Below are 57,671 nucleotides of genomic sequence, written 5' to 3'. Positions count from 1 at the left end.
TAGCTGCCTTCCTGGCTGGCCAGCAGCACGTAGATCGGCGCGATCTCCACCGGCTGGCCCGGGCGCTTCATCGGCACCTGCGTACCAAACTTGGTCACCGCCTCGGTCGGCTGACCACCGGAGGACTGCAGCGCGGTCCAGAACGGGCCGGGCGCCACCACGTTGGCGCGGATTCCCTTTTCGACCAGCTGTGCCGACAACGCCTTGGTGTAGGCGACGATGCCCGCCTTGGTGGTGGCGTAGTCCAGCAGGATCGCCGAAGGGTCATACGCCTGCACCGAGGCAGTGGTGATGACGGACGCGCCTGCCGGCAGATGCGGAACCGCCGCCTGGCAGATCCAGTGCATCGCATACAGGTTGGTCTTCATCGTCTTGTCGAAGTCTTCCGCGCTCAGCTCGGCAATGCTCTCGCGGTATTGCTGGCGGGCCGCATTGACCACCAGGATGTCCAGGCCGCCGAAGGCTTCCACGGTGCGCTCCACCATGGTCTCGCACCATTCCGGGTCGGTGATGTCACCCGGCAGCGCCAGGGCCTTGCGGCCTTCGGCCTCGATCAACGCGAACACTTCTTCCGCATCCGACGCTTCGGAGGGCAGGTAGGACAGGGCGACATCGGCACCCTCGCGCGCATACGCAATTGCCGCAGCGCGGCCGATACCACTGTCGGCGCCGGTGATCAGCGCACGGCGTCCGCTCAGCTTGCCCGAGCCCTGGTAGCTGGTTTCACCGTGGTCCGGCACCGGATCCATGGCTGCGGCCTTGCCCGGCACGGGCTGCGGCTGGGCGGGGAAGGGCGGCTGCGGATACTGGCTGCGCGGGTCCTGCATTTTCAGACGGTCATTCATGGTCGATCCTTATCGTGGGGCGGGCGGAGAGTGGGCGGCTCAAGGGCAGCCCTGGGTATCTGCAATCGTGGCCATGGCCATTACCTGGGCCAGGTGACTCAAGCCTTGCGGGGTGTTGCCGAGGTAGTGGCCCGTGGCCGGGTCCACCATTTCGCTCAGCACGCCCTGGCAGCGGCCGAGGGCGCCGTTCAATGCATCCACTCGCGCCCGGGCGTCCTCAACGAAGCCCAGCCGCGCATACGCTTCTGCCATCCAGTAAGAGCAGGCAATGAAGCAGCCCTCTTCTTCGGGCATGCCCGAATAGCGGTAGTGGAAGCCGGATTGGCCCAGTTCACGGTCGAGGGCGCGCAGGGTGGCCAGCAGGCGGTCCCTGCCGTCAAAGCGGAAGCGCACCGCCAGCGCCACGGACGCGTCCAGCTTGCCGCTGCCGGGGTACATCTCGAAGGCTTGCAGGGCGTCGGACCAGCAATGGGTCTCGATCCAGTCACTGATGCGGTCGCGTTCGCGCTGCCAGCGGTCGCGGCAGGTCGTCGGCAGCTGGCCCTGGTCGGCCAGCTCGACCGCCCGCGCCAGCGCCTGCCAGCAGCTGATCTTGGACATCGTGTAATGCTCCAGCTCCGGCAGCTCCCAGATCCCCGAGTCCTTTGCGCGCCAGTGGTCCGCACAGAGGTCGGCAATGCGGGAAAGCAGCTCCGCGCTGGCGCCATCCAGGATGTTGCCAGCCGCCACAAAACAGAACGCGGTCTCGAAGATGTCGCCATAGATGCCGTGCTGGTGCTGGTCACCGGCCAGGTTACCCTTCACCACCGGCTGCGTATCGCGGTAGCCGCGCATGGGCAGTTCCTGCACCGGCTCCACCTTTTCGCCATCCAGGGTGAAGACCACCTTCGGCCCATGGCGCCGCAGCTGTCGCAGCAGCCAGGTGAACGCCGCTTTGGATTCCGCTTCCAGACCGGCGGCCAGGAAGGCCTGGATGGTGTACCCAGCGTCGCGGACCCAGGCATAGCGGTAATCGAAATTCTTGTCACCGCCGATACGCTCGGGCAGCGACGTGGTGGCGGCCGCTGCGATGGCACCCGAGGGCGAGTACAGCAGCAGCTTCAACGCCAGCGTACTGCGCACGAACGTCGCGCGGTCCCAGCCGTCGTAGGACACATTGCGCGCCCATGCCTTCCATTCGCGGTCGGTCAGGTCGATGCGGCCATCCACCTCGTCCACCGACGGCGCAACCAGCGGCTCGTCCTCACCCACCACCAGCGCCACGGTCACCCGCTCGCCGGCACCAACCGCGCATTCACCGCGCGCGCCTTCGTCGGTCCACCGCAGCTGCAATGCCGGGTGATGAATGGCCACGCCCAGCAACCGCTGCACATGGAAGACCGTGTGTTCGCCAATGGACGAGCAGTAGGGGCTGGCGGACTGCGCACGGGTGCTGGGGCAGATGTGCACGTCAAAATGCACCTCGCCCTCCAGGCCCTCGATGCGCCGCGCAAGTTCGCACCAGGGGAGGCGACCGGCGTTGCCGCTGTTCAGCGATTCCGTCAGCGATGCACGACCGGATGCCGTGGTGAAGACCGTCTCCAGCACGTTGCTGTCCGCGCGGTAATGGCGTTCGACGGTGCAGGGCTCGGTAGGCGCGATGCTGAAGTAGCCGCCATTGCTGCCGTCCAGCAGCCGATCAAACAACGGCGGGCTGTCCATGTTGGGTGCACACCACCAATCGATGGAACCATTGCAGCCGGTCAAGGCAACGGAGCGGCCTTCGCCCAGCGCCGAGTATTGTTCAATGGGCAGCGCACCGTCCTTCCTGCGCTCGATGGACACCGGGGCATCGCTCACCGGAGACGCATCGGGGGAAGCAGCTTCGGGCAACGTCGACATCAACGCACCCTCCGGCGAGCATGCAAGGCTGCCGGAACAGCGGTGGGGGTGCACATGGTGGATGTCCAGACGTGGGGTGCATTGAACCTAGAGAGCCGCATGCGCAGGCAGGGTGAGGCAGTGCTCAACGCCACGTGATCGTTGCACCGCGTTGACGCGTGCTTGCACGCCACGTGGACAGGCCGACGACCATGCTCGCGCCGCTACATCCCGAGGTCACCATGCAACGTCCCGTTCTCTTCCTCCTGCACAGCCTGGGCGCCAGCCATCGGGAATGGAGTGCCGTACAACGCGCCCTGGGCGACGCGTTCGAGTGTGTCGCGCTGGATATTCCCGGCTTCGGCGGCACCACCGCAGACGGTGCGACCGACATCGATGCCCTGGTGGACTGGTTTCAGCAAGAAGTCACTACGCGTGCTCCCGCGTGCTGGTTTGCCGTCGGCCATAGCATGGGCGGCAAGATCGCCACGCAGATCGCCGCCCGCAGCCGCGACGGCGTACAGGGCCTGGCAGGTCTCGCGGGCGTGGTATTGGTCGCCGCGTCGCCGCCGTGCCCTGAGCCCATGGAAGAGGCACGCCGCGAAAAGATGCTCGGCTGGTTCGCCAACGGCGCGCCCGCGCGCCTCCATGCTGAAGCATTCATCGACGCCAATGCACATCGGCCCCTGCAGGGTGTGACCCGCGAAGTCGCCATCCTCGATGTGCTGCGCACCGATCCCATCGCTTGGCGTGCCTGGCTGCAGCAGGGCAGCCGCGAGCATCGCCAGCAAGAGGCCGCGCACCTGCACACCCCCGCGCTGATACTGGCCGGCGCCAAAGACGGCGATCTGGGCGAAGCGGCACAACGCGCACTGAACGCACCGCACTATCTGCATGCATCCGTCGAGGTCGTGCCGGACGCCGCGCACCTGATCCCTGTTGAGCAGCCGGAATGGCTTGCCCAGCGCATTGCCGCGTGGGCCCTCCCGCTGGCGGCAGGCGGACTGCCACCGGCATTCATTCAGCTGCTCAACGCCGAACGCGTCGCACCGCGCATGCGTGCCCGCCTGCTGGCGCGGCATGCGAGACCGCTACCGCTGCCGACGTCGGCAATGCCGGCAGGGCACCTGAAACTGCTGGCTGCCTTGGCGACATGTCTCGTACCCGGCGCAGACCCCAACGATCTGGCGTTGCGCGTCGCTCACTCGCTTGTGAACCACGAAAGCGATGGCTGGCGCTTTGCCGATCTGCCTGCCGACGCCGAGGCATGGGCGCAGGCCTTGGATCAACTGGATGCGGCCGCCAACGGATTCGCCACGCTTACCCCTGCTGAACAGCACGCACTGCTTGATCGGGTACAACAGCAGAGCGCGCCCACAACAGACAACGCCATACTGGACCCCGTCCAACTGGCGCACTGGTTTGAGGATGCGAGAGCGCTGTTCGCCAGAACCTGGATGAGTCTTCCCTCGACCTGGGCCGCCATCGGCTATGACGGTTTCGCTGTCGGCGGCAAAGGTACGCGGAGCCCCGGTTACGAGCACACAGAGGCGGACATGATCGACGCGTGGCAGCTGCCATGCTGAGTCACGCCATGCCAAACCACAGCGCAGATCAGTCGTTCGACGCCGTCATCATCGGCAGCGGTGCAGGCGGCGCGCCGCTGGCAGCCCGTCTGGCCGAAGCCGGCGTATCGGTGCTGGTGCTGGAAGCGGGTCGAACGTTCACGCCCGATGACCACCTCGCAGACGAACTGGCCACCGACATCTACTGGATGGAAGAGCGGCTCAGCGGCGGCCAGACCCCCACCGCCTTCGGGGCCAACAATTCCGGCCAGGGGGTGGGTGGCTCCACCCTCCATTGGGGTGCATTCTGCCCACGGCCAGACCCGCGCGATCTGCGCCTGCGCTCGCTGACAGGGCAGGGGGCCGATTGGCCCATCGCAGCGGCAGAGCTGCAGGCGTACGTGCAGCGCGTCGAGGCGTTCATTGGTGTATCCGGCCCTGCCCACTATCCGTGGGACGCCTCCCGCCAATACGGCTATCCACCCGTGCTGCGCAACGCTTCCGCCCAGGCCATGCAGCGCGGCTGTGATGCACTGGGCGTGCGCGCCACCGATGCGCCCGCCGCGCTGGTCAGCCAGGCCCGGCAGCAGCCGCACTGGGGTCTGCGCCAGCCCTGCAACCACTGCGGCGCATGCCACCAGGGCTGCAGCAACGGCGCGAAGGCCACCATGGATACCTCCTGGCTGCCGTGGGCCGTGGCACACGGTGCCGCGATTCGCGATCAGAGCCGGGTGGTGGATCTGGAGCGCGATGCCCACGGCCGCATCACTGCAGTGGTCTATCAACGCGAGCATCGCCTGCACCGGGTGAAATGCTCCGCTGCCTTCCTGTGTGCCGGCGGCGTGGAAACACCGCGCCTTCTGCTTAACCTGGGGCTGGCCAACAGCAGCGGCCAGGTCGGCCGCAACTTCATGGCCCACGTGGCCACCCAGGTGTGGGGGTTCTTCGCAGCTGACATGTGCATGAACCGCGGCTACCCGTCTTCGCTCATCACAGAAGATTTCGTGCGGCCGCACGACGCCTCGTTCGCTGGGGGCTACCTGGTACAGAGCCTGGGCGTGCAGCCAGCCACACTGGCCAATACACTGGCCCGGGGCGCCGGCCTGTGGGGCCAGCCACTGGTGGATGCGCTCTCTTCCTACCGGCATCTGGCCGGCATCGGCATCAACGGCGAATGCCTGCCACAGGACGGCAACCAGCTGACCCTCAGCGACGAGCGTGATGCCTTTGGCATGCGGCGCGCTCGGGTCGATTTCAGCTACGGCGCGAACGAAAGGGCACTGGACGCGCACGCGCAGGCCCAGCTCACCCGCATCTGGCAGGCCGCAGGTGCTACCGGCATCTTCGCCGCCGCGCGCTCGGCCCACACCCTCGGTACCTGCCGCATGGGCGATTCGGCTGAAACCGCGGTCGTGGATGGCGACGGCCGCAGCTTCGACATCCCCAATCTCTTCATCTGCGACAACTCCATCTTCCCCAGCGCGCTGGCCGCCAACCCGGCATTGACCCAGATGGCGCTGGGCCTGCGCACCGCCGAGCGCTTCCTGCAGATGCTGCCACCGCGCCGCACCACACTCTCCCCCAAGAAGGACACATCATGGATCTCGGAATAGAAGGGCGCATTGCGCTGGTCAGCGGTGCTGATTCGGGCATGGGCAAGCAGACCGCACGCGAGTTGCTGCAGGCCGGCGCGCGCGTTGCCATCACCGATGTGCCCGACGGCACGCTGGATGAGGCCCTGCAGGAGCTGACGCCGCTGGGCGAGGTGATGGCTGTCGCCGGTGACGTGACCGAAGCCGAGGACGTCGAGCGCATCTGGAACACCGTACGCAGCGCGCTGGGCGACCCGGACATCTACGTCAACGCGGCCGGCGTCACCGGGGCCACCGGCGATTTCCTTGATGTGGGCGACGAGGGCTGGCTGCGCACGCTGGATATCAACCTGATGGGCGCAGTACGCATGTGCCGCCAGGCCATCCCCGCGATGCGTACCAAGGGTTGGGGCCGCATCGTGCTGTTTGCTTCGGAAGATGCCGTGCAGCCGTATACCGACGAACTGCCGTACTGCGCGTCCAAGGCGGGCGTCCTGAGCCTGGCCAAGGGCCTGTCCAAGCAGTACGGCAAGGACAACATCATGATCAATACCGTGTCGCCGGCCTTCATCCATACGCCCATGACCGACGCCATGATGCACAAGCGCGCCAAGGAAAAGGGCATGTCATTCGAGGAGGCCATCCGCACCTTCCTGGATGAAGAGCGCCCCGGTATGGTGCTCAAGCGTCGTGGGCGACCGGAAGAGGTTGCCGCCGCCGTGCTGCTGCTGTGCTCCGAGCGAGCCAGCTTCATCAATGGCGCCAACATCCGCGTTGACTCAGGCTCAGTCTTCACCCTGGCCGGGTAACGGAGAGCTAGCTCGCCTGCGCTCCCTACGGGGAGCGCTCGATTGCCAGCCCACGCCGTGTCTCCGGCACCTTCAACGCCAGCAGCAATGCCGCCGTGGCGATCACCGCCAACACCAGGAAGGCGGCATCATAGCCTTCGCGCTGCACGATGAAGCCCGCCAGAGCGGGGCTCAGTGCGCCGCCCACCCCGAACACCGTGGTGACCGCGCCCAGGGTGACGTTGAAACGCCCGGTCCCCTCGCTCAGGTCACTCACCATGATGGGGATGAGCGCACCAAAGATGCCCGCGCCGACGCCATCCAGCAGCTGCACGCCCAGCAGCCACGCCGGGGCATCGGACAAGGGGTAGAGGGCGGCACGGACCGGCAGGATCAGAAAGCCCGCCAGCAACAGCGGGCGCCGGCCCCAGCGATCAGCACGGGCGCCCACCAGCCACGCCACCGGGATCATCACCAGCTGCGCGGCAACAATGCAGCCGGCAGTCAGCGTGGTCGCCAGGGTAGGGCTGCTCAGCGAAAGCTTCTGCCCCACCAGGGGCAGCATCGCCGCGTTGGCAAGGTGGAACAGGCAGCTGCATGCGGCCAGCAGCAACAACCGGCGGTCCCGCAACAGCAGGCGCCCGGGGGAGGGTGGGTTTGCCCCCTGCGGCTGGGCAGCCAAGCCACGCGCCTGTGCATCATTGATGGCCGCCCCTGGGATCGCGCCCGCGGCGGCTACGCTGGCCAATGTCATCACCGCCATCAGGTAGAACACCACCGTCGGCCCCCACAGGTAGGCCAGGCCACCGGCCAGCAGGGCCGCCACCACGTTGCCGGCATGGTTGAAGGTCTCGTTGCGCCCCATGCGACGCGCGAACGCGCGCGGCCCGCTGACACCCAGCGAAATGGCCGCAATGGCCGGGGCGATCACCGAGGCCGCTACGGCACTCAACGCCTGGGTCGAGGCCACCACCGCAAAGCCCTGCGTCCACGGCAGCAACAGGCAACTGGCAGTCACCAGCAGGGCAGCGATGGCCAGGGTCATCCGCTTGGCATGGATGCGGTCCATCAGCGCGCCGGCGGGCGTCTGGGTCAGCAACCCGATGATGGCCGACACCGTCATGACCGCACCAATGCTGGCCGGCTGCCAGTGGTGTACCGACAGCAGATAGATGGCCAGGTAGGGTCCCAGCCCATCACGCACGTCTGCCAGGAAGAAATTCAGGCCATCCAGGCCACGCTCGGCGCGCCGGCGCTCGGGGCCATCGGGGGTGGGGTCGATCACAGCGCGGCTGCCAGGGCACGGAAGGGGAGGCCGGCAGTGTTATGCGCGCCACGCCGTGATGGCGGCGTGGCGTCGGCACGCGTCAGGATGCCCTGGAAGAATGCTGCTCTATCGCACTGGCGTGCGGCAGCATCCGTTCCGCGATCTCCAACATTGCCCGCAGCCGATCCATATGGCGCAGATCCTGGTGGTAGCCCACCCAGACATCACGCGAGGGCGGTTGCCCGAATGCGTCGATGCGATGCAGCCCGACCACCTGCTCACCCAATGGACGCGGCAGGACGGCAACGCCCACGCCGCGCGCGCACATCTGCGCCTGGACGCTGCGACTGGTGCTGCTGAAGGCCGGCTTCGACTCAGGGAAGGTCTCGATCAGCCAGGTCACGTCGGGAAAGTGGGCCTGCGCCGCGTTCATCAGGATGAGCCTGGCCGAGCGCGGATCATCCGCTACCGCGCGTACCGTCGCCTCCGATCCATACAGCCCATACGGCATGGCCATCAGGCGGCGCTGCACGATCTCCGGCTCGCTGAAGGGAACGATGCGGAACGCTACATCCGCCTCGCGCCGGGACAGATCGAGCAGGCGGTAGCTGGCAATGATTTCCGGTACCACCCCTGGGTGCTGCCGGCCGAGCTCGGCCAGGCTGGGGGCCAGCACGTGGGCGGCAAACCAGTCCGCCGAGGAAATCCGCAGGATGCCTTCCAATCGATCCTGGCTGCCCGCCAGGCGCCGTTCCATGGCGAGTGCGGATGCCTCCATCGATTCTGCCAGCGACAACACTGCATCGCCGGCATCGGTCAGTACCAGGCCGTCCTTCGTTCTGCGGAACAGCGGCTGCTCGGCCTCATCCTCCAAGGCCTTCACCCGCCGCCCCACCGTCGGATGGCTCACGCCGAGGCTGCGGGCGGCTTCCCCGAGGGAGCGGCTGCGGACCACCGCCAGAAAAACGCGGATGTCACTCCATTCCACGGTCAGGCCCACCGGTTCAAAATTGAACGTCAACTATGCAGCAGCGTCAGTGCCCAGACAATCCTGAAAGGTCCACCATGCACTCCCCGCCCCACACGGGGCAGCCAGATCCGGAATTGCACGCAATGGGCACACTGAATGGAAAAGTCGCGCTGGTCACCGGCGCTTCAAAGGGCATCGGCGCAGGCATTGCCCGCCGCCTCGCCAGCGATGGCGCACGCGTCGTGGTCAACTACGCCTCCGCTGAAGATGCGGCCACGGCCCTTGTCGCGGAGATCGAGGCCAACGGCGGAACGGCAGTGGCGGTACGCGCCGACGTCCGCAGCAAGACCGACGTGGATGCGCTGGTCGCGGCGGCGCTCGACCACTTCGGCAGGCTGGACATCGTCGTCAACAACGCCGGCATGTACCAGTTTGCGAAAATCGAGGACACCACCGAGGAACGGTATCGCCAACAGTTCGACCTCAACGTCCTGGGCACCCTGCTGGTCACCGGCGCCGCCGCGCCGCTGCTTGGCGAAGGCAGCAGCATCGTCAATGTCAGCTCCTTCGTCACCCGCGTGCTGCCTGCCGAGAGTGCCATCTACACCGGCACCAAGGGCGCCATCGACGCGATCACCGGCGTGCTGTCCCGTGAACTGGGCCCACGCGGCATCCGCGTCAACTCGGTCAACCCCGGCCTGATCGAGACCGAAGGCACACACGCCAATGGCGTCATGGGCTCGGACTTCCAGGCCTGGAATGAGCAGCAGACACCGCTGGGCCGGATCGGCCAGGTCGCCGACATCGCGTCGATCGTCTCTTTCCTCGCATCCAGCGATGCGGGCTGGGTGACCGGCGAGAACATTCTCGGCTCGGGCGGCATGCGCTGAACCCGCACGCATGTCCTCCACTACATTCCCCAGGCGGGTCACGTGAATCCCGATCAGAACTCCGAGGCGCCTGATGCGCGCCGCTGGCCGGCGCTGGCGGTGCTGCTGACGGGCACACTGTTGCCGCCGCTGGACTTCTTCATCGTCAACGTGGCACTGCCCAGCATCCGTGCCGACCTGCGTGCGTCTGCCGACGTTACGCAGCTGGTCGTATCGGTGTACGCGATGGCTTACGCCGTTACGCTCATTCTGGGCGGGCGGCTGGGCGATACCCACGGCCGGCGTCGCGCCTTCGTGGCCGGCATGCTGGGGTTTGGCCTGGCTTCCGCGATCTGCGGACTGGCTGACTCTGCCGCCTTGCTGGTGGCCGGCAGGCTGTTACAAGGAATATCCGCAGCCGTCATGGCGCCGCAGTCACTGGCGTCCATCCATGCACTGTTTCCACCGGCAGGGAAGGGGCGCGCGCTGGGGCTGTATGGGCTGACCTTCGGCTTGGCATCCGTCGGCGGCCAGCTTCTGGGCGGATGGCTGGTATCAGCGGACGCACTGGGCCTGGGCTGGCGGGCCGTGTTCCTCATCAACCTCCCCATCATCGCGCTCGCTGTTCCCGCAGCGCTGCTGCTGGTTCGTGAAACCCGGGCAGGGCAAGCGAGTGCCATGGATTACCGGGGTGCCGTGCTGCTGGCCGCTGGCGCGCTTGCGCTGGTCGTTCCCCTTATCGAGGGCCGCGAACGCGGCTGGCCCTGGTGGAGCCTGGCACTGTTCGCACTCAGCCCTGCGCTGCTCACCGTCTTCTGGCGCTACCAGACGCATCTGGAACGCTCGGGCGCATCACCCCTCGTGCCGCCATCGGCCCTCACCCTCGCCTCGGGGTTGCCGCGCGGCCTGCTGGCTGCCGTGTGCTTCTACGCGCTGGCCGCCTTCTTCCTGGTCTTCGCCGTGTACCAGCAGGCAGGGCTGCACCACGATGCACTTGCCGCAGGCCTGGCCATCCTGCCGCTGGGCATTGGCCAGCTGCTTGGCCCAAGCTGCGGGTTGCGTTTGTCCCGCTGGCTGGGTGGGCGGGTTGCGGCGTTCGGCATGGGATTGGAGGCACTCGCGCTTCTGGCAGCCGCTGGCCTGGCAGCAACCGGCAGGCCCAGCCTGCTTGTCGCGCCGCTGGTGCTGCTCGGCATGGGGCAGGGCATCGCCTTGCCCGCGCTGGTCAGGCTCAATGTTGACCGGGTGGAGCCGCGCTGGGCGGGCCTTGCCGCTGGCGCGGTCACCGCAGCCATGCAGATGGGTGCGGCGCTGTCGGTTGCACTGGTGGGTGGGGTATTCTTTGCGCTGGCACCGGATGGGGCAGGGCCCCAGCAGGTCAGCACGGCCTTCGCGGTGGCGTGCGTGATGATTGCCATCGCGATGGCGACGGCGGCATTCCTCAGTGCCCCGCATTCGAAAGAGATCGCATCCGATGCACTGAAATGAATGCCGGCGCGAAGCTCAGCCCTCCCAGGCAATATCCGCCTCGGAAGCGGCGGCCTCAAACCGGGGTCGCGCAAACCAGTACCCCTGCATCAGCGTGATGCCCAGATCGGACAGGCAGCGCGCCTCGTCGCCTGTCTCGATGCCCTCGGCAATCACCTCGATGGAGAGCTGGCGGCATATGGCCACCACCCCGGCAACAATCGCGCGTCGCGACGGGCTGCGGTCGATGCCCTGCACCAGGGCCATGTCCAGCTTGACGATATCCGGCTGGAAGTCGGCCAGCAGGTTCAGCCCGGCAAACCCCGCCCCGAAATCGTCAATCGCCGTCTTGAAACCGATGCGCTTGTACTCCGTCAGGATCTCCGCCAGCCACCTGCCATCGTCGATCTTCTCGCCTTCCACCGTCTCGAAGATGATGCGCTCGATCGGGAAGCCATACCGGCGCGCCGCCTCCAGCGTCGAGCGGATGCACACCTCAGGCCGGTAGATGGCGTTGGGCAGGAAGTTGATCGACAGATGGGACTGCATCTGCAGCGAGGCGGCAATCCGGATCGCCTTTTCCCGGCACGCCTGGTCAAACGCATACTGCTGCTCGGCAACCACCTGCGACAGCACTGAATGGGCAGACTCACCTGCGGGGCCGCGCACCAGCGCTTCGTGCGCGTAGATCCGGCGTGCGCGGGTGTCCACGATCGGCTGGAACGCGTAGCTGAACTCGAACGGCAGTGGCTCTGCATTGCGGCAGAGGGCGCATCCGGCGGGTCGGTCGGGGCTGGGCATGCGATGCGGCCTTTGGGCGGCAGGAGCCTTCAGCCTACGGCCCACCGCGACAAGGCGAAGTGCAGGCTACAGCGCGTCAAGATTGCGCCGCAGCGCGTCCGCCTGCTGGGCCAGCGCGTCGCGGCGGCTGGCTGGCATCCGCGCCAGCTGCCGGTAGGGCATCTCCAGCCGAGGGTTGCCGCTCAGCGCATGCGCATTGCGGGCCAGAAAATCCCAGTAGAGCGCATTGAACGGGCAGGCCCTGGGGCCGGTCGGCTGATCCTGGCGGTAGGGGCAACGGCCACAGTGGTCGCCCATCCGGTGCAGGTAGGCCGCCGCGGAAATGTACGGCTTGGTCGCCAGCAGGCCGCCATCGGCGAACTGGCTCATGCCAACGGTGTTGGGCAGCTCTACCCACTCGAACGCGTCGATGTAGACGCCCAGATACCACTGGTGCAGGGCGTGCGGGTCCAGCCCGGCCAGCAGGGCAAAATTGCCGATCACCATCAGCCGCTCGATATGGTGGGCATGGGCATTGGCCAGCGACCGCCCGATGGCGGCACGTATGCAGGCCATGCGGGTATTTCCGGTCCAGAACCATTCCGGCAACGGGCGGTCATGGCCGAAGGCATTGCTGTGCTCGTAGCCGGGCATCTGCGCCCAGTACACGCCACGCGCATACTCGCGCCACCCCAGAATCTGGCGGATGAAGCCCTCCACCGAGGCCAGCGGCGCCAGGCCCTGCTGGCCAGCCTGCTGCGCCCGAGCAATCACCTCCCACGGCGAGAGCATCTTCACGTTCAGCACAAACGACAGCAGCGAATGGAACAGCCGGGACGCCTGCGCACTGATCGCATCCTGGTAATCGCCAAACGACGGCAGGCCGTGTTCGATGAAGGCGTCGAGCTGCTGCAGCGCCTCGCTGCGATCCAGCGGCCAGCGCAGCGCATCGGCCTGCGGATCACCGAAGCTCGCCACGCCGGCCTGGGTAATCGTCTGCCAAAGCGCACTCAGGTCATGGCGTGGCCGCAGGTCCGGTGGTTCAGGCGGGTCGCCCCGCCAGGGCTTGCGGTTCTCTGCATCGAAGTTCCAGCGCCCGCCCACTGGGCTGCCATCGGGCTCGACCAGTACACCATGGCGTTGCCGCATGTAGCGGTAGAACGCTTCCATCGTCCACTGCGGGCGGTTGCCGAAGAACTCCGCAACCTCCCCTCGGGTGGTCAGGAAGTGTGCGGAGTCCACGCAGCGCACGGCAATGGTCTGCTGCGCCGCGTAACCGCTCAGTTGCTGGTCCAGCCGCCATTCGTCCGGCGCCTGGTATTCCAGCGCTTCGGCCGCGTAGCGCTGCAGCAGCGCGCTCAAGTTGTCAGGCAGGGACTGGCGGTTCGACCGATCATCAATGGCGAGATAGCAGACCCGGTGCCCGGCCTCGCGCAACTGCGACGCGAAGCGCCGCATCGCCGCGAAGATGGCCAGGATCTTCTGCGCGTGATGCAACACATAATCCGTCTCCTGGCGGATCTCCATCAGCACATACACCACGTCGTCCCGCTGTTCGGAAAGCCAGGGGTGCTCGAGGTTGAGCTGGTCGCCCAGCACCAGCCGCAGGCAGGCCGCGGAATCATCGCGAGTACCAGAGGTAGCCATCGGCGGCAGGTTCAAGGGCATTGGCAGGTCGCAGGGGATGAGGCTGGGCTTCCTGAACGTCTACGCGCCCAAGGGCGTTCCGGATGCATCCGCCGGCACGTTCAACGCGTAGGCAACGGCACGATGATGGAGGACGCGCGCGTATGGCGAAGATGAGGAAGAAGGCAGACCTCCCGCAGAAAATCTGCGCCGCCTGCGGCCGACCGTTTGCCTGGCGCCGCAAGTGGGCGCGGGACTGGGACAACGTGCGCTACTGTTCAGACCGCTGCCGTCAGCAGCGGGGCCATCCCAACCACTGAGCGCGCGCTGCCAGCAGACGTATCTTTCATCGCAGCTACGCCAAACTAGCGCGTTTTCCCCATAGAACAGGGAGGCGTGCGGCGCCCTCGTGAGACCCATTTCCTTTGTTGTTGCCACCGCGTTGGCGGGCATCACGCTGCACGCCAGCGCATCAGAACGCGCCCAAAATGCAGCACCTTACTTCGAGCCCGGCGGCGCCGTGCGCTTCAACTACGGTTGGCTGGACTACGCGCCCACCAGCCGCCTGCAGCTGGAACTGCTGCAGGCAGACCTGGATGCCGGGGCCGGGCCTTTCTCCTTTTCCGCGCAGTACCGCTGGTACGACGGCTTCCACGCCGTGCATCACGCCTATGCAGGCTGGCAGATCAACGACCAGACCCAACTGAAGGCCGGCATCCAGCAGGTGCCATTCGGGATACTGCCTACGGTTTCGCAGAGCTTCTGGTTCGGTTCCGGCTATTACCTGGGCATCGAGGATGACTACGACCCCGGCCTGGTGCTGGTGCACACCCGTGGTGACACCACCTGGCATGTCGGCTGGTTCTCCGGCGACGAGTACGGCTCCGGTGCCCGCTACGATCGCTATTCGTTCGATGTGGCGCAGACCGACGCACTGCCATACCGCGAGCGGCCGCGGCTGCATGCACGGGTAGAGCAGGCGCATGCCTGGGCAGGCGGCGAGCTGCTGCTGGGCGCATCGGCCTTCACGGGCAAGGTGCAGAACACGCAGACGCGCCGCCATCACGGTCACCAGGGCGCCGCCGTGCATGCACAGTGGACGCGCGATGGCTGGACGACGCAGCTGCAGTGGGCCCGTTACCGCTACGACATCCCCGGCGAGCGCATCGCCATGTCAGCCTTCCAGGCGCCGTTCGAGATCGCAGCGCAGGCCGATGTGCCGAGTGCCAACATCGCCTATTCGTTTGCGCGGAAGGGCCGGCTCGATGACCTGACCTGCTACAACAACCTCAGCATGACGCGCCCGGTGGGGCACAGTGCCGGCACCCGCAACTCATGGCAGAACGTCACCGGCTGCAGCCTGCAGAAGGGCATCATGACCACCTACGTCGATTGGATTGCCGGGCGTGACATGTGGTTTTCAGGTGGCGATGGCATCGGTATCACCGATGGTGGCCCCTCGCGTTGGCATTCCCGGTTGAACGTCAACATCGGCTTCTACTTCTGAGGCGCGCCGGGGCTGATCCCGGCGCGCCACCTCTCTGGCGCTCTGCTTACTTGGCAGGCGCCTCATCGTCAGAAGCATTGGTTGGGTCGTGCGCCGCCGCAGTTTGCTTCTGCTCCTTCTGCAACTGCGCCCGCACCTTCCTGGCCTGGCCCGCATCCACTGCAGACGCCGTATTGCCAAACTCCTGGCGAATGAAGGTCGCCAGCTGGGCGATTTCTTCATCGCTCAGGCGCTCGGCAAAGCCCGGCATGCCCAGGTTGGAGGGGCGTTTGTCGGTGGAGGGCAACGCGCTGCCGTGCAGCAGCAGGCGCACCACCGAGGTCGGGTCGTCCGCCAGCACGGTCGGGTTGCCCGCGATGGCCGGGAACACGTCCTTGTAACCGTGGGCATCGGTGCGGTGGCAGGCCGCGCAGTTGTCCACAAACAGCTCGGCGCCGCGGCTGTCGTTGATACCCGCCTGCAGCTTGCGCGCGGTGGCATCGCTGGCAGCAAACGAGGAGGGGTCATGACCGCTGCCCGGCAACTGCTTCAGGTACACGGCTATGGCCCGCAGATCTTCCTCGGTCAGCTTCTGCGTGCTGTGCACCACCACGTCGGCCATCGGCGTACCCACAACGGTGCTGTGCGCGTTGCGGCCGGTCTGCAGCGTGTCCACGATGTCCTGCTCGCTCCAGCGGCCCAGGCCATCGGCCGGGTTGCCACGCAGGTTCACCGCGTTCCAGCCATCGATGATCTGGCCACCACTGAGGTATGCAGCGCCTGATTCGTCCAGTGCCTTTTCCTGCAGTGCAAACCCGCGCGGCGTGTGGCAGCTGCCGCAATGACCAAGGCCCTGCACCAGGTAGGCGCCCCGTGCCAGCTGCGCATCGCTGAAGCGACTGGCATCGAAGGCCACCGCATCGGCCTGTGGCGCGAAGGTCTTGCGCCAGATGGCCAACGGCCAGCGCATCGACAGCGGCCAGGTGATCTCCACCGGCTTGTTCGCTTCCTTCACCGGGGCAATATCACCGTGCAGGAAGTAGGCATGCAGCGCCCGCACATCCTCATCGGTGATGCGCGCATACGAGGGGTAGGGCATGGCCGGGTACAGAGTGCGGCCATCGGGTGCGATGCCGTGCCGCACCGCGCGGTCAAAATCATCCAGCGAATAGCCACCAATGCCGGTGTCCTTGTCCGGGGTGATGTTGGTGCTGTAGATGTTGCCCAGCGGCGAGGCCACCGGCAGCCCGCCAGCAAACGGCTTCCCGCCCGGCCGCGTGTGGCAGGCGGTGCAGTCGCCCGCCGCCGCCAGGTAGCGGCCGCGTTCGATCAGGGCCGCATCGGGCGCAGGGCCATCGGCCAGTACACGGGTCTTGGTTGGCACAAATGCGTAGGCGAGGGCCGCCAGCAGCACGACCAGGCCAACCGCCACCATCCAGAGGAACAGCTTCTTCATCGTCGCGTCCTCAGGCCTGCACCAGCGGGCCCGGGTCGGGCAGGTACTTTTCACGGATGGCCGTGGCCGCCCAGTACGCCAGCCCGCCCACGAGGCCGGTGGGGTTGTAGCCGTTGTTCTGCGGGAAGGCGTTGGCGCCAATCACGAAAACGTTGGAGACATCCCAGCTCTGCAGGTAGCGGTTGAGCGCGGAGGTCTTCGGGTCCGCGCCCATGATCGCGCCGCCACAGGTGTGCGTGCTCTGGTACTTGGTGATGTTGTAGCGCTCGCCGTCCTTCTTGGCATCGCCGCTCATCGAAAGCGGGTCCAGCACCTTGCTCATCTGCATGGCCTTGTCCACGAAGAACTGCGAGGCCTTGATCTCGTTGGGGTGCCAATCGAAGGTCATGCGCAGCAGCGGCCGGCCGAAAGCATCCTTGTAGGTCGGGTCAAGGCTCAGGTAGTGCTGCCGGTAGGACATGCACGCGCCCTGCACCTCGTAATAGAAGTTGTGGCGGAAGTTGTCCGCCGCCGCCTTCTTCCACTTCGCGCCCCAGGCGGGCGTACCGCTGGGCACGTTGATGCCACGCACCGGGCCCGCACCGGGCTGCCGCGCCCACACCAGACCGCCGCCCACAAAGCCCGCCTTGGCGTTGTCCAGCTGGTTGCCGTTGAGGTCGTCCATCGTGGTGCCCGCACCGCCAATGCCGATGAAACCGTTGGCCTGCACCGTCTCGTCAAAGAACAGCACCACCCGGTTGAGGTTCTGGTAGGAATAGTTGCGGCCCACCGTCCCGGTGTTGCTTTCCGGGTCGTAGGGCTGGCCGATACCGGACAGCAGCATCAGGTGCACGTTGTAGAGCTGGAACGCGCACAGCAGCACCAGGTCCGCCGGCTGTTCCACCTCGCGGCCCTGCGCATCCAGATAGGTCACGCCCGTGGCCTTGCTGCGGCTGCCATCCAGATTCACCTTCAGCACCTGCGAATGGGTGCGCAGCTCGAACTTCGGGCGCTGGCGCAGCACCGGCAGGATGCAGGCATTCGGGCTGGCCTTGGAATAGTTCAGGCAGCCGTAATCACTGCAGAAACCGCACGCGTTGCACGGCCCCAGCTGGCAGCCATATGGGTTCACGTACGGGCCTGAAGCGTTGGAGGCCGGGATGGGGTAGGGGTGCCAGCCCATTTCCTTGGCCGCCTTGTAGAACAGCTCACCGCCCAGGTAGTTGGGATTGGGGCCCAGCGGATATTCGGCCGAGCGCGAGCCCTCGAATGGGTTGCCACCCTGCTGCACCACACCGTTGATGACACCGGCCTTGCCGGAAGTGCCGCACACCAGCTCGAACATGTGCAGGTGCGGCTCCAGCTCGGCATAGGTCAACGGAAAATCCTGGATGGTCATGTCGGCCGGAATGAAGGCCTTGCCGTAACGCTGCTCCACATTGCTGCGCAGCTTCATGTCTTCCGGCAGCGGACGGAAGTGCGCGCCTGACCAATGGCTGCCTGCACCGCCCACACCGGTGCCCGGCTTGAACGAGCCCATCTGCCGGTAGGGCACGGCTGTATCGGAGGTCTTGTGGCGGATGGTCACCGTTTCCTGCGAGAGGCTCTGCAGATAACGCCGGTGTACCGAACCTTCCAGCTCATCCACCACGTTGGGGTAGGCAAAATCAGGCTGGGTATCGCGGTCGCCGCCGCGCTCCAGCGCCACCACATGCAGGCCCGCATCGGTCAGTTCCTTGGCCAGGATCGCGCCCGTCCAGCCCATGCCGACGATGACCGCGTCGACTTTCGGTTTCACAAGTGCCATCTGCTTCAGCCTCTCCGTCCAGCCAGATCCACGGGCGGCAAGGGGTAGGCCTTGTCCCGTACCCCAATCCAATCCAGGTAATCGGCGCGCACGCCGGGGTACCCGATCATCTTCCAGGCCCCCATATCCTTGTTCGCGCCGTACTTGGGATCGGCGAAGTAGCCGTTCTTCACCTCACCCAGCAGGTTGGAGAAGAACAACTTGCTTGAAATGCCTTCCAGCTCGAGCTTGCCGCCCTCGGCCGCCTTCAGCAGCGTCTCCTGCTCGGCGTGGTCCAGCTGCGCAAAGGTCTTGCCCTGGTGCTGCTTGCGGCACTGCGCATCAAATGCAGCAATGCCCACACGCAGGATGTCGCGCAGCGCCAGCTTGCCCTGGTAGCCAAACTCGCTGGGCGCTTCCAGGAAGGGGCCCTGCATGTACCAGATATCCCCAGCGGCGTAGGGTGTCTGCATGTGGCGGTCAAGGAACTCGGGCACGCCCGATTCCACCGCGCCTGGCCCCACCTCATCCGAGGGAATCAGCCGGTCGCAGGCCGCCACCACGAAGGCCCACTCTGCCGTCGTGAAGAACTGCGGGGCATACGGCGTGCCCGCTTCGGCGCGGGTCGCGGCCTGGCCGGGGGCATCACCCGGGGCGCAGCCCGGCAGCGCTGCGGCAACGGGGATAAGGGTGAGGCCCTGGAAAAAGCGACGGCGCGTGAGCGCCGGCAGGGTCTTGTCGGGATCGTCTTTCATTGTCTGGCTACCTGCAGGGTGGCTGTTGTGAAGCATCGCGCGCTTGCTGTCGCGACTGCGTGCGCATTCACAGAGCGGGGCCAGGCAGAACCCGACACCGTTGATGAACCCATTGTGTGGATGCAGCACACTTTCCGTAATGGCAATATGGGAAAGGAACTATTGCCCCAACGGAAAGAAGTGCCGTGATCGATGATCTCCACGAGCTGCGCACCTTTGAGCGCATCGTCCACGGCGGCAGCCTGTCTGCCGCTGCGCGCGACCTGGGGGTGTCCCTGGCGGTGGTCAGCAAGCGGCTGACCTCGCTGGAGCGCAGGCTGAAAGTGCGGCTGCTCAACCGTAGTACGCGGCGCGCCTCACTCACCGATGAAGGGCAGCTATTCCGGGTGCATTGCCAGAACGTGCTGGATGCCGTGGAGGCCGCAGAAGCTGCCCTAGAGCAGCGCCAGGACGTGGTGGCCGGCGTGCTGCGGCTGACCGCGCCCAACGGGTTTGGCCGCCGCCACGTAGTGCCGGCGGTGCGCAGCTTCCAGAAGGCCCATCCGGGTGTGCGGGTACACCTCTCACTGCGCGATGAAGTGGTGGACCTGGTGGGGGAGGGCATCGAACTGGCCCTGCGCTACGGCACGCTGGACGATTCGCGCCTGGTGGCGCGGCAACTGGCCCCGAACCGGCGGGTGCTGTGCGCGTCGCCCGAGTATCTGCAGCGGCGGGGCGTGCCGGGCCGCATTGCCGATCTGCAGGGCCACGACTGCATCGCCAGCGGCAGCCCGCCGGTCAGCCATTGGCGCTTCCTGGAAGGCAGCCGGACCATTGCCGTACCGGTCAACGCCACGACCCTGTGCGATGACGGCGAAGTGGCGCAGTTGATGGCCGTGCAGGGCGCCGGCATTGCGCGGAAATCCATCTGGGATGTGGCCGAGGATCTGCAGGCCGGCCGGCTGGTGGAGGTGCTGCCCGACCACGCACTGGCCACCTCACCCCTGAGTGCCGTGCATGGCCCCGGCAGGCAGTTGGCGCCCCGGGTGCGCGTGTTCCTCGACCACCTGCAGCGCCACCTGCAGAGCACCATCGCCTGGCGTTACGCAACCGGCCCGCATGCCTCACCCGATTAATCCCCTATCGCCCGCAAACTGTAGAGTCGAGCTTGCTCGACTACTTTTCTCCAGCAGGCCAATACCCGCATGCTGGCATTGGCTTGGCCCGTAATGTATACGGTGGCAGGAGCAGAATCCCTCAAGAAGGCCACGGATAGCCATGAGTCGATTTACTCCCTTGGGCGCAGCCGCCGCCCTTGCAGTGGCGCTCGCTGCACCGCTGGCAACCAGGTCAGGCGAACCTTCGGCGGGCTGGAAAGCGGTCAGTATTGAAGACCTCAAGAAGCAGGACGAATGGCGACGAACGTCGCCCACCGCATTCGCCAAAGTGAGCCTCGACATGAATGGCGACGGCTTGAAGGACGAGGCGGCGCTGGTCGTTGACCGCGCCAGGCACCACTCAGGGCTGAGGGTCTGCTTTGGCAGGAAGGATCCGAACTCGCCGTCCCAGTGCCACATTCTTGTCGATGACAATCTGGAAGACGGCTACGACATCATGGGACTGGACGTGCGCGCTCCAGGCTGCCACCTCTATAACACCGTGAATGACCTTGTTGACGCCAGCGGAAAGGTCTGCAGCCGCGCACAGGCACTCGAGTATTTCCGTGTCGGCAGCGCTTCCTCGTTCTATCTCTACGATCAGAAGACAGGGCGCTTCAATCGCTACTGGGATTCGGATTGAGGTCGAAGCCACCATCGGCATCAGCATCAGCGTCGAGATCAAAACCGGGAAACGCCGAGTCATCGACTACCTGCTGAATCCATTGCGCCAGCATGCAGGCGAGGGGATGCGCGGGCGCTGACCACGCCTGGCAACTGCGGCACCTGCTCACACCGCTCAATCAATGAGGCCATTCGTGCAAATGCTGCGCTTCATCCTGTTTCCGCTTCTGGCGGTCCTGGCCGCATGCCAGGACCCGCCACCCCAGCGCCCGGTGCATGTAATGCTCCGCCCCTACCTGCTGCGGCCCGGCGTTGACCCGGCTGGCGGCAACGCCGTGGTGGTCTACCTAGACCGCGACAACGGCCGCGTAAAGGAAGGACCGGGCAGAGCGGCAGGGACGCCATGGACAACCCTCCGCGTGCTTGTGGCCGTCGGCGCCACGCTGCCTTCTTCATTGTCACTTCGAGGCGATGAGCGCGTCACTGATGAAGGCGATGGGTTCGAGCGACTGGAACGCGCCAGCGGGTCCCAGGTGCTCAGCATGCTTCGCTTCATGGGTCCCTGCGGACATGAGGTGCTTGCCACCGCATGGTCGAACGAGTCACCGAGCAGGGGTATCTACCGTGCAGAAATGCAGATGGATGGATTGCACCTGCAGTACTCATATGGCGCGGAGAGCCACGCCGACCATCTGCGCTTCGCGGCTTGGGCATATGCGTGGTACATGGGGCGGCCTTGCTCACAGCAGCCGCAGAACTCCGAGAGAGTCCCGAGCACGGGAACGCGCATTGCGCCCGGCGGGCATCGCAATTGGGAGACAGTCAGTATTGAAGGCCTCAAAAAGCAGGACGAATGGCGACGAGCGTCGCCTACCGCATTCGCCAAAGTAAGCCTCGACATGAACGGCGACGGCTTGAAGGACGAAGCAACCTTGGTCGTCGATCGCGCCAGGCACCACTCAGGGCTGAGAGTCTGCTTTGGCAAGAAGGATCCGAACTCCCCTTCCAACTGCCACATTCTTGTCGATGACGATCTGGAAGACTCCTATGACGACATGGGGCTGGTGGTGCGCGCGCCCGGCTGTCACGACTACAACACCGTGAACGACCTTGTAGATGCCAGCGGAAAGATCTGCAGCCGCACACCGGCACTCAACTACTTCCGCGAGGGCAGCAGCACTTCGTTCTTCCTCTACGACCAGAAGACAGGGCGCTTCAATCGCTACTGGGATTCCGACTGAGTAGAGTCGAGCTTGCTCGACTGCCGTTCGCCTACAACCGCTTGCTCATGAAAACCCTCGCATGCCCACGTGGGTAGTCCTGCAACCGTCCAAAGCACACATACCCGTGCCGCGCGTAAAACCCCTCTGCCTGCCAATCAAACGTATCCAGCCGCGCACCATGCGCACCCAGCGCACACGCCCGGCGTTCGCACGCCGTCAGCAGGGCAGCCCCCACACCGCTTGATCTCTCACCGGGCTCGACCCACAACACCTGAATCTCCAGCCAGTCCAACGCCACTTCGGCAAGAATTCCGCCCAGCAGAGCACCGTCGCGATCCCGCACCACCAAGCGGATGTAAGTCTCCGCAGCGTCACCCACGAAGGGCTGATTGAACGCCTGCAGCGATGCGCACAGTCGCTCAACCTCTGCCGGGGCAGCCTCCGCAAGCGCATAACCACGCTTTCCAATACCCCCAGCATCCATGCAACATCCTTCGCTGTTGATCTTCCTTACCCGTAAGCTACAACCCGGCACGGGCCGGACGCCAGCCCGTAAACGCTAAGATGGCTTGGTAAGAGACGCCTTCCGGGACAGGACGAGACACGCAATGGATATGCAGATGAGCAGCGGCACTCCGCAGCCAGAGCGGGCACGCGATGATGCCCTGACGTTCCACGGGCTCCATACCCGGATACAGGAACTGTCGGGCCAATCGATCTACGCCAAGGCGGGCCAGGCTGAGAAATGGTCATTCCGCGTCGGCATTGCTGCGGCCGCGGTGGGGCTCATCTGCGGCCTTCTTCTTGACCGCTGGATACCTGAGCGTGTGTTGCTGCTCGTGGCGCTTGCCTGTCTCGTTGTCGAGATTGGCGGCTTCCTGCTCGGCGGCTTCCTGACGCTGCGCCGGGAGTACCGTCAGTACTTCCAGCCCAGGCCTTCCCACGCATTGGAAATGGACAGCGAGTTTCTGCAGTGGCAGGACGTCATTGCCGAACTCCGAGCGTATCCGCGCGCCGATCGCGAGCAGCGCCTCCGGTACGTCAGCATCCGACAAGCCCGCATGGTCGACCGTATGGGCCTCATGTATGGAGGGCTGCAGCGCCTTGGCCCGTTCCCGTTGCTGGTCGCACTGTACCTGCAGTTCCGCAACTGGCATTGGGGCGACTGGACGGGGGTCTTCGACATCGGCTGGGCAGGCGTCATCCTGATCTTCGCCATGGTGATGCTGTACCTGGTCGGGTGGATCCTGATCGCCCAGCGAACCCGCCTGGACACGTACGTCTCGCTTCTGGAAGCCTCCCTGCAGGAGCCGACCAAGTAGCGTCGAGCTTGCTCGACTGCCCCACCAGCCGGACCCACGCGAGCGCAGGTCCAGCCAGATCGGATCCCCCGGTCAGGTCGCGGGCCGCACCCGTTCCTGGATGAAGACCGTCAGGGCGAGGCAGGCCATCGCGAGGCCTTCCATCACCCGGTCGCCCACGTATTGGTCCGGATCGCCGTTCTGGCGAGCACGCTCGGCCGCCAGCAGGATCTCCTGGATGACGCGCTGGCCCGCCAATGCGCAATCCGCATCGGCAAGGGCAATCCTGCGCCAGGGCAGGGGATGGCGCTCGGGCCAGGGCTGGCCATCGGACGCACCACCGGCGCCGATGCTGTGAAGGAGAGCGACAAGGCTGTTGGGATCTTGCGCCGGCTCTGAAGCGGGGGCTTCCGGAGTGGGCTTGGGGGCAGGGGAGTAGGACTTGGTCATGGCATAGCTCCTTGCGTGCAGACAGAAGCCGCCACCGATAAAGGTGGCGGACGATGCGTGGCTCGAAATCCGGTCTACGCTGATACCGGCAGGCACAAGGCCTCCACGCACCGCCCGCCATAGCCGGCCGACGGATTGCCAGCCGGCACCACGCAGGGTGATGCCGGCTGGCAAGCGCTTACTTCAGCGTAAAACCGAGGATTTCGAGGCCTCGGCCACCCTTTTTCGGTGGCCCGGCTAGGATTACGCCCGGTTGTGCGCTGTGGCTAGGGCATGGGGTCAAATCCGCCAATCACCCTGACGCTTTTGGCATTGTCGCATGGGAAAGGATCGCCGCGAGCGCCTTGTGTGGCTTGGCCTGGACAGCGCTATGCGGTCAGGTAGTTCACCCAGCATGAGATAAGAATCCAGGCCCTCAGATCAGGCCTGATGCGACATACTTCCAGCTGAGTCAACGGACGGCTGATCAGTTACGTCCTGCTCTAGGCACATCGTCACGCAAAGCTGCACTGCCGATTAGGAGGATTTATCGGGGGTAGAAACGAAGCTTCAGATCGAGGCGGCGTCCCACGTGGTCAAAGCTTGCGCGGAGGTAGAGACCAGCGTGGACATGCCTCTGGGCATCGGCATGTCGAGCGAGACTGAGTCCAGTTTACTCAACATATTTCTCATCCGTACCCCGTAAGACGACGTGCCGAGCATGGAGCAATGGATGGCCCAGTTGGATCGCCTGCAGCTCAACTACACCGACGCACCGAAGGTCTAGTTCGAAATTAGGCGCCCGGGAAGCGATAGATTGCGCAGAGATGTCGCTCTTGGAGAAGGGCGGTGAGCACAGCGTGTCTCCTCCTTGGGCAAACCACTTGCCCTGATGAGCCAAAGTCATCTACCAGGGAATCCAAGTAGCCGGCCAGATTCTCGCCATGCCGTTTTCGTTGCCGCCGTAGCTTGACTACCCAATGACCGAGCTGCTGGACCGGCTCGCGACGAAGAATGCCACCAAGCCAAAAGCAAACCGCCAATGGCCACCACGGCCGTCGACCACTAGAATGCCTGTGGATGTCCGCCGGCAGCCGCTGGGGATGTGAAGTATCTCCGTCGCAGCAACTGAGACTCCGAGCCCCGAGCCTTGGAGTGAATGTCCTGCGTCGCGGCGCCACGGTGGCCCTCGGCTGGGTGGCATACTGACCTGGCGACTTGCCTTGACCCCGCATGCCCGATACTGGGGTGCCCATCGAGCTTCCCCTGGATGACAATTCTCAAAGAACAACACGAAGCCTTTGCTCGGTTCTTTACGGCACCTACCCGAGACGCGCTGCGAGAGCTGCTTCGCCGCAACATCGGTGAGACCGATTACCTGGACTTCAAAGCCGATTGGCCGGCGCTACCTAAGCTCGCTCGCCATATCCTCGCATTGGCGAATTCTGGCGGCGGCGCGCTCGTAGTGGGTGTGTCGCAACAGGCGGATGGCAGGCTCGTTCCGATCGGCTTGCCGAGCATCAAGGACAAGGCACAGCTGATCCCACCGCTCAGCGGATATCTGCCCAAGCCGCTGGAGTACCGAATTCTTGACTTTGCCTTCGGCGCGGCCGAATACGAGGCGCTGGTGGGCAAGTCGTTCCAGGTCTTACTTGTGGAAGACGATCCCACAGTCCTGCCGTTCCTGGCCCTAAGAGAAGGGGAGACGCTGCGGACAAGCGTGGTGTACGTGCGCGATGGCACGACGTCCACCGAAGCCGGCCACTTGCAGCTGCAGGCGGTCCTTAACCGACGCATCGAGTCGGGCTATTCCAGCCAGCCTAGCCTAGACCTCGACAAACATCTGGCCCAGTTGCGTGTTCTGGATGAACATCGTGAGGCGAACGACAGCTGGATGAGCCAGTTCAGTCGCGACGAACAAAACGGCTTCGACGACGCTCAGTCGGACGACCACAAAGAATTCATCGAAGACGCTTACCAAGCGAAGAAGCAGGCCATTTTGCGATTCCTGAACCTGTAGGGCGCGTTCAACGAAAGAGGGACCCAATGGCAAAATCTCCAGTTCACGTCGACAGCGTTCGCGCCTCCCGCGACGGCCATGAGTTCCACGAAGCGTGGGTGGCTCGCAAGAGCTTGGGGTTGCTGCTCCCGCAAGATGGCTTTGTCGGCGTCGCGATCGAGGGTTTCTCCCCCAGCGATCGGGTCTCTCGGGACGCAACCGAGATCGCCGACGCAGTGCTGTACTACGGACCCGCCGCGACGTTCCGGGATGCGGACCAGGTCGTCGTGGTCCAGGTCAAATATTCCAAGGCATCCGAGAACAAGCCGTTTCGGGCGACCGATGCCAAGCATACTGTGGAGAAGTTCTCGCGCACCTATCGAACGCTCAAACGCGAACACGGTGTTGCGGCAGCGCGCAGTCGTCTCCGCTTTGAGCTCATCACCAATCGTCCGATCCTGCCCGAGCTCGAGCAAGCCGTAGTGGCGTTGCGAGACGGAGCCACACTCAAGGGCGTTGCCAAGACGCAGGCCAAGCAGCTCAGCGAGGCGATCAACTTGCGAGGCAGGGATCTAGCTGAGTTCGCAGCCCGGCTTCGTTTGACGGGAATCACCGGGGACCTGCGCCAGAGCAAGCATGAGCTGGCCGTTGCCTTAGCGGACTGGTCGGTCGCCCGGGACCCGCAGTCTAGGATTCGACTCAGCAACCTGCGCGAGTTGGCGCGCACGAAGGCTGGCCTCATAGCCCAGCATCGCAATGTCATCCTGCGCGCCGACGTACTCTCCGCACTTGATCTGCAGCACGAAGATGACCTTTTGCCAGTCCGGGAGAGTTTCCCGGATGTCGGTGCAGTACTGGAACGCGACCAACTGGCGTCAGCGGCTGCCCGCATTCCGGCCCTGACTCAGCCTCTGCTTATCCACGCGGACGGCGGCGTCGGTAAGACGGTCTTCATGCAATCGCTGGCGGGGAAGCTGGGCCAGGACCACGATGTCGTTCTGTTCGATTGCTTTGGTATGGGGCAGTACCGCGCGGCGTCCGACGCGCGTCACCTGCCGCAACGTGGATTGATCCATATCGCCAACATCTTGGCGAGCCGCAGCCTGTGCGATCCCATGCTGCCTAGCACTGCCAGTGATAGCGACCTGATCCGGACGTTTCGGTCGAGATTGACCCAAGCAGTCGAGACGCTGCGCTCGGCCTCGCCGGATCGACAGCTCGTGTTGCTGCTTGATGCAATCGACAATGCCGGCGAGCATGCCAAATTGCGCGGAGAGACCGCATTTCCGCGTCTTCTGCTCGAGGACTTGAGCATCGCAGGGATGATTCCGGGTGTGCAGGTGGTGGTTAGCGCACGGGGCTATCGCCTGAAGAATGCCATCGGCAGCGCCGCATGCGAGCACCTGCAACTTCGGCCATTCAACCTGACAGAATCCCTGGCCTACCTGCAGAGCCGTCTCGATGGCGTGACTGAGGGAATGGTCCAAGTAGCCCAGTCGCGATCACGTGGAAACGCTCGCATCCTCGAACATCTAGTCGACGAGGGGCCCGACATGCTTGCGCCTTCGGAGGTCGACAAGGTCATTCAACTCGACGACTTGCTCCGATCAAAGATTACCAAGGCCTTGGCCGAAGCTCGACGGCAGGGATACCAGGAAGAGGAGATCGCATCGTTCCTGGCAGGACTTGCGACCTTGCCGCCGCCCGTGCCCGTGCGTGAGTTCGCCGAAGCCAACGGCCTGGCGGAAGGGGCGGTGAACAGCTTTGGCGCCGACCTGTCACCGTTGCTAGAACAAACCAAGTACGGCTTGATGATTCGCGATGAGCCGACCGAACGACTGATCCGCGAATCGTACGCCGCAGACGAGGCGACGTTACGCCGCCTCGCCAACAACCTGCTAGCGATGCAAGATCGCTCCATCTACGCCGCCACCACTTTGCCCGACTTGCTGCAGCAGCTGGGCAACGGCGATCAGCTGTTTGCACTAGCCTTCGACGAGCGTCTTCCGGCCGCTATCACCGGCGCGGCTGGCAAGCAGGCCATCCGACAGGCGCGCATTCGTGCAGCGGTAGCATTCGCCGCCGACCAGGAGGATAACGGTCGGCTCGTGCAATTACTTGTCGAGCTATCGACCCTGGCGGCGATGAGCCAGCGAGGCACGCAGTACCTGCTGGATTACCCCGATCTGACGGTGTCGATCGCCGATGCAGACTCGTTGCGGCGGCTGTTTGAAGCACGCACGGACTGGCCAGGCGCCAGGCATGCCCGGCTCACCATCGCGAATGTCTTGGCTGGCGAGGTTGCAGACGCGACGCATCACGCCCACCGAGTTGCAGAGTGGCGCCGCCATTACTACGAACAGGAACGTGAGTACCGCCGCCGCGATCAGGGCCCGACAGCTCTCGACATGGCGTCCATCCCACTGTCGTGGTTGGCCCGAGGCAATGGCGAAGCGGCTGCGCGAGACTTGGCCGGATGGCGAGACTGGTATGGCTTCGAAGTGGCGGAACAGGTGTTTGCACTTGTCCAGGCAAGCTCGCTCGCGAATCCGGTGCCAGACGGAGCGCTCAAGGCGATGCTTGACTCACAATCCGCGCGAGCTGGTGTACTGCTAGCTGCTGTCGCGCACGCAGACGGCGACGAGACTTGGCAACGGGCCTTGATCAGCCGACTGGCATCGGCCTGCACGAAAGTGGACTTGGGCGAGCCCGAGTACCAGCCCAAGGAAACCCCGATTGGGCGCGGCATGCTGCGGGCAACGGCCGTAGCCGTGTCCTTGGGGATGAGCGACGAGGCGATCGTGATCCTTGATGCGGCGGCGTTCAAGAGTCCGATGATGTACATGTTTTTAGAGGACTACTGGGCGCGCGATGTGTATCCCTACATCGCAGCCAAGGCAATGCGCGCAGTCGCCAGGGGAGTGCCACTCGAAGAACGGATGCTGCTTCCCCAAGAGATGCTGAGTGCAGCAGTTGGGATTTCGCCGGCACTCCAAGGCAAGGAGTTCCGGGCGGCGCTAAAGGAAGCGATACGCGAGGACTTAAAGGCGCAATCGCAGTCCGACGAGTCGTCTCGTCGGTTGCACAACGAGGACCTGCAACGGACCGAACGCTTCCTTGACTCCCGATTGGGAACTTGGCATTCAGTGGCACAGGCATTCGCACAAGCGGTCAGTCGAAACACAAGTGCAGGGGGCGGGCGGCTGCGCCCACTATTGGCAGAATGGAGTCGCCTGCGGGTTAGCAACGACTACTACTTGGGCGGCTTAACGGCTCAGAGGCAATTCAAGATTGTGGGCGAGCGACTGCTCACCTTGGCCGTGTCCGCAGATGCCGGCCACGACACCCAGGAAGTGTCCGAGTACGCTGATTTGGTGAGCTCCGTGGACTCCGCCCCGGTTTCCAATGTCATCGACTTGATCAATATCCTGGCACGACGGGCAACGAGTCAGATGTCGGCAGGCAAGGCGGCCGTGCGTATACGCGAAGCGATCGAACGGCTAGATGATGTCAACGAGCGAGCGGCGTCATTTGCGCGGTTGTCTAAGGCTATCGTTCCAGCCAGCTCGGCCGATGCTACCGAGTACTTCCATCGCGGCTTGGAACAGGTCGATGCGGTAGGCTCAGGCGACTGGCAGTTTGTCAGCGAGTTGATGCATTTCGCGTCGACGCTGCGTGAAACACGCTTGGATGACGCCGACAGCAACACCCTTTCGAACATCTGTGACCTGAACCTAGGCGAGGAACACAAGTTCGATTGGGGCGGCTACGGCCGGGCGTTGGCACGGGCCGCCGGCCCCAAGGGCTTGGCGCGACTGGCTCGCTGGGAGGATCGCGAACGAATCTCGCTCGACTACACGTTGCTGCCGTACCTAAAGGTGTTGATCGACATCGGCGACCTAGAGCCCTCGCTGGCCTTGGTCATGCTGCGCGTGAGCTCTCCAGCGGAACTGCGTACCTGTAGCACCGTCGAACTCGTAGATTCTCTCCTGCAGCATCCGGCAGGCGTCACAGCGACCTTGGCGACAGAGCTGATTCATCATTATCAACAATGCCATCCGGGCGGGCATGGTTCGGATACTGTCGAGTCACTCGGGCTCTTGGCGGAGCGGGCATTGGGCTGCGATTCGGCCGAACGATCACAGTTACTGCAGTCCGCAAAGGCAATGGCGGTGGCTACCAAGGAGTTCAACTCGCTCAACAACTGGCGAGCGCCGACCTCCGTGCCCGACCGATCAGATCGGGACGCCGAGCAAGCCAAACAGATCGCTGTGGCCAAAGCCCGCGCAGCTTCGCTCGATCCACTGGACGAGGCGGGGATTGCGGAGACGCTTGAAGCTCTGGACGGGTTGCTTCAGGGGCGGCGCCTGGAGCGAGACTTCCTGGAAGCCCTGCGCGCCAAGGTTCCGCTCTCAGGGATGACTAGGTACGTCGAGATCATTGCTCGGCAAGAGCAGCTCGATTTGTACGACAAGTTTCACGAACTAGAGCTATGTAAGGCCGCGTGGTCGCGTGCGTCTGACGCGGTGGGCCGTATCTGGCCACAATGCGCCGCGTGGATCATCCACGCCAATCCATCTGAGTTCGTCTCCTTCGAACAATTGTCCCAGTACCAGCTCAATCGCCTTGCCGAGCTGACCGGCGTTGAGCACCATACGTTGGTCGTGGCGCTGCTGAAGGAATTTTCTCGGCCAGAGGCCGAGGTGCCCGCCGCTGTCTGGCTCAGAGTGGCGGCAAGTTTCAGCAAAAGGGCGGAGCCCGGCGCGGCGCAGGCGGCGCTCGCTCGGCTTCTTCGCGGAGGCGCGGCCAAACTCGCGCCATTGGTGCTCGATGGGGAGTGGCGTCCGGGCCTTTACCCTAATGACGACCCGATAGAAATAGCCGCGGGACTGATTTGGTTCGGGCTGGGCTCGCCCCGTGCCGAACGACGCTGGATGTCTGCACATGCCCTGCGATCCGCCGTGCGGCTTGGCCGAACAGATGTTTTGCACCGGGTGGTTGCACGCTACCATGACAAGACCGCTGGCGCCTTCGGCGCTGAAGAGCTACCGTTTTTCTATCTTCACTCGCAGCTGTGGTTACTGATCGCGATGGCTCGCGCAGCGCTAGAGGCACCAAACGCCGTCGCCCGGCATCGTGAGCTATTGGAACACATCGCATTCGATCAGGCTGATCCACATGTGTTGCGCCAGCACTTCGCAAAGGAGGCACTCCTGGCTTGTCACCGAGGCGGGGCTATTGAATTGTCCAAGGCGGCGCAAGCCAAGCTGAGTCGCGTGAACCAGTCCGCATACCCGATGGTCGCGCGCCAACGCGGGACAACGTCGTTCTATGACTCTCGACCGAAGGAGTCTCCGGAGCCAGCGTGGCACGTCGGTCTGGAATACGACTTCGACAAAAACCAAGTATCGGAGGTCGCTTCTCTCTTTGATCGCGAACGCTGGTTGACGCGCGATGCTCTCAGCTTGTGGGTGCACCAGCGTGCGCCGGGCGTCACTAACATGTATGACTTGGGTGGTCGCTTGGATTCACGCAGGAGCAGCCACGGTGAGATGTCCGAAGCACAGCACCATTACGGTGAGTATTTGTGCTGGCATGGCCTGTATTCCGTCGCCGGGCAGTTTCTGCACGATTTTCCAGTGGCCGTGTCCACCTACCGTGGGAATCAGCCATGGCAGGAGTGGTTGAGCGAACAGGTGCTCACCCGCGATGACGGCCTGTGGTTGGCCGACGGTACCGACTGGCGCGGGTCGACGACCCGCCTCAACCTGCGCCAAGCGTCTAATCAAGGAGTTGAGCTCACTGCCGACACGAGCAAGCTCTGTTCGCTGTTGGGCATAGGAGACGCGGTTGGAGAGTGGCTGGTTGTAAAAGGGGACTGGCACTCGATGGACGGCGTCGAGGTTCATGTGCGCTCGTCGATGGTGCCCTCCGAGCAGGGCGACAGCGTCGCCAAGGACGTCGCAGCCCAGGACGCGTTCCAGATCGACGCTCCAGCGCTAGATGAACACGAAGAAAGCGATCCTCGCTGGCTGAAATTTAAGGCACCGTTTCACCCATGGCTGGTTATCACCCATGCGCGGGCTGGCATCGACCAGACCGACGTGTTTGGCGTCTTGGGCGCTGCTGAGCGGATCCGGTTGACGACAGAAGCCATCAATTTCGGCGGCCTGACTCAGAGCGATCCTTTCGGCCGTGAGTGGCTGGACCGCTCTGGCGCGCCCGTCTTCCGCGTCGAGGCGTGGTGCCAGTATGCTGATGGGCATGAAGGCCAAGGCTCAACTGGAGACCAGGCAATCTGCCGATCCAGCTTCCTCCAAGACTTTCTGAGCGCAAAAGCGTGCGATTTAATTTGCGTGATTCGCTTGCGACGCAGCGATCCGGGCCGGGGTGTTCGCAGATCCCGATACTGGCATACCACCCTTGTAGTTCGTATCACGCCCACGCTCGAGGTCACACCCTATCCGGGGCTTGCTAACGCTATTCACGAGAGCAGGTTCTGAGAGCAGATCAATGAGTAGGTCAAACAGGCACTCCAACGCGATGGCCGCCGCAGGTACTTAGGCCAGCTGCGGCACAGTAGCCACTAGCAGCTTCAAGCAATCGAGCGGCGGGGTTCGCGAACGCACCTCCAGTTTGGACATATCCGATCACGCTCGATGCCGCCCGATGCTCGGTCAACTGCATGATCGCCGGCAGGGAATCCTCTTGGCGGCTGGCCTCGGTCACGAACCCCGACCAGAGGGTGTGCCCGCCGAAATTTCCCTCCAGTCCGGCCAATCGCGCCCGCCGCTGCACGATCTCACCCGCGGCAGCCGAGGGACAGGGCAGGCCAGACCCGCTGTTTCCTCAGCCCCCGGAAGATTGCTCCCACGGGGAGGCCTGATGTATCCAACCAGTCCTGAAGGGCGAGGGCGGCCCTGTCAAGCACCGGCTTTTCCGGGGTCGAGGCGGCCGTTACCCCGGCCTGCCGGCTCTTGCTGTGCTCCAGCCGGTAGATACTGCCCGCCTCGCAAATCCGGGGCCGGTCGTGAAGGTCCGCAGCGGCGTTCTCGTTGCGCCGACGGCCGTCACTAGCGAACCCGAAGCAGAGCAGGGCACGGTCCCGAATCCGTTCCAGACTGTCGTCGCAGGTCGCCAACATGGCCTCCAGCTCGGCTAGGGGCATCGCAGTCTTCCTTCTTGCATGGGTGCGGGCCGCGCTTGCCGCAGCCACGCCGCGACACTGAGCACGGTGCGGATTGCCGGCTTGATGCAGGCATTGCGTGACACGCGTCACATTTTATAAGCTTTCTAGGGCACGATTGGTGTCCCACTCGAAGGATCGAAATGGCTGTCTACGTTGTCACCTGGAATCTGAACCGGGAAGTGAACTACGCCTCGAAGAGAACCGCGTTTCTCAACCACCTAAACCGGCATGACAACACTGCGGATCCGAACCTGGAGACTGTCAGGTGGATATCAACCAATCTATCCGCAGACGCGTTGTGCGAAGACTTGAAGCTGAGGATCGACGCCAACGATGCCATCTTTGTAGCAAGGCTTGCTAATGGCAGCTACAGCGGATTCATGAGACCTGCTACTGCTACTTGGATCGCTCAACGCCTGTAACTCGAGTGTTTCCGGACTTGGTGCGGCATTCGCACCAAGTCTTCCCGCACCCTTTTGCTCCACAGATAGAGCAAGACGGGCTTTTTATTGATTATTGACGATGCTCCAGCTTGTCTGCTTTGCGATGACGGATTCACTATCTTCGCTGCGCGAGCTAAGCGAACCACAATCTCTACGCCATCTGGGCAAAATTGCCTGCTGATGAACAGGATTCGGGGTTGTTGCGAGGATGGCACCTTCTTCTGAAAACAACTCTCGAACGCGGCCAAACCGTATTTCGCATAATGTATATTATGTTCCAGCGAACTTAGCCCCAACCAGGATCTACAACCTCCTGATCCCCTCCACATAGATGATGTTCTCCGAGCATCCGAACCCCTCGACCTTCCGGTCCTTGATGTCGAACCACATCACCCCTTCGATGACACCCTGTGGCCGGTACATCAGCGGACCGCGAACACCGACGCGCTTTCCGTCCCAACGTCGCGGCTGCTTCAACACGTCCCCAGGCAACGCCAGATCAAAGCAACGCCCGTCATCCAGCCGGATGGATCCCAGCGTTCGGCCACCCGGGATGATCTCCATGACGCCGGCTGCCTCGACCTGATCTTCAGCCGACGCTTCCTGGGCACGCCCGGGCACACCCCAGCCATTCGCAAGCACCAGCACACACGCCGCCACGCACCAACGGATTGGAACAGACATGCTGCCTCCTCGTGAGCCTTCCAGTCGCTCGACCGTGATGCGTCACGTTAATGGGTGGAAATCTCTTGAAATCTGAGCGCCCAGCCAGGGCCTTGGCCATCAGAATTCAACGCCCACGCCGCATCGCCAACGCCAGCGCGCTTGGCGATGATCGCAAAATCCGTACAGATCCGTTTGCCGCTGTGCCAGGCATCGCCCAGCACGCTGCCGGCCCGGGAATCGCAGCCGATGCGTATTTGCTTGAGTGGCCAGGCGGCACAACACACGCCCTGCGCCATCAGGATCGCCGCGCACCACGTGGATGCGCGACGGTGCGGAAGCACTATCCGGCGCGGCAGACGGGCCGCCGCGCCAGAGGACCAACTCAGGCGGCGTCGCGCTCGGCCTGGCGGCGGGTCAGATCGTTGAAGCGACCCAGCGACATCAGGTGCTGGTGGATCAGCGCCAGCCAGCCGCTGCGGTGCCACTCAACCACCGTGGCTTCCGGCAGTGCGACGAACTTCTCCACGTCCACCACGAAGAAGCCGTTGAGGTTGAACTCACGGCCATCGGGCAGGCGGATGGTGGCGTTGCGCTCGACCAGCAGGTCGGCGTCCAGCAGTGCCTTGGAGAAGGTCTGGGTCTGCGCGTGCTCGCGGGTGTACTGGCCACAGAAATCCAGGGCCTGCTGCACGATGTCGGCAGCCTTGCCGTCCACGAACAGCGGCTGGCCTTCATCGCCACCACGCGCAATGCGCGGGCTGTCTTCATCGATACCCAGCAGGAAGTCGTTGCCCTCGCCCGTATCGATGAAGATGAAGGGATGGCGGCGCAGGTAGGCCGGGATGTAGGTGTCGTCCGCCCACAGCCCATCGGTGATGAACAGGTTGTCGGTGGTCACGCCCACGGCTGCCATCGGCACGGCGGTCGGGCCAGCGAACAGAATCGGGAAATGGTGCAGTGCCAGCGAGAATTCGCCGAGCACCAGCGGAATCGAGTTGCTGCTGGCAGCGAACTCCAGCTTGCCCGGCAGGATGCGCACGTCAGCGTGCCGGTCGGCCTGCAGCGGCACCGGACGGGTGTAGAACAGGGGTGCGCCGCTCGGTGCAGCTTCGGTGGTGGTGTCGCTGGTGGTGGTCATCGTCAAAGCCATGTCGAACATGCACGCCTGCCATCCCGGGCGCGCCAGCGGGAACAACCTGAACCCCGCATTATCAACAAGCCGGGTGACAAGAGCCACCCCGACGAAGATTTATTTCAGCTGCAGCGGATAGCGCTGCCACAGCACATGGACCAGGAAACCGGCCAGTTCAGTGTCGCGGGCGCTGACCGCCGCGCGGATCTTGTCCAGCAGCACCATGTCGCTGCACGAGCGGACATCGGCGTGGTTGGCCTGCCCTGCCCTGCGCGCACGGTAGCGCGCAGCCCGCTGCGCATCGCTCATCGCGTACCCGAACTTGGGCGGCCGGCCGCGCTTGCGCGGCAAGGTCAGCTCCAGGGTTCCGGGGTCATTGTCATCACGCATGGCGGGTGCGGTCGGCGGCAAATCAACTGGGGGTGCGCAATTTATCGTGAGGCATCACTTTAATCCAGCTTTTTCTGCAGTTTTGTTGCAGTGCAGGACGCCATTCCGCGTGCCTATTGTAGATCCACGCCGTGCGTGGATGCGCACGACACCTGCATAGGAAAAAAAAGGGAGCCCGCGAACGGGCTCCCTGCTCTACTCATCATGCAGCGCGCACGGGCTCGTAGCCGTGCAGGTGTGCTTCGCTGCTGGCGCGGCCCTGGCTGAGCGAGCGCAGCGAGGTGGTGTAACCCACCAGGTTGGCCAGCGGTGCAAAACCACTGACTTCGGCGCGACCGTCCTGGTCGTCGATGCGCGCGATGCGGCCATGGCGACGGTTGAGGTCGCCCACCACATCACCCACCGAGGCCGACGGCGAATGCACCGTTACTGCCATCACCGGCTCCAGCAGCTGCGTGCCGCCCGCCGCCAGCGCTGCCTTGATCGCCTCACCACCGGCGCGGTGGAAGGCCATTTCCGAGGAATCCTTGGCGTGGGTTTCCCCATCCACCAGGCTTACCTCGATGCCCACCACCGGATGTCCCTGCGGCCCGGTCGTCAGCGCCGCACGCACACCCTTTTCCACCGCAGCGATGAAGCTGCGCGGCACTACGCCACCGACGATGCGGTCGTTGAACACGACCTGGTCGTCCTCGCGCGGCACCACGTCCAGCACCACATGGGCAAACTGGCCCTGGCCGCCGTTCTGCTTGGACACCCGGCCAACCGCACCGGACACCGCGCGCAACGGCGTTTCCTGGTAGGCCACGCGCGGCGCGCCAACGCCGACGTCGACCTTCCACTCGCTGCGCAGGCGCTCGACCATCACCTCCAGGTGCAGCTCGCCCATGCCCCAGACCAGGGTTTCACCACTGTCGCGCTCGGTTTCCACCTTGAACGACGGGTCTTCCTGGGCCAGGCTGGCCAGGCCCTGCGCCATGCGGATCAGGTCGGCCGCGCGTGCCGGCTCCAGCCGCCAGGCCAGCACCGGCGCCTGCGACTGGATGCTTTCCAGGCGCAACGGCTGCCCTCGCCCGCTCAGCGTTTCACCGCTGACGGCATCCTTCCAGCCCAGCACCGCGACAATGTCACCGGCCACGGCCTGTTCGATGTCGTGGGTCTGGTCGGCCTGCACGCGCACCAGGCGGCTGACGCGACGCCCTTGCGGGTGCTGCGAGCTGGCAATGGCGTCACCCACCTTCAAGCTGCCCGAGTACAAGCGCACGAAGCTCAGCGCACCGTGCTGCTGGTGGGTGATCTTGAACAGCAGGCCCGCCAGCGGACCTTCCGGATCCGGCGGCAGCGACACCTCGCCCTGTTCCGCTTCGGCAGTGACGGCCGGGCGGTCCAGCGGCGACGGCAGGTAATCGACCACTGCGTCCAACAGCGTTTCGATGCCCTTGTCCTTGAACGCTGCGCCCGCCAGCACCGGCACGCCGGCGCCCGCCAGCGTGGCCCGACGGATGGCCGCGCGCAGCATGGCCGCATCGATCACGCCGCCTTCCAGCCACGCCGTGGCCAGCACGTCGTCATGGTCGGCTACCGCCTCGATGAGCGCCTGCCGCTGCGCCTGCCATTGCCCGCGCTCGTCCTCGCCCCAGGGGGTGATGGACGCCGCAGCGCCGTCCTGCCAACGCAGCACGCGTTCGTCGACCAGATCGACCCAGCCATGGAAATCGCTTTCACTGCCCAGCGGCACGCCCAGCGCCCACGGTCGCGCCTGCAGCTTGTCCTGCAGCTGCTCCAGCACGCGCTCGAACGACGCGCCGACGCGGTCCATCTTGTTGACGAAAGCGACGAGCGGCACACGATGCCGGCGTGCCTGGCGCCACACGGTTTCGGACTGCGGCTGCACGCCATCCACGGCCGAGAACACGGCCACGGCGCCGTCGAGCACGCGCAGCGAACGCTCGACTTCAATGGCGAAGTCGATGTGGCCGGGGGTGTCGATCAGGGTCAGCCGATGCGGTGGCAGGTCGCGCGGCGCCCATTGCGCCTGCACGGCCGCAGCGCCGATGGTGATGCCGCGTTCGCGTTCGATCGCCGAGAAATCGGTGGTCGCGTTGCCGTCATGTACTTCGCCGACGCGATGGATCTCGCCGCTTTTCCACAGCAGGCGTTCGGTCAACGTGGTTTTGCCGGCGTCGATGTGGGCAATGATGCCGAGGTTGCGACGACGGGAAAGGACTTGGGTGTTCATGAGAGAGGTTCCTGCAAAGCCAACTTCAGGGGCCGCGCACCCCGGTTGGCGACAGGGCGCGCGGCTAGCGTTCGGTCTCGGCGATCTGGTGCATGGCACGTTCTCCTTGGTGTATCTGGTGAAAACAATGGGATGGGTAGAGTCGACCGTTGGTCGACTGCCAGGGCAGAAATCAGTCGACCAACGGTCGACTCTACCGAGGCCGCAACGCCCCAAACGAAAAGAGCGCCCCGAAGGGCGCTCTGTGGATGGTCCATCGATGGCCGTATCAACGGCCTCGTGGCACTCCAGGCAGACACGCCCGTTCCGCGCTAGCGCGGGTCAGGGTGAAAAACTTCAGGAGCGGCATCCGGTTCATGGGGCGCATTCTAGACCTGTCATTCTGGCGCGCAAGTGAATATTGAGCGCACAGGTGGAACGATGAGGCTTGCTGGGGTCAGAGCCTTTCGCTGCGCGAAAGGATCCGACCCCGGGCGGCCAAGGGCTCTGCCCCCTGCAGCGAGCATCACTCGCAGCCGTTGATCCGCCGCGCCTCACCCACGGTCGCGGCATGATCGCCGGTCACCGACACCCACTCCTTCAGCGAGTAATCGGCATCCACCTCGCCACGCTTGGGCGTGTCGTGGATCGTGATTTCCGTCCAGCTGCCCACCGCACCCAGCTCGGCAAGGCGCGCCGCCTGGTCCTCATCGGTGCTGAAGGTGGCGCCCGGTTTGGACGGCTTGGCGTTGTTCACCGTTGCGGTCTTCAGCGCCCGCACGCGCAGTGCGCCATTGGGCATGCGCTGGCTGATCACATCGTAGCGTTCAATGCCGTAGGCCCAGCTGCGTTCGGCCTGGCGGCGCACTTCGCTTCCATCATCGGCCACTTCAATCGAGCCATCCACCAGCCCACCAACCGCGGCAATTCCGCCGTAGCCGGCCATCATGGCCTGGTAGCCGACCATCTGCCGCTTCTCCAGCGGCAGTTCGCTGGCTGCAGGCTTCATGCCCGGCAGCTTGAGGTACGCCGACTTCTTGCAGAGCAGCAGCACGCGCTGGTCCGCCCAGGCCATCATCATCGCGCCACCTGCGTAGTAGTGCGTGGTGAACAGGTCAGCGGCGGCACCCGGGCCTTGTGCATGGCGCGTTTCGATTGACGTGGCCTGGTCGGCCGCCTTTTCGATCGACACCGTACGCGTGGATGCGGCGTGGGCGGAGCACGCCGCTGCAACCATGGAAACCAGCAGTGCGGTGCGCGGGAAGTGATGCTTCATGGGGGTCAGTCCGTTGAAAAAAACGAACCGCCAATGATACGTCGCCGTGCAGTGCGACGCTTTACTGCATCAGGTCACCACCACCAATGGCACCCCACGCCGAGGATGCTCCAGCACCACCACATCCTGCTGGTACACGCGCTGCAGGTTTGCTTCCGTCAGCACCTGCAGCGGCGTGCCATCGGCCGCCACCCTGCCCTGCTCCAGCAGCACGATGCGATCGGCATAGCCAGCCGCCAGATTGAGGTCGTGCAGCACGACGATCACGCACGCGCCCGCTTCGGCGCATGCGCGCACGCTGCGCAACGTGCGCTCCTGGTGGCGCAGATCAAGCGCGGCCGTCGGCTCATCCAGCAGCAGCAACGGCGTGTCCTGCGCCAGCACGCGCGCAAACGTGGTGCGCGCCGATTCACCACCGGACAACTGCTGCACCTCGCGCAGGCGCAACGCCTGCAACTCGGCGGCGTCGATGGCCGCTTCCACCCGCGCATCGTCCGCTGCAGGGTCCGGTGGATGCGGCAGGCGCCCCATTGCCACCACTTCTTCAACGCTGAAGGCGAAGCGCACGCCGTGTTCCTGCGGCATCACCGCACGCTCGCGCGCCAAAGGACCGGCCTTGTAGCTGCGCAACGGTGCGCCATGCAGCTGCACCTCGCCCACGTCCGGGCGCAGGTCGCCCGCGGCAACGGCAAGCAGGGTCGATTTGCCGGCGCCATTGGGGCCGACCAGCGCCGTCACCGTACCCGGCGCGAACGCCAGGGTGATGCCATGCAGGATCTCGCGCTGCTGGCGGCGTACGACCACATCGCGCAACTGCAGGAAATCGCTCATGGCGTGTCCTTGCGGCGCTGCTGCAGCACCAGCCACAGGAAGAACGGTGCGCCCAACGCGGCCGAGAACAGGCCCAGCGGAATCTCCGCCGGCGGATCCAGCGTGCGCGCGGCGGTATCGGCGATGACGATCAGCAAGGCGCCCAACACGCCCGACACCGGCAGCAGCCAGCGATGGCCGGGGCCGACCAGCAGGCGTGCCACGTGCGGCACCACCAGGCCCACGAAGCTGATCGAACCGGCAAACGCCACCGCCGCACCCACCAGCAGCGCGCTGAACGCCACCAGCCTGCGCCGCGTGGCCGCAACATCCAGGCCCAGATGCTGGGCCTGGCGCTCACCCAGCGCCAGCATGTCCAGTGGCGTCGCCAGCCGCAGCAGCGCGAAGACGCCAATGGCGAACAGCGGCAACACCGCCGCCACATCCGACCAGTTGGCCTGCGCCAGCGAGCCCATCTGCCAGAACACCAGCGATTGCAGCTCGCTCTCGCTGGCGATGTAGGTGAGGAAGCCGATCAGCGCCGAGCAGAACGCGGCCATCGCAATGCCCACCAGCAACAACGTCGCATTGCCGCTGCCCTTCCCCGGCCGCGCCAACGCATACGTCAGGCCGATGGCCAGTGCACCACCGGCGAAAGCGGCCACCGGCACCAGCCAGCCCGCCGCGCCTGCCGCCCCCAGGACGATCGCCGCCACGGCGCCCAGCGCCGCGCCCTGGCTGACGCCGACGATGCCGGGGTCGGCCAGCGGATTGCCGAACAATCCCTGCAGGCTCGCACCGGCCATCGCCAACGCCGCCCCCACCATGGCCCCCAGCAGGGCGCGCGGAATGCGCAGCTGCCACACCACGGCGAGGTCGCGGCGGCTGACCGCCTGCGGATCGACCAGGCCCAGCTTCACCCCCAGGGCCTGCAGAACATCCAGAGGCGGCAGGCGCAGCGGCCCCATCGCGAACGACGCCAGCACCGCGCCCAACAGGGCCAGCAGTGCCACCAGCAGCATCACCCGCCCGCGACGACGGCGCCGATCAGCCGGACTCATGCCGGCGGAAGCGCCGCCAGGGCCTTGGCCAGGGCCAGCGCCCCGGCGCCGGTGCCGACGCTGGTGTACTTCAACTGCACATCCGGCATCACCCAGACCCGGTTGGCCGCGCCGGCCGGGGTCTGCTTCAGGGTCGGATAGGCCTTCCACAGGCCTTCGGCGCCGCCAAACTGCTGCAGATCATGCTCGGTCACCAGGATCACCTCCGGCGCGGCGGCGATGACGCCCTCGTTGCTCAGCTGCGAGTAGTTCTTGACGCCTGCCTCGCTGCCGATGTTGACGCCGCCCGCCAGGGCGATCATCTCGGCCGAGGCGCTGTCTGCGCCCGCCACGGTCGGTGCGCCGCCACCGCCGGTGGCCGACACGTGGATCACGCGCGGCGCGTGCGCCAGGCCCTTGCCCAGCGCCGCCGCCTCATCCAGCTGGCGCTGCACCTGGGTGGCCAGGGTCTGCCCGGCATCGGCCAGGCCGACGGCCGCGGCCACCTTGCGCACTTTGTCCGGCGCCGGCTGCAGGTCATCGATGACCACGGCCGACTCGCCCACTTCGCGCAGCTTGCCGGCCAGCACGGTGTGGCGACGCAGGCTGTTGCCCAGGAACAGCGAGCCATGCAGGCTCACCACGCCCTCCACGCCGGTGGTGCGGTTGAACAGGAACTGGTGTGGCGCGGCCTGGCCGGCCTGCGTGGTGGTGTTGGTCGGCGCAGCGAACACCTGCTTGCCCAGGCCGAGCGCTTCCAGCACGGCAATCACATCGTCGCCGCCGGCGATGATGCGGCTGGTGTCCGTCACCTCGGCATCAGCCCCGTCGTCGGAGCGCACCTTGGCCGGCAGCACCGGCACCTGGCCGGTCAGTGCCGGCAGGTCAGTACCCGCCACGCGCTGCCAGCCGGCAGGCAGCTCGGCGGCCGTGGCCTGGGCTTCGGTGGCGGCCGGTGCAGCGTCGGTCGCTGCAGGCGGCGCGGACGTGCCGCCACAGGCGGCGAGCGCCAACGAAACGGCCAACGAAACGGCCAACGGAAGCGCACACAGGCGCAGGCGGGAAGCGATGGTCATGCGGAATCTCCTTGCTGGCCGGGCGAAGGCACTGCCCTCGCCCGGCACGTGGGTTACGGCTGGCGCGGGGTGATGCGGGTGATGCGGTCGCCCTTGGCGTCGTCGGCGCCGCGCGACTTGTTCACCGCGAACACGCTGCCCTTGCCATCGGCGCGCACATGGTTGGGGAAGGTGCCGCCATCGAGGTTACCGACCACCTTGCCAGCGCGATCGACAACAGTGACGGTGCCAGCACCGCGGTTGGTGACATAGGCCAGGCCGCTCTTGTCATCGAAGGCGACATTCAGCGCACCGGCACCCACCGGCACGTCGTGCACGACCTTGCCGCTGGCCACATCGACGATCAGCAGGTTGTCGGTGCCCTGCGAGGCGACGTACAGACGGTTCTGCTGCGCATCGAAGGCCACGCCCGACGCACTGATCGAGTTGCCCAGGTCGATGACCTTGTCGACTTCGCCGCTGGCCACGTCGATCACTGCGGCTTCGGGGGTGCCGATGCTGACGGTGAACAGCTTGCCGGCCTTTTCATCCAGCACCAGGCTCATCGGGGTGAACTTGCCTTCGTCGACGCCCGACTCCAGGGTGATCGACGGCAGCTCCTTCAGCGTCTTGGCATCGAACACCGACAGGTGGTCTTCGCCGGTGGCCGAAGCAAACACCTTGCCGTGGGTGCCATCGACCACGACGTCGCGCGCGTGCGGCACGGTATCGACCGGGAACTGGTGGACCAGCGACAGATCCTTCTGGCGGTAGACCGCGATCGAGTTCTGGCGGGTATTGGTCACCCAGACGTTGCCGTTGGTGTCATCCACGCCCACGCCATAGACCGCGTACACCGCGCCGTTGGTGGTGCCGGCCACCTGTGCCGGGGTGATCGCCTTGGTCACCTTCAGCGTCTTCGGGTCCAGCTTCAGCAGCTGCGACTGGGTAACCGGCGGACGGCCGACGGCCGAGGTGACGAACACGGCATTGCTGGCCGCGCTGTAGGCCGACTGGTACAGGCCCGGCACCAGCTTGTTGGACTGGGTGGCGAACTGCTGCTGGCCCGACAACGGCAGCTGCGGCGAGACGCGCAGCTTCAGCACCGTGGCGGCCGACGGCTGGCTGGCACGCACCACCACCGGATGGGTACCCGGGACGGCGTCGGCCGGAATGGCAAGCTGGGTCTTGAAGTTGCCATCGGCATCGACCACCAGCGGCTGCGCGTTGAGCACGCTGTCACCGCGCACCAGGCTGACCTGCTGGCCCGGCACGAAACCGCGGCCGATGACCTCGGCGGTGCTGCCCGGCACGACATTCTCGCCGCGCGAGATCACCGTGCCGTTGAAGGTGGCGCTGGCTGGCTGGTCGAACACCGGCTGGGCGGTGGCGGTGACCGCCAGCAGCAGGCCGGCGGCCAGGGAGGTCAGGCGGAGGGACGGACGAAACGACATGGAAGGCTCCTTGCACACGTAGGCCGCGCCACGTGGCGCGGGATTCATCGGTTGCCTGGGCCGCTGCACATCGGCAGTCACGCCTGGGTAGTGGGGGTGCACGGCCAGGCCGTGCGGAAGATCACTCTGCAGCGTTGGCGGGCGCCGGCGCCTTGCCGTCATCCACGCTGCGGTCGGTCACGCCGTACAGCTCATGCAGTGCGGCGTGGAACGAGGCCGGCAGCATCGGGCCATGGCCGAGGCCGGGGAATTCGCGGTACTGCACGCTCAGGCCGGGCACCTTGGCCAGGCGCGAGGACAGCTGCATGGCCGCATCCGGGGTGGCGCCGCCGATGCGACGCAGATGCGCAACCACGCGCGGGTTGGTCATGTCGCGCTTGCCGCGATCACCAACCCGCTCGGCACCGCCCAGCATCAGCCACACCTTGGCGGACTGGCCATGCACGTTCTGCACGAACTGCTGCTCCGGGTCGCCGAGGGCGGCGCCCTGGCTCCACCACAGCGACGGGCTGGCCGACAGATAACGCTGGAATGCAGCCGGGCGCGTGTACAGCGCATTGAGCACGAACAGGCCACCCAGCGAGTGGCCCCACAGCGACTGCTGGTGGGTGTCGATGTTGGCGCGGCGCTCCACTTCCGGCTTGATGCGGCGCTCGATCAGGTCAAGGAACAGATCCGCACCGCCACCGACAGCCTGGGTCGTGCCACCCTCGTCATCGGCGCGGTCGATCCAGGCGGTGTAGTCGCGGGTGCGCGCCGGCGAGTCGATGCGCAGCTCGTTGTCGTAGCCGATCAGCACCAGCACCGGCGGTGCCTTGCTCGCGGCCAGCTCTGCCAGCAGCGGCTGGTCCAGCACCATGGCAACGGCGTTGCCATCCAGGGCATACAACACCGGCGACGGCGTCTTCGAGGCCTTGGCCGGGATCGCCACGTTCACCCGCCAGCGGCGCTGCTGGTCGGGGCTGTTGATCACGAAACGTTCGAAGCGGTAGCTGGACGCAGGCTCGTCCAGCACGGTGCGGCCCATCAGCTGCTGCGGATTGCGCTGCTGCGCGTGGGCGTAGGGAGCAACCATCAAGACCCCCATCATCAGGGCGGCCAGACAGCCGAAGGAACGTGCGGAAAACATCATGGGTGACGGATGCGGCGGACGCGGCCGCCTCTTCATCAAGGGACCGCAGTCTACCTTAAACGCGAATGATTATCACATCGATCAAACGTCACACTGTGTATCGCGCGCGCGATCCTGGGGCCCTGCGCCAGTGGTAGCGCCGGGCCATGCCCGGCGAATGCGGCGCGGCCGGGACTCAGCCGAACTCCGGCGGTATCGGGCCGTAGCGATTTTCCTCCGGCGTGCCCGGCAACAGCGCGAACACCAGGATGACCAGACCACCACCGGGCACCAGGGCCAGCAGGTACAGCCAACCCGACTGGTTGCAATCGTGCAGGCGGCGCACGGTGACGGCGATCAGCGGCAGCAGCGTGGCAAGCCACACCAGGCTCAGCAGGCCCATGAAACCCATGACGATCGCGGCCAGCGCGTCCTCATTGCCGCGCATGATGATGGCCAGCACGCCCCCCAGCAGCGAGATGGCCACGGCGACCAGCATCAGGAACAACTGGAACATCCAGTACTCGCGGCGATTGGCGCGGCCCTCGAACTGGGCATAGCGCTTCAACGGCAGAATCAACTGATCCACGGCATCAATCCTTGATGGAGAAGCCGCGAAGTGTGCCAAAAGCCGGCGGACGCGACAAATGTAGAGTCGAGCCATGCTCGACTGCCGGCATTCCGTAGAGTCGAGCTTGCTCGACTGCCGCACAGGAGCAGTCGAGCAAGCTCGACTCTACAGAAGCGGGGTCAGCGGCCCTTGGCGGCCCGCGCCGCTTCGCGCTCGGCACGCAGCCGGTCCAGCTTTTCCTTCAGCTTGATCTCCAGCCCGCGCGGCACCGGGTTGTAGTACACGCGCTCGCCCATCGCATCCGGGAAACCGGTCTGGTCCAGCGCAATGCCACCTTCGGCATCGTGGTCGTACTGGTACTCCGCCCCGTATCCGAGCTCCTTCATCAGCTTGGTCGGCGCGTTGCGAAGGTGCAGCGGCACCTCTTCAGTGCCACTTTCGCGCACATCAGCCTTGGCCTGGTTGAAGGCGGCATAGCCGGCGTTCGATTTGGCGGTGCTGGCCAGATAGAGCACCAGCTGGGCAAAGGCGAGCTCGCCTTCCGGGCTGCCCAGGCGCTCGTAGATATCCCACGCTTCCAGCGCCATGCTCTGCGCGCGCGGGTCGGCCAGGCCGATATCCTCGATGGCCATGCGGGTCAACCGGCGCGCCAGGTAGGACGGATCGCAACCACCATCCAGCATGCGGGTCAGCCAATACAACGCGGCATCGGGGTTGGAGCTGCGTACGGATTTGTGCAGCGCCGAGATCTGGTCATAGAACTGTTCGCCGCCCTTGTCGAAGCGGCGCGTGCGGTCGGCCAGCACCTGGGTCAGGGTCTGCGGCGTGATACGCCCGCCCTCCCCGCCCGCCAGCTCAGCGGCGATCTCCAGCAGGGTCAGCGCACGGCGCACATCACCATCAGCAGCGGTGGCGATCTCCAGCAGCAGCTCGGGGGCGACCTCGATGTGTTCTTCGCCGAGGCCGCGTTCGCGATCCCCCAGCGCACGCTCAAGCGCCTCCACGATGTCGGTGGGCGAAACGCCTTCCAGCACGTGTACGCGGCAGCGCGACAACAGCGCCGAGTTCAGCTCGAACGACGGATTTTCGGTGGTGGCACCAACGAACAGGATGGTGCCGCGCTCGATGTGCGGCAGGAACGCATCCTGCTGCGCTTTGTTGAAGCGATGCACTTCGTCGACGAACAGCACGGTGCGCCGGCCTTCGGCGAAACGCTGCGCGGCCTCGGCCAGCACCTGCCGTACTTCCGGCAGGCCGGAGAGCACGGCCGAGATGGCGCGGAACTCGGCGTCGGAATACTCGGCCAGCAGCAGCGCCAGCGTGGTCTTGCCGCAGCCCGGCGGACCCCACAGGATCATCGAATGCACGCGACCCGATTCGACCGCACGGCGCAGCGCGCTTTCAGGCGCCAGCAGGCGCTTCTGCCCGACCATTTCGTCGAGGGTGCGCGGGCGCATGCGCTCGGCCAGCGGGCGCAGATGTTCCCGATCGACGCTCAGCAGATCGGGGCCGGGGAATGAAGTGGAACGATGTCTTGGCACGCGCTTATTGTACCGCGCTGCCCCTCGGTAGCGCCGGGCTCTGCCCGGCGAACCATGTCGGTAGTGCCGGCCGCTGGCCGGCAGATCAAAAGCGTGCCAACCAACGGTTGGCACCCACCAGAGCGGTAGGTCGGTAGTGCCGGCCGTTGGCCGGCAGGTCAAAAGCGTGCCAACCAACGGTTGGCACCCACCAGGTCGGCAACCTTGATCAGTTACCGATGACGTCGGTGCCCTTCGGCGGGGTGAAGCTGAAGGTGCCGGCGGCGAAGCCCGGGTTGCGCTTCCAGCCACTGAAGGTGATGACGGTGCGCTGGCCGACCGCATCGGTGATTTCCATCTTGGCCAGGCCCTGCGCGTTGAAGCCCAGCGCGGCGTACTGGAAGCTGGCTTCGGTATCGCGCTTCGGCGACAGCGACAGCCACTGCAGGCCGTCACGCTTGGCCGCCTCTTCACTCAGGTCGTACTGCTGTTCCAGCAGCGCCGGATTGATCAGCGCGGTCAGCGGGCTGTTCTGCTCTTCCTTGCCCTGCTCGCGCACGGTGGCCTGCTCCAGGTCCGGCTCGTACATCCAGACCTTCTTGCCATCAGCCACGATCAGCTGCTCATGCGGGCGCACATACTCCCAGCGGAACAGGCGCGGCGCCGACAGGGCCACGCGGCCGCTGGTCGATTCCTTCACCTTGCCACGGCTGTCGAACACCTGCTGGCTGAACTGGCCATCCAGACCCTTCAGGCCACTGGTGAAGGTCTTCAGGTCATCGCGGGCGCCGGCCCAGGCGCTGCCGGCAGCGGCGCAGGCCACGGCCAGGGTGGTGGTGGCAAGGAAACGACGGAAGCGGATGTTCATGCAGGAATCCTGTGGGCGCATGCGCCAGGAAAGTTGGGAGCCAGTGTGCCCGGATGAAGATGAATGGGCGATCAGGGCGACATTATGCCGCCCCGCGCGTGCATCGGCGATTCAGCCGGCCGCACCCGGCAATCTGCCGTACAGCACCTGCCCGCGGAACCCGCGGCGCACCTCGCGGTACAGCGCGCGGAAGGCCGGGTAATCCTCCGGCTGGCACAGCGCATCGGCACCCCGCACGGCGTTCTGCTGCAGGCGGTGATGGACGACCACCTCCTGCCCTTGCCGCGTCCAGTCCACCCGGTAATCACCGGCAGCATTGCTGAAATGCTGGCTCTGCGGGATTGCGATGATCGGCACGCTGCCCGGGAACTGCAGGCGGTAGGTTTCCTCGCGCAGGCTGGCGTTGCAGTAGAACGGCGTTTCGTTGGCCGGGGCCGACGCCGTGGCGTACAGCCCGCGCACCGATTCGCCGCCCGGCGGGTCCGGCACGGCCATCCCGCCGGCCACGCTGAAGTCCACGTAGTCTTCGGCCTGGAACGCCATGCGGTAGCCGAACGGATGGGTCAGGTCGACCGGCACGCCCAGCAGCTGCAGCTGGCCGCGCCCGTCGAAACCGGAGGCGGCCATGATCGACTCTTCGGCACGTGCCCGGTTCTGCGTGTTGAGCTGGGCGAACTGCGCGCGCATGCCGATCTCGGCATTGTCGCTCAGCTGCGGCACCGTCTCACCGCGCAGGTTGCCCTGCGCATCAAAGGTGAAGCGCACGTCCATCGCCGTGGCATTGCGCTGCGGATCGTTGTCCGGCGTGCGCGCCAGGGTGGCATCACGGGTGCGCAGCACCGGCGCCCCCAGGTCGCCATCGGGCAGCTGGCCGAAGCGCGCCCAAGCACTGGTCGAATCCAGGTACAGATCGAACTCGGGCACATAGGTGATGGCGTGGTTGAACCGGCCCAGCACCGGGATCTTCGGCAGCGTCGGGCCACCCCCGGCACCGATCAGCACCGGCGAACTGGCGATGCCCTTGGCTGCCAGCAGCGCTTCGAGGATCACCACATGGTCCTTGCAGTCGCCATAGTGGTTGTCGAGGATGCTCTGCGCGCTGTTCGGCTCCAGCCCGCCGTTGCCCAGGTACACGGCCACGTAGCGGATGTTCTGCGCCACCCAGCGATAGAGCGCGTCGGCCTGTGCCTTGCGGTCGACCAGGCCGGCGGTCACCTCATCGGCCAGTGCCTGGATCTGCGGGGTCACCTGCGCGGCCTGGCCGGCCTTGACCTGGTAGGCGCGCCCGACCTGGGCCCAGTCTCGGTACGTGCTGGCCATGATGTTCGGGCCGAACTCCCATACCGCCGCCGCCCAGTTCTGCGCCTGCATCGGGTCGCGGCGCTGGTAGCGCCAGCGCCACTGCGCCTGGCCGTCCTTCACCGTCGGCGTATCGCTGCCCTGCACGCCCCGGCTGTCCACATGCATGGGCAGGCTGGCCGGCGCGCTCAGGGTCACTTCGGCATCGTCGTACTGGGTGAACACGTTGAAGGTTTCCCACAGGCCGAAGTAGCCGGGGAAATATGGGGTCTGCTGGGTGCGGCGCACCTGGTAGACCAGGCGGGTGCCCGGCGCCAGGTTCGGAAACACGATCACCCGCACCTTGCGGTCGGCATACATGGCCGCGGCTGCGCTGGAATAGCTTTCCTGGGTGTAGATGCGGTCGGCCGGCACGTCGCGGCGCTGGCCGTCGGCGGTCAGCGTATAGGCGCTGACCACGTCCAGGGTCTCCATCTTCTCGCTGTAGCTCAGCCGCACCTGGCTGAACTGTTCCACCGCCGCCTTGGTCTTGAGCAGGATCTCGTAGGTTTCGGTCTGCACGTTGCCGGCATCCGGCCGTACCACGTAATCCGCACGGTAGCGGACAAAACTGAAATTGTTGCTGGCCTCGGCATCGCTGCCGACCGACGGCGGCGCCGGTGTCGGCGCCGCGGCCGACGCCCCGGCCAGGGCCGGGCTGGCGGCAAGCAGACAGGCCAGCGCCAGCGCGCAGGGAACGGGTCGGAAAATGCGTCGGATCCTTGGACGTCGTAGGCGTGGCAGGGCTTACTTCGGCGGCGGCGGTGCCAACACCGTGCGGTCGCCATTGTGTTCGGGGGCGCTGACCACGCCGGCCGCTTCCATGGCCTCGATCAGTCGTGCCGCACGGTTGTAGCCGATCTTCAGGCGGCGCTGCACGCCGGAAATGGACGCGCGGCGGGTCTCGGTAACCACCCGCAGCGCCTCGTCGTACAGCGGATCGGACTCGTCACCTGCAGCACTGGTTTCCGGCAGGCCGGTCGCACCGACCACCACGCCATCGCCCATCGTCTGCACTTCGTCCAGTACGCCATCGATGTAATCGGCCGGGCCCATCGCCTTGAGGTGCTCGACCACGCGGTGCACTTCATCGTCGGAAACGAAGGCGCCATGCACACGCTCGGGCATGGCCGTGCCGGGCGGCAGGTACAGCATGTCGCCGTGGCCCAGCAGCGTTTCAGCGCCGGACTGGTCCAGGATGGTGCGCGAATCGATCTTCGAGCTGACCTGGAAAGCGATGCGGGTCGGGATGTTGGCCTTGATCAGGCCGGTGATCACGTCCACCGACGGGCGCTGGGTCGCCAGGATCAGGTGGATGCCGGCCGCACGCGCCTTCTGCGCCAAGCGGGCGATCAGCTCTTCCACCTTTTTGCCGACGATCATCATCATGTCGGCGAATTCGTCGATGAAGATGACCACGAACGGCAGCGTCTCCAGCGGACGCGGGGCCTCGCCCAGTTCCGGGTTCGGCTTGAACAGCGGGTCCATCAGCGGCTGGCCGGCGTCCTGGGCGTCCTTCACCTTCTTGTTGAAGCCGGCCAGGTTGCGCACGCCCACCGCGCTCATCAGCTTGTAGCGGCGCTCCATCTCGGCCACGCACCAGCGCAGGCCGTTGGCGGCCTCCTTCATGTCGGTGACCACCGGCGCGAGCAGGTGCGGGATGCCCTGGTAGACGCTCAGCTCGAGCATCTTCGGGTCGATCATCAGCATGCGCAGGTCTTTCGGCGAGGCCTTGAACAGCAGGCTGAGCACCATGGCGTTGACCGCCACCGACTTGCCCGAACCGGTCGTACCCGCCACCAGCAGGTGCGGCATGCGCGCCAGGTCCGCCACGGTGGAGCGGCCGGCGATGTCCTTGCCCAGCGCCAGGGTCAGCACGCTGGCCGACTTGTCGTACTCCTTCGAACGCAGCAGTTCGGAGAGGTAGATCATCTCGCGGGTGACGTTCGGGATTTCCAGGCCGATCACCGACTTGCCCGGAATGACGTCGACCACGCGCACCGACTTCACTGACAGGCCGCGGGCGATGTCCTTGTCCAGCGAGCTGATCTGGCTGACCTTGATGCCCGGCGCCGGCTCGATCTCGAAGCGGGTGATGACCGGGCCGGGATTGGCACCGACCACCTGCGCGTCGATGCGGAAGTCCTTGAGCTTGAACTCGATCTGCCGCGACAGCGCGTCCAGGGTGTCCTTGTCGTAACCCACCGGCTGCGGCTTGGGATCATCCAGCAGCGCCAGCGGCGGCAGGTCCGAGCCGTCGCCATTGACGCCACGGAACATCGGGATCTGCGTGTCGCGCTTGGCTCGGTCGCTCTTCTCGATCACCGGCTCCGGGCGCGGCTCGATCTTCACCGGCTCACGCTTTGCGCGAACCTCGGCGTCGGCCTTGCGCACTTCCTGGCGCTCCTCACGCATGGCGCGGGTCTGCTGCCACTCGGTGGCCTGTTCCTTCTTGCGTTCCAGCAGCGGCGCCAGAGACATGACGCCACGGCCGATCTTCTCCATCACCGCGAACCACGACAGGCCGGTCGCCAGGGTGATCGAGGCCAGCAGCAGCACCAGCACGAACAGGTTGGCGCCCAGCGCGCCGAAGCCCACCGTGAGCGAATTGCCGACCAGTTTGCCGAGGATGCCGCCCGCACTGGACACGTCGCCACTGAACAGCCGCACATGCAGGAAGCCGGTACCGGCGATCAGGAAGCCGACCAGCCCGACCAGGCGCAGGGCCGGATCGAGATCGTTCTCGCCCTTGCTTTCGCGCTTCAGGCCGAACATGGCGATCCACGCCAGCGCGCCAAGCACCACCGGCAACAGGAACGCGATGTAGCCGAACAGCTGCAGCAGCACGTCGGCGATCCACGCGCCGGCACGGCCGCCCATGTTGTGCACGGGCGCGACCACGCTGCCCGTGTGCGACCAGCCCGGGTCACTGGCTGAATAGGTGAAAAGGCTGGCCGCCAGATACAGCAGCGCCGGCGCGATGGCGATCAGCCCCAGGTCGCGCCACAGGCGCTGACGACGGGGATTGTCGGTTGTGGCCGCTGCCGCCGAGCGACGCGACGCCTTTTTGTCGTCGGACTTGGAGCGTTCGGGCACCTGCTTCGCCACCTTAGACCATACCTTTGGAATGCGCTGTTAGTGTTTGATAATAAACGACACGGCGTCAGTTTTCAGTCACGGGCGACATCAAGGGTGCCGACAGGCGCCAAAACCACCCATGGGTGACGGCGTTCTGTTCATCGGCTTGAATCACCCTGCCCCAGCCGCCACTCTATGACCTGCCGAGGATGCTGCGCAAACATCGCCAGCGCCTTGTCCCATCTACCTTTTCGCGAGTTTACATGAGCACCAGCCTGCCCTCCCGCCACCAGCGCCTCGTCATCCTCGGTTCCGGCCCGGCCGGTTGGACCGCCGCCGTCTACGCCGCCCGCGCCAACCTGAAGCCGGTCGTCATCACCGGCCTGCAGCAGGGCGGCCAGCTGATGACCACCACCGAGGTGGACAACTGGCCGGGTGACGCCCATGGCCTGATGGGCCCGGATCTGATGGCGCGCATGCAGGCCCACGCCGAGCGCTTCGAGACCGAGGTCATCTTCGACCACATCCATACGGCCGACCTGTCCCAGCGTCCGTTCAAGCTGATCGGCGACAGCCACGAGTACACCTGCGATGCCCTGATCATCTCCACCGGCGCGACGGCCAAGTACCTGGGCATCCCGACCGAAGAGACCTTCAAGGGCCGCGGCGTCTCGGCGTGCGCCACCTGCGACGGCTTCTTCTACCGTGACCAGGACGTGGTCGTGGTCGGCGGCGGCAACACTGCCGTCGAGGAAGCCCTGTACCTGTCCAACATCGCCCGCAAGGTCTACCTGGTCCACCGCCGCGACACCCTGAAGGCGGAAAAGATCATGCAGGACAAGCTGTTCGCCAAGGTGGCCGCCGGCAAGATCGAGACCGTCTGGCACCACCAGGTGGAAGAAGTGCTGGGCAACGACGCCGGCGTCACTGGCGTGCGCGTGAAGTCGACCCTCGACGGCAGCACCCGCGACATCGACGCCCACGGCTTCTTCGTGGCCATCGGCCACCACCCGAACACCCAGCTGTTCGACGGCCAGCTGGCCATGAACAACGGCTACCTGGAAATCCGCTCGGGCCTGGGCGGCAACGCCACCCAGACCTCGGTGGAAGGCGTGTTCGCCGCCGGCGACGTGGCCGACCAGCACTACCGCCAGGCGATCACCTCGGCCGGCTTCGGCTGCATGGCCGCACTGGACGCCGAGCGTTACCTGGATGCACAGGGCAAGGCCAGCTGAGGCTTCGACTGCCTTTTCTGTAGCGTCGAGCCATGCTCGACGGAAGAAAACGGGCGCGCAAGCGCCCGTTTTTTCAACCCGCCGTCGCCGCCTCAATCCCGGCTGTGACGCCCGGACCTGAGGCCGCACCTCCGGGCCTGCGCGTGCACTGCACCCAATGACGCATCGGCGGAGACTTCACGCCGTCGTCGTCCACCACTTGGGTGTCCCAGAAGATGGGCGCGCTTCCGGCGTTCTCGCAACGCAGCGTAATCTGGCTCGGCTTGGCATCAGGGGTCTCGATGCGTACCCGCCCATCCGTGCAGGTCCAGCCCGGCGGGCAACCGACATTGGTGGTGATCAGCTGGATGGGGTATTGAGGGTAGCCTTCAAATACAACATCGACCTGCTTCGATCCCCCGGCTGAAAGGTGAATGCCCTCGATTGGCTCTGCCTTGAGAGGAAGGCAGTCCTTGCCTTCGCGGAAGAGTCGATAGCCTTTCTCGACCCCCTTCATTGAGGCTGTGCGGAAGACGGGACCCTGGAGGGCTGCGGCGTCCGAAATATTGGTGTGAAAGCCTGTCTCGATGATGACGGAAGGCATGTCTGCCTGAACGTTCTCACCATGCCTCCCTATATCAGGCGCCAGAGCGACGGCGTATCCCGAATAGTCCTCTACTGAATTGATCAGCTCCTTCATGTAACAGAGCACACTGCTCGCCAGTCGATGATCGTCCGGCCGCCCCCCGGCAACATATGCACGCGCGCCGGATGCAGCTGGATTTCCTGCATTGGTATGCAGGTGGATCAACGCACGCGCATCCAGATGGTTGGCGTAGCGTGGTCGGCTGCGTATATCTTCATCTCTCTCCCGAAGAGAACTGCTGGAGTTCGGTAGAGAGTTCCAGACGTCGGACAGACCTGGCTTGGCAGCCTGCAACGAATACCTCCCGCCGAGGCGCCACCACTCTTCCCCACTTGGATCATGAAGATCCATCCCCTCGGAACGAATACGCACTGCATCCACCCGACTTCGCTCAACCAGCAATACCCGAAGTTCATGTGCGTAGCCAGGCGTGATCTGATCTTCGATGATCCCATTTGATGGATCACGTTGCGCTCTCCAGTCCCGGAACCCGTGGTGGTAGTACCAGCCGTGTCCAGCGGACACGACCACTGGTCCAACTCCTTGGCGCAACCAAGAAGTGTTCCGATCTTCAGCCGCTTCCGCCGGATACTGCTCCTCGAATGACCTGCCGTTGTAGAAGAACTTCGTTCCCGTGGCCGGGAAAATGGGCCTCATCGCATCGAGTGCACCATTTGAAATGAACCCCTGCAGATCCTCCAGCTCGGCGCCACCGCTTTCGGGCAGAAGCCCTCCTCTCAGGTCGATTCGGATCATCCCTGTTCCAGGGTCATATACGGCTCTTACGTCCGCCGGGGTGTTCAGATGATTCTGTCGTCGGTAGTAATCGAGTGCATTTTGGCTCGCACGGGTGACGATGGCGTCCACCGCCGGATCCGTGTCCACGAGTCCTCGATGGAACGCGGACTGGCCGGCTTCGACCTGACCCGCCAGCGCAGAAACCACGATTAGTGCTACTGCAATCACATGACTCTCCCTCAAGTGTTGATGTGACGGCTCAATAGCCGCTCATCAGAACTATCCACACGCTGATGCTGGCCGAGCGGGATGAAGTCACAAACCACGCGATTTCGTACTTTTGTCATTCCAGCCACCGCTGCTGAAGGCGTCGAATACCAGCTGCCCTATCCTTCTCCCTCGCTCTCAGCCCGCTTCCCCGACGTTCAGCAGGCCATTCCCGACACCGACCGGAATGCTCTGCGCAGCGGCCACGCCCCGTTCGCGAGCCGCACCTTCCTGCACGAGCTGGAGTCTCCGTGTTCGACCACTCCTGAGTGAACGCCTACGCGCGGCGCGGTCGCACGCGCGCCCTCTGAGCATCCTCCGCCTCCTTCCTGACCTCCGGAAAGTACGCTTCGATCTCTCGACCGTCGTAGCGGAATATGATTTCCTTTACTGGCGCAGCCTTCTGAGCAATGTGCGTCAAGCTATGACGAAAGTCGTCATGCTGATCCTCAAAGCTGGCGCCGTAGTCATCCGGCAGGATTCCAGGGCCAAAGTAGACTCGAAGCGCGCCCGCCCCGAAGTCGAAAACCACCTGCACGCGGATGTCCTTCGACTGGCCCTCAAGGCGCTTCATCCGGTCCAGAATCTCCTGCGCCCTGACGGTCAGGATCGCATCAAGCTGTGCATCGCTGTGCTGAACGCTGGCCGCGGCCGAGCCAGCATCCGCCAGTGATGGCAGGGGAGCGAAAAGCGATGCCATTGCAAAGCAAGTGCCCGGTGCGCAGCGAAGCAGGCAGGTCAATGTCATGTGTTGGTCCTCCGGTTCGAGTCTTTGCAGCCGATGCGCGGCTTCATCAACGTGACTTCCAACCGGGATGAGCAACGGGACGAACTTCACGCATCCATGAAATTGCAAGAATCCTCAAGGCATTCACGACACCCGGCAAATCGAACCCGACCTGCCCTATCCTTTCCCCATGCTCTCCGCCCGCTTCCTCGACTCCCTGCAGGCCATTCCCGACACCGTTTGGGACGCCCTGCACGACGGCCGCAACCCCTTCGTCAGCCACGCCTTCCTGTCCGGGCTGGAGGCCCACGGCTGCCTGCGCGAGGACTGGGGCTGGCAGCCACGGCACCTCACCCTGTGGGATGACGACACCCTGGTCGGCGCCATTCCGGGTTACCTGAAAACCAACTCCCACGGTGAGTTCGTGTTCGACCACGCCTGGGCGAACGCCTATGCGCGGCACGGTCGCGACTATTACCCGAAGTGGCTGGGCGCGGTGCCGTACTCGCCGGTGACGGGGCCCCGCCTGCTGGCCGGCGATGGCGTGAACCGGGCTGCGCTGCTGGCGGTGCTTCGCGAGCAGCTGCACGGGCTGGAGGTGTCTTCGGCACACATCAACTTCCACACCGCCAGCGACGACGACGCCTTCAATGACGACTGGCTGCTGCGCGAAGACGTGCAGTTCCAGTGGCAGAACCCGGGCGACTGGACCACGTTCGAGCAGTTCCTCGCTGCGATGGACCATAAGCACCGCAAGAACATCCGCCAGGAGCGCGCCAAGGTCACCCGCCAGGGAATCACCTTCCGGGTGGTGCATGGCAATGACGCCAGCCGCGCCGACCTGCAGGCGATGTACCGCTTCTATCTGCAGACCTTCCTCGAGTACGGCAATGCGCCGGCGCTGACCGAGGCGTTCCTGCGCCACCTGGCGATTTCGCTGGGCCGCGGGCTGGCGCTGTTCCTGGCCGAGCAGGACGGCGAGCCGATTGCAGGCGCGCTGTGCCTGCGCGGGGGCGACACGCTCTATGGCCGCTACTGGGGTGGCGCCACCCTGCCCGGCCTGCATTTCGAAGCGTGCTACTACCAGGGCATCGAGTACTGCCTGCGCGAGGGGCTGACGCGCTTCGAGCCCGGCGCGCAGGGCGAGCACAAACTGGCACGCGGCTTCCTGCCAACGCTGGTGCGCAGTCGGCATTGGGTGGCCGATGCGGATTTTGCCGAGGCGCTGCGGGAGTGGTGCCAGCAGGAGCGGCGCGATGTCCGTCGGTACCGGCAGGAGCTGATGGGGCACAGCCCATTCCGCGTGGGCGGGTAGCGTAGAGCGTGCTCGACTGAAGCGGCTCTGCCGGCCAGCGGCCGGCACCACCAGAGTCAACGCGCATCCACCATCGCGTTCCGGCGGGGGCGCTACGAATACAATCACCCGCATGACCCGCCCGCTGCCCTGGCGCCTGTCCGATGCGCCGGACTCGCCCTTCCCTCCGGCCGAAACCGCGCTGCGCAAGCCCGACGGGCTGCTGGCGGTGGGCGGCGATCTGCACCCTCTGCGCCTGCTCAACGCCTACGCGGGCGGCATTTTCCCGTGGTTCAGCGAGGGCGAGCCGATCCTGTGGTGGTCGCCCGATCCGCGCATGGTCTTCCACACCGACGGGGTGCACCTGTCCAGCCGATTCCGCCGCCAGTTGCGCGCCAGCACCTGGGAGGTCACCGCCGATACCGCCTTCAGCCAGGTGATGCGGGCCTGCGCGGCCGCTCCGCGCCCGGGCCAGGACGGCACCTGGATCAGCCCGGACATGGTGGGCGCCTACAGCCATCTGCATGACCTTGGCTTCGCCCATTCGTTCGAGGCCTGGGATCGGCAGACCCTGGTGGGTGGCATCTACGGGGTGGCCATCGGCACGATGTTCTTCGGCGAAAGCATGTTCAGCGGCGCCAGCGGCGGCTCCAAGATCGCACTGGCGGCGCTGGCGGCTACCCTGCATCGCTGGAACTGGCGCCTGATCGACGCCCAGGTGGAGAACCCGCACCTGCTGCGGATGGGGGCCGTTCACCTGCCGCGGGAAGAATTCCTGCAGCATGTCCGCCTGGCCGTACGCGAAGAAGGCCGTGAAGGCCCG

45 protein-coding genes and 1 pseudogene (2 of these 46 only partly in view) are annotated in these 57,671 nt (G+C 65.2%); 17 read left to right on the top strand and 29 right to left on the bottom strand.

Annotated elements, in window-relative coordinates:
* Positions 1 to 845: the 5' portion of an SDR family oxidoreductase gene (locus tag C1927_RS11090; RefSeq protein WP_108746697.1), read on the bottom strand. 49 nt of this gene lie to the left of the window's left edge; 845 of the gene's 894 nt are visible here — the first part of the coding sequence; it begins with the start codon at positions 843 to 845; its stop codon lies beyond the left edge, outside the window.
* 39 nt (positions 846 to 884) lie between these two features.
* Complete coding sequence (locus tag C1927_RS11085; protein ID WP_108746696.1) at positions 885 to 2,726, bottom strand: glycoside hydrolase family 15 protein; 1,842 nt, start codon at positions 2,724 to 2,726, stop codon at positions 885 to 887.
* A 221-nt stretch (positions 2,727 to 2,947) separates the two neighbouring features.
* On the opposite strand from C1927_RS11085, the gene C1927_RS11080 reads away from it, so the two are divergent.
* The 3 genes and pseudogenes from C1927_RS11080 to C1927_RS11070 all read left to right on the top strand — a co-directional run bounded on the left by C1927_RS11080 (position 2,948) and on the right by C1927_RS11070 (position 6,671).
* Entirely contained in the window at positions 2,948 to 4,291 is a 1,344-nt protein-coding gene (locus C1927_RS11080) for an alpha/beta hydrolase (RefSeq protein WP_108747830.1), read from the top strand.
* Between the two features lie 8 nt (positions 4,292 to 4,299).
* Positions 4,300 to 5,817: pseudogene (locus C1927_RS11075) on the top strand (GMC family oxidoreductase); the annotation flags it as partial.
* Between the two features lie 50 nt (positions 5,818 to 5,867).
* A complete protein-coding gene (locus C1927_RS11070; protein ID WP_108746694.1) occupies positions 5,868 to 6,671 on the top strand; it encodes an SDR family oxidoreductase in 804 nt (267 codons plus the stop codon).
* A 25-nt stretch (positions 6,672 to 6,696) separates the two neighbouring features.
* Here C1927_RS11070 and C1927_RS11065 read toward each other — a convergent pair whose 3' ends face one another.
* Together C1927_RS11065 and C1927_RS11060 are read right to left on the bottom strand one after the other, a co-directional pair.
* Positions 6,697 to 7,935, bottom strand: a complete 1,239-nt coding sequence (locus C1927_RS11065; RefSeq protein WP_216821150.1) for an MFS transporter — start codon at positions 7,933 to 7,935, stop codon at positions 6,697 to 6,699.
* Between the two features lie 82 nt (positions 7,936 to 8,017).
* On the bottom strand, positions 8,018 to 8,938 hold the full coding sequence (locus C1927_RS11060) for a LysR family transcriptional regulator (protein ID WP_254051462.1): 921 nt from the start codon (positions 8,936 to 8,938) through the stop codon (positions 8,018 to 8,020).
* A 44-nt stretch (positions 8,939 to 8,982) separates the two neighbouring features.
* Between C1927_RS11060 and C1927_RS11055 the strand changes: the two genes are divergently transcribed.
* Together C1927_RS11055 and C1927_RS11050 are read left to right on the top strand one after the other, a co-directional pair.
* Complete coding sequence (locus C1927_RS11055) at positions 8,983 to 9,777, top strand: glucose 1-dehydrogenase (RefSeq protein ID WP_254051461.1); 795 nt, start codon at positions 8,983 to 8,985, stop codon at positions 9,775 to 9,777.
* A 42-nt stretch (positions 9,778 to 9,819) separates the two neighbouring features.
* Positions 9,820 to 11,244 (top strand): MFS transporter, encoded by a 1,425-nt coding sequence (locus C1927_RS11050; RefSeq protein WP_174208684.1) that lies wholly within the window; start codon positions 9,820 to 9,822, stop codon positions 11,242 to 11,244.
* Between the two features lie 15 nt (positions 11,245 to 11,259).
* On the opposite strand, the gene C1927_RS11045 is transcribed toward C1927_RS11050, so the two are convergent.
* A complete protein-coding gene (locus C1927_RS11045) occupies positions 11,260 to 12,024 on the bottom strand; it encodes an EAL domain-containing protein (protein ID WP_108746691.1) in 765 nt (254 codons plus the stop codon).
* A gap of 66 nt (positions 12,025 to 12,090) precedes the next feature.
* Entirely contained in the window at positions 12,091 to 13,650 is a 1,560-nt protein-coding gene (locus C1927_RS11040) for a cryptochrome/photolyase family protein (RefSeq protein ID WP_108747827.1), read from the bottom strand.
* A 152-nt stretch (positions 13,651 to 13,802) separates the two neighbouring features.
* On the opposite strand from C1927_RS11040, the gene C1927_RS11035 reads away from it, so the two are divergent.
* Both C1927_RS11035 and C1927_RS11030 read left to right on the top strand, forming a co-directional pair.
* The gene (locus C1927_RS11035; protein WP_216821185.1) at positions 13,803 to 13,949 is read left to right on the top strand and encodes a DUF2256 domain-containing protein; all 147 of its coding nucleotides are present in this window, start codon (positions 13,803 to 13,805) and stop codon (positions 13,947 to 13,949) included.
* A gap of 200 nt (positions 13,950 to 14,149) precedes the next feature.
* Positions 14,150 to 15,136, top strand: a complete 987-nt coding sequence (locus C1927_RS11030; protein ID WP_254051460.1) for a hypothetical protein — start codon at positions 14,150 to 14,152, stop codon at positions 15,134 to 15,136.
* Positions 15,137 to 15,182: 46 nt separating this feature from the next.
* Here the strand turns inward: C1927_RS11030 and C1927_RS11025 are convergent, their stop codons facing one another.
* Genes C1927_RS11025 through C1927_RS11015 form a run of 3 tightly spaced genes read right to left on the bottom strand, consistent with a single transcriptional unit; the run spans position 15,183 to position 19,127 of the window.
* Positions 15,183 to 16,571, bottom strand: coding sequence for a cytochrome c (locus C1927_RS11025; RefSeq protein ID WP_108746688.1), 1,389 nt, complete (start codon positions 16,569 to 16,571; stop codon positions 15,183 to 15,185).
* A 10-nt stretch (positions 16,572 to 16,581) separates the two neighbouring features.
* Positions 16,582 to 18,357 carry a GMC family oxidoreductase gene (locus C1927_RS11020; protein ID WP_108746687.1) on the bottom strand — a complete coding sequence of 592 codons (1,776 nt, stop codon included), beginning with the start codon at positions 18,355 to 18,357 and terminating at the stop codon, positions 16,582 to 16,584.
* 5 nt (positions 18,358 to 18,362) lie between these two features.
* A complete protein-coding gene (locus C1927_RS11015) occupies positions 18,363 to 19,127 on the bottom strand; it encodes a gluconate 2-dehydrogenase subunit 3 family protein (RefSeq protein WP_216821148.1) in 765 nt (254 codons plus the stop codon).
* Between the two features lie 149 nt (positions 19,128 to 19,276).
* Here C1927_RS11015 and C1927_RS11010 point away from each other — a divergent pair, with 149 nt between their 5' ends.
* The 3 genes from C1927_RS11010 (at position 19,277) to C1927_RS11000 (ending at position 22,092) form a co-directional block, all read left to right on the top strand.
* On the top strand, positions 19,277 to 20,206 hold the full coding sequence (locus C1927_RS11010) for a LysR family transcriptional regulator (RefSeq protein ID WP_108746685.1): 930 nt from the start codon (positions 19,277 to 19,279) through the stop codon (positions 20,204 to 20,206).
* Between the two features lie 142 nt (positions 20,207 to 20,348).
* Complete coding sequence (locus C1927_RS11005) at positions 20,349 to 20,870, top strand: hypothetical protein (protein ID WP_108746684.1); 522 nt, start codon at positions 20,349 to 20,351, stop codon at positions 20,868 to 20,870.
* A gap of 175 nt (positions 20,871 to 21,045) precedes the next feature.
* A complete protein-coding gene (locus tag C1927_RS11000; RefSeq protein ID WP_159095347.1) occupies positions 21,046 to 22,092 on the top strand; it encodes a hypothetical protein in 1,047 nt (348 codons plus the stop codon).
* Positions 22,093 to 22,123: 31 nt separating this feature from the next.
* Here the strand turns inward: C1927_RS11000 and C1927_RS10995 are convergent, their stop codons facing one another.
* The gene (locus C1927_RS10995; protein WP_108746682.1) at positions 22,124 to 22,558 is read right to left on the bottom strand and encodes a GNAT family N-acetyltransferase; all 435 of its coding nucleotides are present in this window, start codon (positions 22,556 to 22,558) and stop codon (positions 22,124 to 22,126) included.
* 124 nt (positions 22,559 to 22,682) lie between these two features.
* On the opposite strand from C1927_RS10995, the gene C1927_RS21525 reads away from it, so the two are divergent.
* Positions 22,683 to 23,396: a hypothetical protein gene (locus tag C1927_RS21525; protein WP_254051459.1), complete on the top strand. Its 714-nt coding sequence runs from the start codon at positions 22,683 to 22,685 to the stop codon at positions 23,394 to 23,396.
* Positions 23,397 to 23,468: 72 nt separating this feature from the next.
* Here C1927_RS21525 and C1927_RS10985 read toward each other — a convergent pair whose 3' ends face one another.
* The gene (locus C1927_RS10985) at positions 23,469 to 23,825 is read right to left on the bottom strand and encodes a hypothetical protein (protein WP_108746681.1); all 357 of its coding nucleotides are present in this window, start codon (positions 23,823 to 23,825) and stop codon (positions 23,469 to 23,471) included.
* A gap of 1,249 nt (positions 23,826 to 25,074) precedes the next feature.
* Between C1927_RS10985 and C1927_RS10980 the strand changes: the two genes are divergently transcribed.
* Both C1927_RS10980 and C1927_RS10975 read left to right on the top strand, forming a co-directional pair.
* On the top strand, positions 25,075 to 25,824 hold the full coding sequence (locus C1927_RS10980) for an ATP-binding protein (RefSeq protein WP_159095346.1): 750 nt from the start codon (positions 25,075 to 25,077) through the stop codon (positions 25,822 to 25,824).
* Between the two features lie 26 nt (positions 25,825 to 25,850).
* Entirely contained in the window at positions 25,851 to 32,306 is a 6,456-nt protein-coding gene (locus C1927_RS10975) for an NACHT domain-containing protein (protein WP_108746679.1), read from the top strand.
* Positions 32,307 to 33,738: 1,432 nt separating this feature from the next.
* Here the strand turns inward: C1927_RS10975 and C1927_RS10960 are convergent.
* The 16 genes from C1927_RS10960 to C1927_RS10890 form a co-directional block, all read right to left on the bottom strand.
* Positions 33,739 to 34,119, bottom strand: a complete 381-nt coding sequence (locus tag C1927_RS10960) for a hypothetical protein (RefSeq protein WP_108746677.1) — start codon at positions 34,117 to 34,119, stop codon at positions 33,739 to 33,741.
* A 47-nt stretch (positions 34,120 to 34,166) separates the two neighbouring features.
* On the bottom strand, positions 34,167 to 34,397 hold the full coding sequence (locus C1927_RS21415; RefSeq protein ID WP_159095345.1) for a hypothetical protein: 231 nt from the start codon (positions 34,395 to 34,397) through the stop codon (positions 34,167 to 34,169).
* Positions 34,398 to 34,483: 86 nt separating this feature from the next.
* Positions 34,484 to 35,239, bottom strand: a complete 756-nt coding sequence (locus C1927_RS10955; RefSeq protein WP_108747825.1) for a SapC family protein — start codon at positions 35,237 to 35,239, stop codon at positions 34,484 to 34,486.
* A gap of 111 nt (positions 35,240 to 35,350) precedes the next feature.
* The gene (locus tag C1927_RS10950; protein WP_079221882.1) at positions 35,351 to 35,623 is read right to left on the bottom strand and encodes a hypothetical protein; all 273 of its coding nucleotides are present in this window, start codon (positions 35,621 to 35,623) and stop codon (positions 35,351 to 35,353) included.
* Between the two features lie 202 nt (positions 35,624 to 35,825).
* The gene (gene fusA, locus C1927_RS10945) at positions 35,826 to 37,862 is read right to left on the bottom strand and encodes an elongation factor G (RefSeq protein ID WP_108746676.1); all 2,037 of its coding nucleotides are present in this window, start codon (positions 37,860 to 37,862) and stop codon (positions 35,826 to 35,828) included.
* 505 nt (positions 37,863 to 38,367) lie between these two features.
* On the bottom strand, positions 38,368 to 39,117 hold the full coding sequence (locus C1927_RS10940; protein ID WP_108746675.1) for a hypothetical protein: 750 nt from the start codon (positions 39,115 to 39,117) through the stop codon (positions 38,368 to 38,370).
* Between the two features lie 69 nt (positions 39,118 to 39,186).
* Positions 39,187 to 39,948, bottom strand: coding sequence for a heme ABC transporter ATP-binding protein (locus C1927_RS10935; RefSeq protein ID WP_108746674.1), 762 nt, complete (start codon positions 39,946 to 39,948; stop codon positions 39,187 to 39,189).
* A complete protein-coding gene (locus C1927_RS10930; protein WP_079221878.1) occupies positions 39,945 to 40,988 on the bottom strand; it encodes an iron ABC transporter permease in 1,044 nt (347 codons plus the stop codon). The genes C1927_RS10935 and C1927_RS10930 overlap by 4 nt, the downstream gene beginning before the upstream one ends.
* Complete coding sequence (locus C1927_RS10925) at positions 40,985 to 42,043, bottom strand: ABC transporter substrate-binding protein (RefSeq protein WP_079221877.1); 1,059 nt, start codon at positions 42,041 to 42,043, stop codon at positions 40,985 to 40,987. Before C1927_RS10925 ends, C1927_RS10930 begins: the two co-directional genes overlap by 4 nt.
* 53 nt (positions 42,044 to 42,096) lie before the next feature.
* On the bottom strand, positions 42,097 to 43,476 hold the full coding sequence (locus tag C1927_RS10920) for a YncE family protein (protein ID WP_079221876.1): 1,380 nt from the start codon (positions 43,474 to 43,476) through the stop codon (positions 42,097 to 42,099).
* A gap of 121 nt (positions 43,477 to 43,597) precedes the next feature.
* Positions 43,598 to 44,608: an alpha/beta hydrolase-fold protein gene (locus C1927_RS10915; protein ID WP_079221875.1), complete on the bottom strand. Its 1,011-nt coding sequence runs from the start codon at positions 44,606 to 44,608 to the stop codon at positions 43,598 to 43,600.
* A gap of 175 nt (positions 44,609 to 44,783) precedes the next feature.
* Positions 44,784 to 45,176, bottom strand: a complete 393-nt coding sequence (locus C1927_RS10910) for a DUF805 domain-containing protein (RefSeq protein ID WP_108746673.1) — start codon at positions 45,174 to 45,176, stop codon at positions 44,784 to 44,786.
* Positions 45,177 to 45,337: 161 nt separating this feature from the next.
* Positions 45,338 to 46,615, bottom strand: coding sequence for a replication-associated recombination protein A (locus C1927_RS10905; protein WP_234458414.1), 1,278 nt, complete (start codon positions 46,613 to 46,615; stop codon positions 45,338 to 45,340).
* A 292-nt stretch (positions 46,616 to 46,907) separates the two neighbouring features.
* Positions 46,908 to 47,546 (bottom strand): outer membrane lipoprotein chaperone LolA, encoded by a 639-nt coding sequence (lolA, locus tag C1927_RS10900; protein ID WP_079221872.1) that lies wholly within the window; start codon positions 47,544 to 47,546, stop codon positions 46,908 to 46,910.
* 111 nt (positions 47,547 to 47,657) lie between these two features.
* The gene (locus C1927_RS10895; RefSeq protein WP_108746671.1) at positions 47,658 to 49,595 is read right to left on the bottom strand and encodes a DUF3857 domain-containing protein; all 1,938 of its coding nucleotides are present in this window, start codon (positions 49,593 to 49,595) and stop codon (positions 47,658 to 47,660) included.
* Between the two features lie 36 nt (positions 49,596 to 49,631).
* Positions 49,632 to 51,992, bottom strand: a complete 2,361-nt coding sequence (locus tag C1927_RS10890; protein ID WP_079221870.1) for a DNA translocase FtsK — start codon at positions 51,990 to 51,992, stop codon at positions 49,632 to 49,634.
* Positions 51,993 to 52,225: 233 nt separating this feature from the next.
* Here C1927_RS10890 and trxB point away from each other — a divergent pair, with 233 nt between their 5' ends.
* Entirely contained in the window at positions 52,226 to 53,197 is a 972-nt protein-coding gene (gene trxB / locus C1927_RS10885) for a thioredoxin-disulfide reductase (protein WP_079221869.1), read from the top strand.
* 73 nt (positions 53,198 to 53,270) lie between these two features.
* On the opposite strand, the gene C1927_RS10880 is transcribed toward trxB, so the two are convergent.
* Positions 53,271 to 54,788, bottom strand: coding sequence for an N-acetylmuramoyl-L-alanine amidase (locus C1927_RS10880; protein WP_108746670.1), 1,518 nt, complete (start codon positions 54,786 to 54,788; stop codon positions 53,271 to 53,273).
* An 81-nt stretch (positions 54,789 to 54,869) separates the two neighbouring features.
* On the opposite strand from C1927_RS10880, the gene C1927_RS21410 reads away from it, so the two are divergent.
* Entirely contained in the window at positions 54,870 to 55,100 is a 231-nt protein-coding gene (locus C1927_RS21410; RefSeq protein ID WP_152027074.1) for a hypothetical protein, read from the top strand.
* Positions 55,101 to 55,104: 4 nt separating this feature from the next.
* On the opposite strand, the gene C1927_RS10875 is transcribed toward C1927_RS21410, so the two are convergent.
* Positions 55,105 to 55,665 (bottom strand): hypothetical protein, encoded by a 561-nt coding sequence (locus C1927_RS10875; RefSeq protein WP_159095344.1) that lies wholly within the window; start codon positions 55,663 to 55,665, stop codon positions 55,105 to 55,107.
* Between the two features lie 79 nt (positions 55,666 to 55,744).
* On the opposite strand from C1927_RS10875, the gene C1927_RS10870 reads away from it, so the two are divergent.
* Positions 55,745 to 56,869, top strand: a complete 1,125-nt coding sequence (locus C1927_RS10870) for a GNAT family N-acetyltransferase (protein ID WP_108746668.1) — start codon at positions 55,745 to 55,747, stop codon at positions 56,867 to 56,869.
* A 112-nt stretch (positions 56,870 to 56,981) separates the two neighbouring features.
* Positions 56,982 to 57,671 carry the 5' portion of a leucyl/phenylalanyl-tRNA--protein transferase gene (aat, locus tag C1927_RS10865; RefSeq protein ID WP_108746667.1) on the top strand. Its footprint extends 51 nt past the window's final position, so only the first 690 of its 741 coding nucleotides appear in the window; its start codon is at positions 56,982 to 56,984; its stop codon lies beyond the right edge, outside the window.

Source organism: Stenotrophomonas sp. ZAC14D1_NAIMI4_1 (assembly GCF_003086775.1).
Classification (GTDB): Bacteria; Pseudomonadota; Gammaproteobacteria; order Xanthomonadales; family Xanthomonadaceae; genus Stenotrophomonas.
Note: the sequence above shows the minus strand (reverse complement) of the source record. Positions and strands in the feature narration are given on the sequence as shown.

Coding starts and splice junctions, on each gene's coding strand:
- C1927_RS11085 (WP_108746696.1), bottom strand. CDS start 2,726: ATGTCGACGTTGCCCGAAGCTGCTTCCCCCGATGCGTCTCCGGTGAGC.
- C1927_RS11080 (WP_108747830.1), top strand. CDS start 2,948: ATGCAACGTCCCGTTCTCTTCCTCCTGCACAGCCTGGGCGCCAGCCAT.
- C1927_RS11070 (WP_108746694.1), top strand. CDS start 5,868: ATGGATCTCGGAATAGAAGGGCGCATTGCGCTGGTCAGCGGTGCTGAT.
- C1927_RS11055 (WP_254051461.1), top strand. CDS start 8,983: ATGCACTCCCCGCCCCACACGGGGCAGCCAGATCCGGAATTGCACGCA.
- C1927_RS11045 (WP_108746691.1), bottom strand. CDS start 12,024: ATGCCCAGCCCCGACCGACCCGCCGGATGCGCCCTCTGCCGCAATGCA.
- C1927_RS11040 (WP_108747827.1), bottom strand. CDS start 13,650: ATGGCTACCTCTGGTACTCGCGATGATTCCGCGGCCTGCCTGCGGCTG.
- C1927_RS11035 (WP_216821185.1), top strand. CDS start 13,803: ATGAGGAAGAAGGCAGACCTCCCGCAGAAAATCTGCGCCGCCTGCGGC.
- C1927_RS11025 (WP_108746688.1), bottom strand. CDS start 16,571: ATGAAGAAGCTGTTCCTCTGGATGGTGGCGGTTGGCCTGGTCGTGCTG.
- C1927_RS11020 (WP_108746687.1), bottom strand. CDS start 18,357: ATGGCACTTGTGAAACCGAAAGTCGACGCGGTCATCGTCGGCATGGGC.
- C1927_RS11015 (WP_216821148.1), bottom strand. CDS start 19,127: ATGCTTCACAACAGCCACCCTGCAGGTAGCCAGACAATGAAAGACGAT.
- C1927_RS11005 (WP_108746684.1), top strand. CDS start 20,349: ATGAGTCGATTTACTCCCTTGGGCGCAGCCGCCGCCCTTGCAGTGGCG.
- C1927_RS10995 (WP_108746682.1), bottom strand. CDS start 22,558: ATGGATGCTGGGGGTATTGGAAAGCGTGGTTATGCGCTTGCGGAGGCT.
- C1927_RS21525 (WP_254051459.1), top strand. CDS start 22,683: ATGGATATGCAGATGAGCAGCGGCACTCCGCAGCCAGAGCGGGCACGC.
- C1927_RS10985 (WP_108746681.1), bottom strand. CDS start 23,825: ATGACCAAGTCCTACTCCCCTGCCCCCAAGCCCACTCCGGAAGCCCCC.
- C1927_RS10980 (WP_159095346.1), top strand. CDS start 25,075: ATGACAATTCTCAAAGAACAACACGAAGCCTTTGCTCGGTTCTTTACG.
- C1927_RS10975 (WP_108746679.1), top strand. CDS start 25,851: ATGGCAAAATCTCCAGTTCACGTCGACAGCGTTCGCGCCTCCCGCGAC.
- C1927_RS10960 (WP_108746677.1), bottom strand. CDS start 34,119: ATGTCTGTTCCAATCCGTTGGTGCGTGGCGGCGTGTGTGCTGGTGCTT.
- C1927_RS21415 (WP_159095345.1), bottom strand. CDS start 34,397: ATGGCGCAGGGCGTGTGTTGTGCCGCCTGGCCACTCAAGCAAATACGC.
- C1927_RS10955 (WP_108747825.1), bottom strand. CDS start 35,239: ATGACCACCACCAGCGACACCACCACCGAAGCTGCACCGAGCGGCGCA.
- C1927_RS10950 (WP_079221882.1), bottom strand. CDS start 35,623: ATGCGTGATGACAATGACCCCGGAACCCTGGAGCTGACCTTGCCGCGC.
- fusA (WP_108746676.1), bottom strand. CDS start 37,862: ATGAACACCCAAGTCCTTTCCCGTCGTCGCAACCTCGGCATCATTGCC.
- C1927_RS10940 (WP_108746675.1), bottom strand. CDS start 39,117: ATGAAGCATCACTTCCCGCGCACCGCACTGCTGGTTTCCATGGTTGCA.
- C1927_RS10935 (WP_108746674.1), bottom strand. CDS start 39,948: ATGAGCGATTTCCTGCAGTTGCGCGATGTGGTCGTACGCCGCCAGCAG.
- C1927_RS10930 (WP_079221878.1), bottom strand. CDS start 40,988: ATGAGTCCGGCTGATCGGCGCCGTCGTCGCGGGCGGGTGATGCTGCTG.
- C1927_RS10925 (WP_079221877.1), bottom strand. CDS start 42,043: ATGACCATCGCTTCCCGCCTGCGCCTGTGTGCGCTTCCGTTGGCCGTT.
- C1927_RS10920 (WP_079221876.1), bottom strand. CDS start 43,476: ATGTCGTTTCGTCCGTCCCTCCGCCTGACCTCCCTGGCCGCCGGCCTG.
- C1927_RS10915 (WP_079221875.1), bottom strand. CDS start 44,608: ATGATGTTTTCCGCACGTTCCTTCGGCTGTCTGGCCGCCCTGATGATG.
- C1927_RS10905 (WP_234458414.1), bottom strand. CDS start 46,615: ATGCGCCCGCGCACCCTCGACGAAATGGTCGGGCAGAAGCGCCTGCTG.
- lolA (WP_079221872.1), bottom strand. CDS start 47,546: ATGAACATCCGCTTCCGTCGTTTCCTTGCCACCACCACCCTGGCCGTG.
- trxB (WP_079221869.1), top strand. CDS start 52,226: ATGAGCACCAGCCTGCCCTCCCGCCACCAGCGCCTCGTCATCCTCGGT.
- C1927_RS21410 (WP_152027074.1), top strand. CDS start 54,870: ATGAAGTCACAAACCACGCGATTTCGTACTTTTGTCATTCCAGCCACC.
- C1927_RS10870 (WP_108746668.1), top strand. CDS start 55,745: ATGCTCTCCGCCCGCTTCCTCGACTCCCTGCAGGCCATTCCCGACACC.